Here is a 51,013-nt window from a genome sequence, read left to right on the forward strand (position 1 = left end):
ATGACACACTCTATTTTTATTTTGTTTGGATGATGTTCAATACTTTTCGAGAAATAGGCCCTACGAAAAGGAGTTGTAAAGGTAACGCTGCAACGACATTCATTTTCCAAGCGTTCAGATATGCTGGTAATAAATTATCCGAGATTCCTTGTTCCATTATTACACCAAAAAGTGACATACAAGTAACCATGCCAGCGACCATTAAACAAGAAATCGTTAAAATAATAGGTACTTTTTTTTCTGGATCCAACGGTAATTTAAAAGCAATTTTCTTTGCTAAAACACCGATAACAAAAACATCTAAGATGAAGGCAACAATAAAACCTGGGATTAGTCCTGTCATAAATTTCGTCAAATACAGCTCCTGATGTAACCATAAATTATAGGCACTCATTCCAAAAACCATTGAAAAGCACATCATCGTAGTAAAAATAATTCCTTCTTTTTTATTTGTAGGCACTCAAATCATTCCTTTCATTTTGTCACGAGGATTATCGTAGCATAGATAAAAAATTCTCGTAAGCATTTATTTATCATAAAATCAATGAAAGTTGACTTGAGCACTTAAAAGGTTGGATTTTATTTGAAAGTAGTCACTTTATCAGCTGCTAAGCGAACAGACTCGTATCCTTCTTCTACCGCTTTTCCGATGGATAAAATGATAACTGGTACATATCTTTCTTTATCTAAACCAAAAGCTTCTGCGAGTTGATCTGCTTCAAACCCACCAATTGGATTCGTTTCATAGCCATGTTCACGTGCAACTAACATGAATTGCATTGCCGCAAGACTAGAATCAACTTTTACGACATCGTTCATTTGCGACTTAGAGAATGATTTGTAATAAGGAATAATTGTTGCTAATTGTTGATCGCGGACTTCTTTTGGCATCTTGCCAGCTTCATAAGCTTGATTATAGATTTCTTCACCATATTCATAACATTCTAGATCCCCAAAAATCATCACCATAGCTGAAGATGTATCATTCTGCTTTGTATTAAAACGAATCAGTGGACGTAATTTTTCTTTTGCTTCGTCACTTTCCGCAACTACAAAACGCCATGGTTGCATATTCACTGAAGAAGGAGCTGTTGTTGCTTCCTGAATCATGGTTAACATTTCTTCGTGGGAAATTTTATATGTTTCATCGTACACCCGGACAGATTTTCTGCCATACATAATTGTTGAAAAATCTTTTGCTTGTTCCATTTATTCCACTTCTTTCGTTTTGATTGCTGATAATTGCGTATTTAATTTATTAAGCAACACTAATAACTGTGACATTTCTTCTCGATCGAATGCCTGTGATAAAATGCTAGCCATATCCGTGTGCTCTCTTTCGCAGTTTGAAAGTTTCTCTTCTGCTTTAGCGGTTACAGTGACCACTACTTCGCGATTATTCAAAGGATTTCTTTGTCGTGTAACGTAACCTTTTGTTTCTAATAATTTTAAGTGCCTAGTCACCGCTCCTTGATCAATTTGTAATAAAGATTGTAACGTGTTTTGTGAACAAGGATTCTTTTCTCTTAAAAGCGTTAATAATTCATAACGCGTCAAGCTCAACCCAATATTTTCTTCAAAAATTTGGATAATCTTTTGATCTGCTACTTTGATTTGATATAAAACATGACTAACTTCTTCTAAAGACATCTGTTCCTCCTCACACTAACAATTGACTCGTCAACTATTGACTCGTCAATGATAAAACGATTTGTTGAGAAAGGCAAGAATTTTTGTTTGTTAAATGAATTTTTTTATTGGCGATTCAAGATATGATCACTAAAAATTCTTTAATAATAAATGAACAAGTTAATAACTTAGTAATGATTTTAGTAAGCAGGTTTTAGTTTACAGCACAAAAAAACTAACTAACAACTCTTCCCAAATGCCAAAGCACATTTTTTAGTAACTGGCGTTTGCTAGCTAGTTCGTTATTTAAATTAGTTCATTAATCAATAACTTGGCAACTGCTCGCACAGAAAATAGATTTTGCCCTGTCAGAATTCTGCCGTCTTGTATTGCATATTCTCGATAAAATCTTTTCTTCTTAAAATGTCCTCCTCTTTTTTCCACCGCTACTTGATTCAAAAATGGGACAACCGATTTTTTCCCTGCGAGAATTTCTTCTGCCGTAGTAAACCCAGTAATATTCTTACCTTCAATCAAATAATTACCACTCTTATCTTTAATATTCAATAATCCTGCTACTCCATGACACACAGAAACAAGATATCCACCATTATCATAAATAGCAGTTGCCAGATTTTGAATGGTCAAATCCTCTGGAAAATCCCACATGACACCATGTCCGCCAGTATAATAAATAGCCGAATAGTCAGTTGGATTCACTTGATCTGGACGCAAAGTGTCCGTTAATCCTCTATGAATAAAATCAGGATCTTCATAAATTTCAAGAATTGATTCATCTGTGTATTTCATACTTCGTGGATCAAGTGGTACAAATCCACCGTTTGGACTAACGAAATCGAATTCAATCCTAACCTTTTGCATTTCATCCACAAATTCAGCCGCTTCACCTAGCCATAATCCAGTTGGCTCAGTTGTTCCCTGATAGCGAGTAACATTTGTTTCAATAATCAATACTTTTTTCACATTAATCCACCTCTGCGATAATTTGGGTCACATCACCCAATAATTTTTGCAATTTATTGATTTCGGTTGTTTCATGCGTTAAATAATAGAAATTTTTCGTTCCTTCACTACGATAATCAATGATTTTTGCTTCTTTTAAAATTTTCAAATGATGAGATACTGCTGGGCGAGAAAGATTTGTTGTTGCTGTTAACTCATTCACCCTAACTCCTTGGCAAGCACGGTCTTCTAGTAATCGAATGATAATTGCCTGACGTTTTTCATCGCCCAAAGCGATTAAAAAATTACTCACTTCTGAAAATTCTTTTTTTAAATTTGTAAAGTCAGCCATCTGACACCCTCCGTTTATATTTTTAAACCATTAAACCACCAAAGTAATCTCCTTGTCAAATTAGTTATTCCTTTCTAACTAACAACGCATCTTTTTCAGTCCTCCCTGAAATTATCGACCAGAAATCAAAAAATTTCTCTATATACTTAAGGTATCAAGTAAATGATCACAGGAGGAAACACAATGAAATGGTATAAACTTTCAACTGAACAAGTGAAGCAAAAAACTCGTGCTGAAACAACTGGCCTTACACAAAAGGAACGTCAAACTCGTTTAGAAACTGATGGATTAAATAAGATTGAAAAACAGGAACAATTAAAACCATGGCAAAAATTTGCGAAACATTTTACGGATTTATTGATGATCGTTTTGATGATTGCTGCATTACTTAAATTTTTCACCGGAGATATCATTGGTGGGAGTATTATTTTGCTAGTAGTCGTTATCAATGGGTTGATTAGTTACTGGCAAGAGAGAAGAGCGGAAGATTCTTTGGATGGACTGAGAAATATGATGGGACAAGAATCAGTCGTCCTTAGTGATGGTATTCAAGAAACAATTGATGCGGAGCAACTCGTTCGTGGAGATATTGTTATCTTAAAAGCAGGCGATGTTGTCCCAGCAGATTTACGTTTGATTGACACACACGATCTAACGATTGAAGAAGCTATTTTAACTGGTGAATCTTTAGCTGTTGAAAAGCAAAGCGCCACGATTGAAGAAACATCGCCAACAGGAGATCAAGTGAACATGGCATTTTCTGGGACATTGGTCCAAACGGGCTCTGCTCAAGGGATCGTTGTCGAAATTGGAAATCAAACTGAGATTGGGAAAATCAACCAAGCACTTCAGTCTGTAAAAGTACAGACAACCCCGCTTATCAAAAAAATGCACCAACTAAATAAGTACATTTTCCAAGGTATCTTGGCCTTGATCGTGTTCTTGCTTTTCTTCTCTAGTTTAAGATACGGGCTAGAATTGAATTTGATGTTCTCTGCTTCTGTCGCATTGATCGTCTCAATGATTCCAGAAGGATTACCTGCTGTCCTAACAATGATCCTTTCAATGGGCGTCAAAGAAATGGCAAAAGAAAATGCCATCATCAAAGGCATGCCAACAATTGAAACATTAGGCTCGATGACCGTTATTTGCTCTGACAAAACAGGAACATTGACCAAAAATGAAATGACCGTGATGGACGTCTTAACTGATGAACCACAAATGATGAAAGAAATTATGAACAACTGCCAAGAATTAAAGACTAAGGACGATCAACCAATCAAGCAATTAAAAGGAAACCCAACAGAATTAGCCTTACTAAACTATGTGAAAAATGATGCACTATCTTTAAAACCAGTTCTAGGCAAGATTCCTTTTAGTTCAAGTTACAAATACATGGCAACTGCACATTCTGTCGACAACCAATTTCTTGTTTTTGTCAAAGGTGCGCCAGAAATTTTGATGCAAAAATCACAATTGACTGAAACTGAAAAATTAAATTGGGAAGAACAAGCTACACAATTAGCAGAAAAAGGGCAACGTGTTCTTGGATTTGCCTACAAGGCGTTCAATGAGTCGACAGAGTTGACCCATGAACTTTTAACCGAGCTAACCTTCGTTGGTTTGTCTGGTATCATTGATCCACCAAAAGAAAGTGCGATCCAAGCAGTCAGAGAAGCACAACAAGCTGGAATTTCAGTTAAGATGATCACAGGTGATCACAAAGAAACAGCTAAAGCCATTGGGATTCAAATTGGATTGAAGCATACAGAAAATGTATTAGAAGGAGTCGACATCGACTTATTATCAGATGAAGAACTTGCTAAACAGGTCCAAAAGGTGGATGTTTTTGCCCGAACGACACCTGAACATAAATTACGAATCGTCACCACTTTACAAAAAAATGACGAAATCGTTGGTATGACGGGTGATGGTGTCAACGACGCACCTGCCCTAAAGAAAGCAGACGTTGGTATCGCTATGGGAATCAAAGGTAGCGAGGTCAGTAAGCAAGCTGCCGACATGGTCTTAGCTGATGATGACTTCCATACAATTGCTAAAGCAGTCAAAGAAGGACGTAGACTCTTTGATAATTTGCAAAAAACCATCAACTTCTTCTTACCCACTGCATTAGCACAAGGGCTAATCGTGATCGTAGCCTTATTATTAAACCGCCCACTTCCCCTAACTACTGTACAAATTTTATGGGTAAATATGGCTACAACGATTACACTTTCTTACGCTTTAGGATTTGAAAAAGCAAGTCCAAACGTGATGAAACGTCCTCCTAGAGAAACAAATGCTGGAATCTTGTCACTTTACAATGTCTTTCGAATATTCTATGTATCCTTGTTAATCATGGTACCTGCCTACCTATTATCCATTCAGTTCGATGGCACTGCATTACAACAAACGATCTTGTTGCAAAGCATCGTTTTAGGTCAAGCAGTCTACATGATTAACTGTCGCGAATTACTTGATCCTTCACTCAACCAAGGAATTTGGAAAAACAAAGCTCTGTTCATTTCATTAGGAATCTTGTTCATCCTTCAAACAATCGTGATTTTCTTACCGACTGCTCAACAATTGATTGGCACAACTAGCTTATCCCTCAACCAACAATTATTGATTTTTGGAAACGCATTGGTTCTTTTCCTCATCGTTGAGTTTGAGAAAAAAATCAGTAAAAAACTTTTAAGCAAAAAAAAAGCACCTAACCATGGGTCTACCTCCTAAGAGAAAACTTGGTTAGATGTAAGAATGATTCGTGAGTTCAGTCAATCGGCTGAGCTCATTTTTTGTAGGTATCAATGAAAGATAAAAAACCGGAAGCGGAGAACTGTCAATGGGGATATTTGAAACAATCAAATCCCCTGCTTGATACTTGATTGCGTTTAATTGTGTCAGTTCAATTGGTTCAATCCGAATCCGTTTGCCTAAGTAATCAGATAGTTCTTGTTGTAAAAATAACTTCCAGGCAGGTTCACTTTGAAAAATAAGATAGATAGTTATGGTGTGTGTTTTGATTGAGAAAATTGCTTGCTGGCACAACAAAAGAAAAATATTTACAAAATATGCTTGTTCTTTAATGGATGCGACTTGCAATAATTCTTGAAATAGCTCGTCTCCGACCATTTGGACGATGGGATATGCTTCATTCTGTTGGATCAATAGCTCTTGATACTCTAATTGAAATTGCTCTGAAAGGCTAGGCGACTCAGCATATTTCAATAACAGCACCAGTAAATTACACTGCAAGTGTGTGTCGTGTAATTTGGGAATATCTAGTTTTTTAGCTAATTTTTGAACCGTTTGTTGTGCTTTAGCAAGTAGGTCAGGATAGTCAGTATCTAAAACTGTCTTCACTTCTTCACCAAAATCATTGTTATAATTCCAACTTTCAAAAAAACAGAAAAAAGCAAAAAAAAGTTCTGATTCTTCAAGATAAATGCCCTCTTTTTTATATAAACTCTTTAATGATGACGCATATAAACATAACAGAGAATCATTCTGATTAAATGAAAATTGGTTGATCTGGCAACCTGCCTTGATTCTAATAGTATTGATAAAGAACCAGCAAATACCAAATATCTGTTCCGTTTCAACTTTCAGTTTAGTTGAGATATCTTTCGCTAAAAAATAATGATAATGATCTTCATGAATAAAATAGTCTTCAAAAAAATAATTATTATGGGTGAACGGTAAAAGTAACCTGTGGTAAAAAATCCGAATGGAGCTTTCTTCTCCAATCAGCTGTGCTTTTCCGCCCTTTAAACGAATTCGAATATGATAACTTTTTAGATTCTGATTAACCTTTGTGGTATGACGTTTGAGTGTTTCCATGGATATTCCTGTGTTATACAAAAAATCAGATAAATTTAATTCCTTTGCAAAAAGCAACTCTTTGACTAATTGAAGAGTAATCGAATGCGGCAAGAAAAATTCCCAAATATCATTTGTTGCAACTGTACTTTCACTAATCAATTTAATACCGTTATTATCTGTAGCAATTTTCCATCCAGAAGGTAAATAACTACGAACAGAATTCAAATCTGAAAAAACTGTACGTTCTGTCGTGTCGATTTTTTCAGCTAATTCTTTGACCGTAATCTGTGAATTATTCAGAAGTTGTTCCAACAATAACACTTGTCGATATAAATCTTTCTCTGTTATAAATTGTTTCACTAATGAGTACATGAAAGGTCCCCTTCCCAAAAATAATCAATTCGTAAAAATTGGTGTGATAAATTTTTTATGTGTAACAGAACTGAAAAAAATAGCTATTTCATCTTTTCGACATGTATCTACCCAAACTTTGATTGAATGATTGAAGATTGATTCGATACCTCTGATTTGTATCAGTCTCATGGTTTCCGACATCGTTTTCATTACTTTACTAAGTATAATTTTAAATAAATAAAATGAAAAGACTTAACTTGATAAGGCATAAACTAAATTTGAACTTTGGTAATCAATTAGTACGCAATTTCTAGAATAATCGCTAGTATAGATAACTTCATAAAAATAAACTTTTTATCACTTCGTCAACCAATCGCTAACCAGTGTGAGCCTCATCATATACAAAAAAGACATTCCAAAAATGGAATGTCTTTTTGAACGATAATAAAATTAACGTTTAGAGAATTGTGAAGCTTTACGAGCTTTCTTAAGACCTGGTTCGACTGATCTGATTTTGAATAAGCTTCAAAAAGCTTTAATATCACTGATTTTAATCAAATTTAGTATTAAACATTTTATTGCATTTCAAGAAATTTGAAAACAATAGTGTCATTTTATAAAAAATGCGAGTCGAAACAATTTACTCAAAAAGTAGTTTTTCTAAATTACTATGAATTTGCCTCAAACTAGCTTTTCCAACTTTTCCATGAGGAGCTTCTTTTAATGTTTCATAAATACCTTCTATATATTCATCAAGTGTCATATCCAATCTATCGAGCAAGTAAATTCCAGCAGATTTAAAATCTGCTAAAAATTGTTTATTGTTAAAGCATTTCTCATATCTTTTATCAATCATTTCTAAAGCAAAAAAAGTAAACGTAGATCCTCGCCAAAAAAAGTAAGAAATCTCTTTTCCCTTTCTATTGGTTACTGCATCTAAAAATAAACTATTAGTTTGTATGCCTTTTTTCCACTCCAAAATAAATCTGTAATACAGTAAACTCACTATTCCTAAATCATTTATTAGTCTTTCTATACTCAAATCGATATTTTCAAGCAAATATTCCATTGTATAACTTAAACCTTCACACTTTGTAATTTCTGGAATTTCGTCAATAGAACGTAAAAAATCTACACATAATATTTCAACCCTTTTCACATCATTTTCTACAGATTGGTCTGGCAAATTGATCCTAATAGAGTACTTACTATCATAATATAAATTCTCTTGTGTGAAAATAATCTTAAGAGGGGTAGTACGACAATATTTAAACTGGTCAAAATAGGACATACTAGAAATACTTTTACTTCTATCATTAAAAATAGTCATCAGCATTTTAAAAGTGATTCTATGATTTATATGAGTTTTATCGACAACCGCAGCAGCTGAACTATACAAGTCTTTTCCTTCATCGCCTAATTTAAAATAAAAAATATCTTTCAGCTTTTCTTGAAAAAACATAATATTTTTCGTCCACCCACTGTCAGGATAAAATATTTGATATAAATAATAAGCTACTCTATATTTTTTATTCATTGAAAAAACTAAATCCATTAATTTTCTATTATCTGAAATAGGTTCTCTTAAATCCCCATAGTGATTAATCAAAAAATCAAATACTGATTTTGAATACCATTCTTTATTACTATCACTATAAAATTCAGGTAATTTAAAGCGACTTTCTGAATCCAAATAATATTCAGCAATTTTTTTCCATTTATATTGTTCAAATTCAATATAGTATTCTAAAAGAGCTGGTGACATATTTTTGTCCTCTTTAAATGCGATCTCTCTCGTACTATCTTCAATATCATCATACAAATTTTTCATTTCACAGGTATCTGAAATTGCCTTTTCTAGTAATCTATCAAATAGATATTCATGTATATTATCCACTTTATTACCCAAGAGGTTTCTCCAACTATTGTTGTCTTTTTCATACGCTTTAGGAGTTTTAGCAACTAAACGCTTCATAGTACGTAAATCCATATTAATAAGGCTACTAAAATTATTCCAATCAATCCTATTTTTAACAGTAGATAAAAGTTCCCATTTTCGCACTATAAATTTTTTGTAATCATCATATAGATATTTTTTATACTCTCCGTAACTACGTTTTTCACTTCGTACACTATTAAATTCTCCATATTCCGAGCCAACCTCTATGGAGATTTCTGTAAATACTTTAGTTAAGAAAAAACCTAATGACTGATCATCAACTCTAGAAATATCGAACTTAAGAGAATAAAAAAAGGTATCCTCATCCTCACTAGAAAATTTACTTCTATACATTTTTTTAAAAAGTCGATAGTACTCAGCTCTTACTGAATTTTTTATGATACTTTCTAAACCACTATCTGTTTTTCCTTTTATTAAAAAAAGGATTCTTAGAATCTGTAAGCTTATACCAATTAAAAAAATATAAATCAAAAGCAAGATCATAATACTAGCCTGCCAAGCATAAATGAAACTACTTTTCATTTCTCCACTCATATTAACAATAAAAACCGGAGATACAATAGTAAGAAATAATACTACTAAGAATGGCTTTGTCTGAGTAATCTGATACCAAACTGAAGTATCTACCAAATACTTTATCTTGCTTTTCCCCAAATACCTAACCTTATCACTGTCACCAACGATGAACTGTAAAAAACCTATATAAATACCATACATACTGAGAATTCCGATAACAAAACCATAAATACCAACTAAATCAAAAGATGCTTGATCATACTTAATGAGTTCTATTTTTTCTCTTTGTTGAAAAATAAAAAGGAAAAAATAAAAGGTTAAAAACATTATGGTGCTAATCCATGGTAGATTTCTTTCTGATAATAAACTATCAAAAAAATGCAGTAACCTTCTACTAGGTTTAGTTTGAATCATTAATAATCGAATAGTCAGTTCAATTTTTGGGTATACTATAACAATTAAAAATAAACCTATTACTAGGTCAAAACCTTTAAAATTATAATTATTTATATTCACATTCTCTCCTACTCTTATCTTACTCAGTTTTTTTATATCATTGAAAATTATTCGAACGCTTATAGAATACTATCAAATTGAAGCTTGACTACGTTTCAATTGAATTCGTTATCTTTTCTAATTTTGCTATCTCTCAAACATAACTTTTATCAAATTGTCATCATGATCTGTTCTATCAACGAACGGATTCTCATCATCACTTTCAGTAAAATAACCATATACTGTATTTGCTACATCATACTCACTTAAAAGGTTATCTATAAATATCTCCTGTCTCTCAATAACTAATTCATTGGAAATAAATTCAAATTTTTTCTCTAAATTTTGAGCAATGCTTTCTGATAAATCAGAAATTACTTCCTCTTCAATCATCTGATAGTCTTCATCTGTTTGAGGGTTCTCGTCAATCTGCATCCTACTAACAATCTCATAATCTTTAAATGTTAATTCATCACATAATTCATCAAAAGATGTTTTTTCTATAACTGTTTTAAACGTATCAAGAATCCTACTAGTTATCAGTTCTTGATCCCCTAATTCTTTAAATACAAAAGATAACATTTCTGTATTTAAAGGCTCTATTATATGATACAACTTTTCTTCCGACTTAAATATGCTGGCTAAATCATAAAACTCAAAAAATTCTTCATTAAAAAAGAGCTTTTCTATCAGAATGTTATAGTCACTGCGTTCTTTAATACTTAAATTTTCATAAGCTCTTTCCACAGAAAGTCTAACTTTCTCAAACAACCTTTTGTCTAGCAAATCATTCTCAACAACTTTTTCTAAAAAATAGTAGAATATAGAGTTTTCCAATGTTTTAAACTGCAAAATGTCATCTCTGAATAAATCTTTCTTTATAAAACTTGCCGTTTCATTTGAAAAATCAATTCTTCTGACTTGTTCATAATAGATTGCGTTTTCCATAATTTTAATTTGTTCATTTTGGTTTTTTTTAATTTCACTTGAAACATAATCATTTATTGAAGGGTTTAAAACTGATATGTTCCTTGTATTAATACCACTCTTTATAACTAATAAGGAGTTAGTCAATCTTTTCATAGTCTTGTTAAAATGATTATAAGTTGTATCTAATATACCTTCATCACGAATCCTTGCATTAAAGGCCCTCTCTAAAACTGATTTTTCTATCTGTGTATCGGTTAATGAATATAGTGTGTTCATCAAACACCTGTCTTCGATAACCATCCGATTTTCAAACTCATCTTGCCAAACATCAGTTGGATTATCCATTTTTTCAAAAATATAACTATAGTAAGATTTTGGTGTTACCGATTCAAAATTTCTTTTCTTTGTAACATACTCGATAATTCGAGGATTATAGTTTTTATGATTCACAATCTTCATGTAGTTATTATCTCTAGCAATTTCTTTAAAATATTCCTTTGGTACTTTATTGAAAAATAAATGGTTATACAGTATTTTAGCTTTTTCATATTTAGATATCTGATCCAAGTCTACTAAGTATTTTTGAACTTCATACCTGTTCATTAGCTCATCAAACTTAAGTGAAATTTCCCTTGCTTCGTTTAAGATTGTTATTCTACTATTTAGAATAATTTTCTTTGATTTGTTCCTATTCACGAATGAGAGCAAAGTCTTTAGTTCATTAGGTTGATCTTCTCTAATTTTCAGATAATGTTGTCCTAAAAAATCATCTAAAAGTATAATCTCTTTTTTATCTGCAGCCATGCTAACAGCTTTTTTCAAGTCAGAAATATCATTGTTAGTTACATATCTAATTGAGTAATCTTTGGCAACATAATGAAGAATTATCATTTCGGAAATAGTACTTTTACCTACACCCGGAGCCCCTACTATTATTAGAATATTATGCTCAATTATTTTATTTAGAGCATCAATATATGCCTTTGTATCAACAAATAGTCCTATTTTTGATTCAATATCTTCTAAAAATTCATACGAATCTAAATAAATATTCTGATTTTGAATTATTGAAAGTACGTTAGAGGCATTTATCCATAACTTAAAATTTTTTTGTACAATATCAGTATTTTTCGCTTCAGCAAGAAATGACTCTATCTCATTTTTACCCCAAATATCAGAAATGTTTTTCATGTATTTCGGAAATAGATTTAGAATTTCAATTTTATTTTGTCTAGTTAAGGAGTAACTCGTCATAATAATATATTTGCTAGGATTATGTTTATTTACTTTTGCAATTTCTTCTTTTAAAGAACGTCTCAAACTACTAAAACTACTATTTGCATAATGCTTAACTTGTATCATTATTTCGGGTCTTGTTCCCTTATCACAAATATCAATCCCCTGATCTACTCCCCTTGGAAAAATATAAAGAGGCGTATCTAAATACATTTGCATTATATCTTTACATAAACTTTCAAACTCATAGTCATTTAACATAGTAAAATCAAACATTTTTCTCCTCACGTTATCCTAATTTATTTACTATCTAACTATTTAAACACGAATTAATAGTATTTATCATCTCTTCAAAAAAACTGTTTTGAAAGGATTGATTCTTTAGCATTTCATAATAAATATCACTATTCTTATCAGTATATACCTCTGCTTTATCACAAAGAATTTGATATTTCTCGTCAAAATCAGGCATACACTTTCTTAACTCAGATTCCAAGTTCTCCTCGTAAGATGTGTATAAATTGCATACCTCAGATGAAGGTATTTCAACTCTCACACCCGAAAAATACTCTGTAATATTACCATTTTGCTTCGCATTATTTTGTTGATTTTTTCCGTCCTTATTCTTAGTATAATCTCCATCAAAGATCGTATATGTTTTTATACCAAAGAATTTTAGTATTTGTGCGTATAAAATAATATTGGTTTTCGATCCACAAACGACGTAATTAATTCCTAAACGTTCAAAATAGTCTGCTCCAAAATAAGAATCCACTATTCCTTTAATGCAAGCATGATCGGTTGTTCCTTCTAATAGAACAGCTTTATCTGAAAAAACAGCCTCAGAAAGATCATTACCTAAAATATTTTTAATCTGATTATTTATCGTAAAATCTTTAACATAGCCTTCCAAAGAATCATATAGATCAGCCAAAGAAAAACTTTTGATTTCTGATCCTTTTTCAGATTCTATGCAGCTAACTTTTCTAATTTTATGAACTTCTTTTGTTTCAATAAATATAGAACTGTGAGTTGCGAACATTACTTGGGTTTTCTCAGGATTGTCAGAAATTATCTTACGCAAAGCCGAACTGAATATCCTTGTTTGTACAGGATGTTGATACAATTCAGGTTCCTCGATAGCGAGGCAAATTGTCGCATCATTACCACTACCCCGACCATACTCAGCTAGATATTGTAAGGCAGATATGATTAATGTACGCTGAAATCCATGACCTTGTCTATCCACACTATATTGATTATTTTCATCCATAAAGTCTATAACACCTACATCAAATCTAGCTTTAGGAGGAGTTATGCTAGGCATTTTAGGTGTTACTATTACCTTTTTATTAAGTGTATAGTGCGAAATAACTTTATTCATGTTATTAGAAATATCTTGTAGAACTTCACCATAAACCTGATCATAGACTTGTTTTTGATTTTCTGATATTGTAACGTACAACTCGTTTACTTTATCATCTGCCTCCTTTCGATCAATTGTACTTTCAATAATTCTACTTATCACACTTGCCTTATTATCATCATTTGCTTCTTCATTTGCTCTCAAGTTCGCACTAATAAAAATAAAACTAAAATTATTCTTCATCACACCTTGACCATTGAAGCCAAAAAAATCTGTGCTTAAATGACTCGGAACTTTTGATAATAAGTCTCTATGCGCATTCTCAAACTCCTTCATTTTATTCTCAACATCAGCTTTACTCGTCCCTTTTTGTATATGGGAAAGCTTTTCATCTGTCTCAATAAGTCGGTTGAAAATATCTTTTTTTTCTTTGACTGACTTCGCTTCTTTTATCTCAATAAATGGTTCGTAACCCATACTATTTGCTGATAATCGTTCTTCCCCATCAACGCCTCTTGTTTTTATTATTACAAGATCATCATCAAGGTCGGTTACATATGTGCCTAAAATCTCTTTATCATACTCAGTTAAGTCATCAAACACGACCTCAACAGAAATCTCTTTACCATTATTACAATTACAATCATCATCTGATAGATTATTATTTTTTCCGTAGGCATTAAAAAACCAATCTAATGCGTACATAATTGATGATTTTCCTGCACCATTAGGTCCAATAAATGTCGTAATATCTTCAAAACCAATTTGAACATCCTTTAAAGCTCTAAAATTTTTAATTTTTACACTTTTAATTTTCATCTTTATCTCCTAAAATTATCTACAAGATTGAAATAGCATCAATACGATTTTTCGAACAGTTCTTCCAATCATGTACCCTAAAAAAGGCCTAACATTAAATTTCATTACTTATTCAAATAACTAATAATCAACTTATTTATATTCTATTTGCAAGTATTATCGACCATTAACAGCATAGACAAATGTTAAGTAGTTAGCAAAATCTCCTATTCTTTGTCTATGATCAGATACATCTTTTCTGGTTCTATTTTGCATACCCTCTTGTAAAAATAATTGCTCGGTCCAAGTATCACTTTTCCAAGAGTTCATTTTAAATACACGTTCCAAAACAATAAAATTATTTATTAACGTGTTATGTTCCATCGTTCTTGATGAATCCTTAGACATCTTCTGTTCTTTAGTTAAATAACTCCATTCAGCACGGGTTGTGGTATATTTGATTGCGGATTCAATCAAATCTTTCCAAACCTCTGAAACGTCTTCTGTAGTAAAGTCTGCATTTTTTAGAATCTCTTCATGAATTTTTGACATTTGTTCAAATGTCATATGTTCTCTCATAGTTAAATAGTTATTATAATCAATCATTTTTATCTAACCCATCCATTCATCATTTTATACAATCCTATGTTAAATAGTACACTAGCTTATTTAGAATTTCACTATCTTGTTGTAATCATTTTCATATGAACTATCAAAAAAAGCTGACTGTGCATAAGTCAGCTTAAAAACTATATAAATTCTAAAAAGTAATTACTTGCGAATTCTCCAGTTATATTCAGTGCAAAATCTCTTCCCATTAATTCATAGTCAACATAATTGAGCAAGTGTTCAGGAATTTCATAATAGCCCAACTCTACTAACGAACACCCCAATCTCTCATACTCACTTAAATTATTTTTTTCACAAAGATCGATAATATTAATTTCTTTTCCCATATTATCCGCAATACAACGAACTACTTCATCTGGATAGCTCATGTAGTCGCTCAAACTATCATATTTTTCTGATAAAGCCTGCGGATAATCATATTCATTAATTGTAAACGGTACATCATAATCACTAATAAAATATTCTTCATAAGAACAACCAAGCTCATCAATAAATTCATTTCCTACTAAAATTTTATTATACGCCATTTCTAAATCTTCATGAGAAAATGGAAGATGCAGGTATACGCCTAATAGATAACCTTCATTGTATGCCTTCAAATTAGTTAAATAAATCCAATGATTGCTACATCCACCAACCTGCTTTCCATCATGCTCCAACATCATCTCTTCAGTTACTAAAATTGCCATTTTCATCGTCCTTTCTTTTTGACCACCCATTTTGTTTCGAGCTGAGGCATCTTTAAGAACTTGCTTTTTAGATTTAGTTTTCAAAAAACCTCGTATCAAATTTGAATTGAATGGTTCATTTTGCTTTTTCGCTGTCGGCGCAATTGATACAGCAATGTTCTTTTGGAATGGAAAGAGGGAAATTTATTTGAGTGGCTCTGCCCGACCCTTGTAGTGGAGAATTGCTTATCGGAAGCTATCACAAAACACTGTTGACCGTAGTGGTGTCAACTCAAAAAAAGACGCCTCGCAAACTGAATTGCGAAACGCCTGAAAGTACTGATATAAAGCTGTTCTTAACGCTTTGAGAATTGTGAAGCTTTACGAGCTTTCTTAAGACCTGGTTGGAAAATCTGTTGTTTTATGGCGTTAGATTATCTTTTAAAAATCGTTGTATACTAATGATTTTAAGCTTTATAATTTTATAAAATATCATTGAGTTTCAATCAGTCGTTACCAAAATCCGTAACCAAAAACGACGTTAGCATTTCTTAAGCGTATTTGGTTACAAAAATTAGTTACTTGCACATCGGAACTACTACGTTTTTACATATCAGCTTCAGCAAAAATTTTATCTCTCCAACTCAGATCAAAATTGCCCGCAAGTTCTGCATATGATTCATCAATTGCTCTTAACAGTTTTCGTTCGTCAAGATTATTTTTCAGCATATCAAGTAATTTACGATTCTCCAAAGGAAAAATCTTTACTAAATCCGTAATTGCATCTTTGTTTGATGACCGTAGCGGAACACTTGCAACCGCTCGCCAAATATTAACAGTGTTGTCATCCAATTCATCAGCAATAAATAAAGTAATGACATTTTTATCAAAATTATCTACGGTTAAATTCGTTGCATGCCGTAAAACTGGCTCCCACTCTCCACGTTTTTGAGCTTGTGCGTTCATCAATGTAACTTCAAGCATTAGTGTCAAATTTTCATAGTCAATGACAATATCACCAGCTCCACCAGCTGCATGAGATAGCGGGCGCATTTCACCATCCAATGTTAAATTCAAGCTCTTTGTTATAAAAAACTCTTCCTTAGAAATATAAAACCACGCAATTGCGATAATATATTCGTAAATTGTTGGAACTGTTGCGGATTCTGATACTTCTGACTTAATTTTTTTGTCATCCCTTGTTGAAAATAACAGTAAGATTTCAATAATTTTTTCCTTTGGAAATGTTTTTGATATAAATTTTCTAAATTTATTTTCTTTTTGTGTTAAAACAACACTTTCAATTTGCGAAGTATTTTCAATTCCAAGAAGTTTTTTAAGAGCTAACAAAGTTAAAGATTCATTTAAACCTAAAATATCAGTTATTGTAGATTCTTGATAGAAGGGATAAGATAAATCTTCTTCATAATCAGTGTAATTTTCAGTTCCCGCAAAGTTCATAGAATTAAATATTATTGAAAGAACATCTTGATTAGTTGCATTAACTAGACCAGTATTGAAATCTAATAGTCCCGATAAATTAAACGTTCGTTTTGTCATGTCTCGATACTCTCGAACAATATCGTCTTTTTTTGAAAGTACAAATCGGTTGTAAATCAACGTGTTATTTTCTGACAGCAACTCATTATCTATGTTTTCGTCTAAAAAATCTTGGATGTTTTTCGATTTTATAAACTCGGTTTTGACAAAAATAGCTTTCCCAAACCCAAACGCTTTTGTTAATTTATCGTCGGAACTCACTTCAAGTAAAGATTCCAAAGTTTTAACGTTCTTGTTAGACTTAAACGCCAATAACTTATTTACAAATTCAAAATATACCCCTTGCGTTGCTGATGATTTCCTATTTACAAACAAAGAGTCAAATTCTTTTCTATTTAACGGTTCTTTTGAAAAAAGTTCATCGGCAGTCAATTCAGTTGTGCTTTCTGGAAAATTTCTATCTAAAAATTCTGAGAAAATTTCATTATTGTCATTAACACTTTGATAATCATTAATTATGTCTTTTATTTTTTGGTTGTCAAATGATGGCTGAACTAAATGAATCAGCGTTAAAAAATCTTGTTGTGGGATATTCTGATATTTTATAACCATTCCTAACGCAACACGAAAGGGATAAAAATAATTCATTTTATTTGAATTATAAACACGTAGTTTTAACAATTGACGAGTGAACAATAAATTATTCACATCAATCCCTAGTGCGCGTTCAACATCATTTGCACTCAGTGTGTCTTCATTTATCCAACTATTAGCAACTCTTGAAAGTCTCCTTTTTGAATTTGTTAATCCAATTTTAACTAAGGCGTTGGTTAAAGTTCTGCCCCGTTTTGCAAAATCTTCATCGGTATTCCTAGAAAATAACTCTGTCTTTGTCAAAATTTTTTCGTAAAATTTTGCTTGTGCGTCATTATTCCATTCGTTAAATTCTAAATTTGTTTCTTGAAGATAAGGCAACAAGGTTTTATAGTCATCAATTAACGTTTTTCTTCTAAAACTCGTGTCACCTAGGTTAAATGTTTCTGCGGTACTAGTAAGCTTCATTAGATATACCTCTCGTAATTTGTGATTAAAACCTCCACTGTTTCGCTTTGTTTAGCCTTAGACTGATAGTTACTATTATTATAGTTATAGTTTAAGACGTACAAATTGTATTTTGAAGCCCAATGTTTAAGGATTTCATTTTCTCTTTCTTTATGAATTATCACATTTGAAAGTGCAAACTTAATATTTCTTTCATTTGCTTTATCAAGATACTCATATAAGGCTTTTTCATCTTTTTCAGACCATCCACCATTTTCATTGTAGGCAGCTGTCGTGATAAGATACGGCGGATCTGCATAGATAAAATCTCCTGTATCTACACTCACTTCTCGGAAATCTTTTGCGGAATATGCAATTGGTGAATTCTGTATTACTTTTACAAACTTCCGTAATTTTTCCTCCATTTTTTTGTTAAAGTCTCGCTTACCAACCGGAAGATTGTATTCCCCTCTTGAATTAAAACGAATCTGGTTATTAAAACCGAATACAACTAACAAATAAAACAACAATGGTGACGGTGAATTATTATAGTCTTTTCTTAACTTTAAAAATTTTTCTTTGTTATATGCGCCTAAACCACTAGCGCTATTCGCAGAATAGAATTCATATCCATTTTCCTTTGTATTAGATAGTCCATAATCGTTTATTTTCATTTCCACCATGTTAATGAAATCATCCACATCAATAGCTGAAATATACTCAAAAAAGTCAATTACATGATTTTCAACATCATTCATAAGATAACTTTCTGCTTGTCTATTTTTTGCCAGGTTGGCAGTGACACTTCCACCGCCAGAAAACAAGTCAATCATTCGTGTATAACTTGACGGAAAATAAGGCTTTAATTGTGGAAGCAATTTTTGTTTTCCCCCCGTATAATTCAATGGTGATTGAATTATTTCATCATCAACTGTGCAAAGATATAGTAACTCTTTATGATTTTCTATATTCGATTTGCCAGTTGTAAAAGCATTAAAATCAGTTGAAAAGACTTCTACTTGCCCTCGTTTCTTCAATGTGGAAATGATTTCTTCATTTGAAATCTTTGCGTTTGAACGTGAATTTCCTTTTTTCGCCATATTATTGTACGAAACTAAAATATAGCGAGCATTAATATTTTGAATTAAATCATCAAATGCTTGCGGTGCTTTAGATTTAGTATAGTCCGAAGATTTTTCAGAGCGATTGACTGCTTTCATAGCCACACCCTCAACATCAGGTTTTTTCCATTCCATAACATTCTCTAAAACATGATATGCACTTTCATATCCTCGAGAATTATAAGGCGTATCAATGTAAACCAAGTCTGTTTTTATTTTTCTGACCAACTGATTTGCATCTTCATTGTAAATTTCATTTCCAACATTTTTATTAAATTCTGGCACTCGTAAATAAATCGGTTTGAAAGTATCCATTTTTTTCCGATATGCATCAAAATGTCCTACAGTATTAGCCACCTTGTCCATAGCATATAGCAAAGAAGTTAACAAAAATGCTTTTTCACGCTCATTTAAATCGTTGTAAGTTTCAATTTTTTCACGAATTGCATCAATTTTTTGAGCATTCTCGATTGAAAAATATTTATTACCAAAGTTTTTATCAACGTAGCCATGTATTCCTTGAAGAGCATTCAATTCCTCAATTTTTAGTTGAATCTTTTTTTCATCTACTGGCATATTCCCGAACCATGTTTCATAAGAAATATAGTTACTTGTAAGAATATCATTAACTATAACTTTTTTTCCTTGTATGTTAAATAGGTTAGCAACAACACCTGTTCCTCCAAAAACATCCGCAACTGATTTAACATTTTTTGTATGTTCTGATACAACATCATTGATAAAATCTAGCATCTTCTGCTTACTTCCTAAATATCTTCTATTATTTATATGAAGAGGAGTCAGTTCAGTTTTAAACAACTCCAATTTTTTATTATGACTTTGTTTCATTTTTTTATCAATAAGTTCTACTTGCCTAAATGTCCAAGCGTTTTGATGCCCTTTTTTTTTCGCGGGTTCAGGAATTTCATTTTTTCTAACCCAATTATTTATGGTTTGTCGTGAGATTTCGTACTTCTTCATTAAATCTTGTGTTGTCATCATTTAGGCATCATCTCCTTTTTACAGTTATTGCAATTCTATCATATTTAATACAATAAGTAACTATTAATGATAAAACATCTTCACAAGCTACTTATTAAAATTTGAGAAAGTTCGCCAATCATTACTAAATTTGCGAATTTAGGTAAATAAGAATCAATTTTTTTAAAACTCAGAGAACCTCCTTGCATTAGTCCTAGTCTCCTTGTTTCAGAGTCTATAACATAAATTTCGTTCGCTTCATGAATGTAGATATTCTGGCTTGTTTTTGATTTTTTTCCTACCTTTTCGAAACCTTTTTTATACTTTTTTGAATTGTGAACAGTTATTTCTCCCTGTGTAAATTTCCAAAAAGAGTCATGAAATTCGTTTTTTATGGCAGAATAAATCGATTCTTTTGTTTGGAATCGAAGTACTGATGAAACGATTTCTTGAATTTGTGCATTATTTGAATCTTTTTTCATGTCATTAAGGAGACAAAAGAAAAGTTCTTGACAGTAAGCATCAAATTCCTCATTTGTTCCCCAATACAGCTCATGAAATGTATTGAACTCCAATGCGTCCTTAAAAAATTCGGCATAGTTTTGTGTTAATAAAAACCGATTCCCCTTTTTTTCAATATTGCCTTTCAATATTTTTTTTATTACTTGGTCGTTCCACGTCCTGTATGATTGCTCGTAGTCTTTTTTTGAAGTAAATCCTAAAATTTCATATACATCTTTTACTCCATTATCTAACATTCGCTTATTTAGTCTATCGACAGTTCGTTGAAAAATAAATTGTTTTGTTTCATCATAGCTCATACATTACATCCCTCCATTTGTCAATACCCGACTTTATGCTTTTATTTTACCAAAAAAGGCCTTGATTAAAAATTGAACTTTTTATGTTTATCATAAAATCATCAAAGATCAGCGCTGACCTTTGAAAAAAACTACACGCTCCAAGTGCTAGCCTTGAAGCAGAAAAGGAGTATTTCCATGAATATCAAATTAAACTTAATACCATTTTCAACGGCAAAACTCAGCGAAGTAATAATCGCCAACGTTGCACCTGAATCAAGCAGACTTATCTTATCCGCTAAAAAAGCTCCACGTTATAATGGCGAGGATGAAATCCGTGGTTCTGTTGCAAAAATCAAATGTGAGTTTATCAATGCAGACCTCGCAAAAATTCTTAAAAAATCTGGGGCAGACATTCATCAACTCAAAACAAATACATTGGAAATCAGTGGCAACGAAAATGATCTAATCAATATTATCGAAGAAGAATTGATTAACACCATTTTGCCACTCCATAAAGCAAAAGTTATGTTGAAATGGGTAAGTACTCGTTCGTCTTCTGGTTGGAAAATCTTAAAACTTGTCGTTGATTTAACTGATTTACATGAGGGGGAAAAGTAAATGAAGAAGCAAGTACTCATCAAATCAAATAAAGAACTAATCGAAGATGCTAATTTACTAACTATCAAATTTAATGGATTCAGCCTTCTTCCAAGTGTAGTTTATTACGTTGCAGATAGAATCCAAGTAATGAAAAGCGTTACTCGCTACTTGGAAAATGGAGAACGTAGTTATGACTTGGCTTTACGACAATTGGATGTTGTAAAAGAGTTTTTACTAACTGAACCAGTTTTCAAGAAAACTGAAGAGGAATCAGAACCAAATGAAGCATGGACTCCGCTAACTGTCGTGAAAGATATTGACCAATTAACCAAGGATATTGCTCTGAGAAAAGAGTGGCAAGCTAAAATGAAATATAAAAAGCATGGAAAGAACTTGAAAGAAATGCTTGATAATGCAGACGATAACGCTTAGAAAATAGCTTGTAATTCCCCTCCAAATGAGTGGAACAGGAGTAAACACGCCCAAGCGTGTTTAGCGGTAGCGACTCCGATTCGTTTCACTCATTTTGGAGGGTGTATTTTAAAATTAAAAGGCTCAATTTCAACGCCTGCGGTTTCGGGCTTGTCAATAGAAACCGCATGTAATAAGGAAAGTAATTGGTTTGGTAATATTTAACCCTTGAGCTTTATAAATTTTTAATGAGTTAAAAAGCTCATAGTAAAGGCGTGAAACAATGATGCAACCAAAAAGAAGTCAGTTAAAATCATTTTTCGGAACGCAACAACTGGCACAAGACAATATTGAAGAAACCTTTTGGAATTTTGAGGATGATAATATCAGGCGTGAATTTGATGAGTTAGTCAAGTTTTCCAGAAAAAATCAACATAGAATTTTTGAACTTATCGCAACAAGGTTCTTGTCAGACTTACGGAAATCCGACAATGGAAATATCGCTAAAATCGCTTTTGTCCTTCATGACAAGGATAAAGACGATACAGGAACTTTTATAAAGCCACATGTTCATTGGTTACTCGAATTAAAAAATAAACGTGATTTAGACGAAGTTGCTTATAAATTTTTCGTTCATCCTCAACAAATTGAAAAAGGTTCTAAAGGAAAAAATGGTTTGTTAGGTCGAATAGGGTACTTAACGCACCAAGCCGAACCCGATAAATTTAAATATGACGGTCATGATGTCGAAACGTTTGGAACTTTTGATTATGCAGACTACATCTCTAAAAATTCTGCTTACTTCAAAAAAAGATTAACCTTTAATCGAAAGCAACAAGCAAAAATTTCGTGAAGCTTTTGATGCGTATTCAAAACTAAACTCTTTTCGCACAAATCGAGATAAAAGGCTAGGAATATTTGATTTCACAACAATTTTTATTTATGGAAAATCAGGATTGGGAAAAACTACAATTGCAATGGCTATACTTGATAGATTAAAAGAAATAGCAAAACCCAATGGTATAAAATGGTGATCATATTCTGGAAGTGCAAAAAATGCTGTTGACGATTATAAAGCGGAAGAGCTCATACTGTTTGATGACCTAAAACAAGATAGTTTTCTCATTGCGGATTGGCTAAAAATACTAGATTCGAGAAATGAAAGTACAATTTCAGGACGATTTCATAATAAGCCACTGTCAGCAAGATTAATTATTCTAACTACAATAGAAAGCCCATTTAAATATTTTGATTTTGGGAAAGATGAACCAAAAGAACAGTTCATTAGACGACTAAGTTACATCATCAACATTTCTTCATTCAGTATGGACGATGAACAAATGATAAAGACAAATTTTTCGATAAGCGTTCCGAACAAACAAGATAACTATCATTTAAAAGAAAAATATAAAGAAATCTGCATGGATAATTTACTTAATTCAGAGTGGATAAATGAAATTTATGAACGGATTAAGGGGAAGAGACGTAAATGGATAACCTAATTCAAATAAAAATTGATGATGAGCAACTAGAAAATATACGCTTGCAATTACATGGTGTTGCTGTCTCCGAAATCGAACGTGTGAAAAATGACGTTAAAGATCCAAGCCCTTTTGTGAAGAAAAACGAAACGTGTAAATACCTTCATATTTCAAACAATACGCTTGATAAGATGATTATTCTAGGATTTCCAAAAATCACTGTTGGTGGTGTAACTCGTTTCGACAAACGTGAGATAGATAAATGGCTTTATCAGCATAACGAATAATCGAATAAATTTATGGTACAGTCGGATCGTAGTAGTTTTACGTTCCGATTTGCCTATTTTTTTGAAAGTAGGTTACATTATGTCAATTACAAAAATGAAAACTGGAAAGTTTAAAATTAATATTTACATGGGGGAGGGAAATTCTCGTTACATTGCTTATGCTGACACTAAACATGAAGCTGAAATCTTGGAAGCTGAAGCGAATCTTCGTAAGTTAAAAGGAAAATCAAAAACGAAAAAAGGCGATTACACCTTTGAAGAAGTTTATCAAGAGTGGTGGAAGAAAAAATACACTGTCACAAAACATCATGAGCAATCCACATTAAACGGTACAAAATCAGTATTCCGTTTACAAATTTTACCGTATCTTGCCAAAAAGAAAATCAAAAAAATTACTTACAACGATTTAGAAGAATTACAGATTTTATGGGCATTCGGTGATGAAGATAAAAGGATTAAACCCCATGCCAATTTCAAGAAAAATATCTCCTATACAAAACAAGTCTTTCGTTACGCTATGATTAAAGGGTATATTGCTATGAATCCTTTTGAATTACTTGATATGCCTGTCAACGAAACACTAAAGCGCAACAAAGAAGAAAAACGCCGTAAGAAATACTATTCTGCGGAAACAATTCAGAGGTCATTGCAACTGATTAAAAATGAATATGGCATGATGGCTTATACATTGCTGGCGCTAACTTATTATCTAGGTGCAATTAAAGGCGAAATCTATCCACTTGTATGGGGTGATGTTGATCTTCAAAACAATACCATCACAATGAACCACAAGTTAATAAAAAACGCTATAACAGGCAAAAGAGAACGTGTCAGTGGCATGAAAAATAATTACCGCTATCGTACAGTCCCAATCAACCATTCCATCGTTAAACTATTAGAAGAATGGCAAACATTGCAAGCTAAAGAATTAAAACAGGTTAACATCAAACTAACACAAGAACAATTTCTTTTCACCTATACCACACAAAAGGGAGAATTGAATCAACCGCTTCATCCAGACTGGCTAAACAATAAACTGAATGCCTTAGAAAAGAAATATGGCTTACCGCATATCATTCCTCATGGTTTGCGCCATACGTTCGTTTCTGATTTGCTGAATCAAGGCTATGATGAACTTGTAGTAAAATCGCTTGTCGGTCATGCTGAAACCTCAAACATTACTCGTGAAGTCTACGGGCACGCAAACATTGCCAAACAGATTGAAGCTGTTAATTTACTTGAAGAAATTCGAGCAAAAGAATTTCAAAAGGCTTAAGAAAGTTAGTTCACAAAATTCATTGGTTACGAGTACTAAAAAAGTCGTAACCAAACTCGTAACCAAAACGAAAAAAAGACACCCACTCTTTCGAGCGGATGCCTTGTAAGTCCAGTAATACCAACGAATTAACGTTTTGAGAATTGTGAAGCTTTACGAGCTTTCTTAAGACCTGGTTTTTTACGTTCAACCATACGTGCGTCACGAGTAAGTAAGCCAGCACGTTTAAGAGCTGCACGGAAGTCAGGATCAACTTCTAGCAATGCACGAGCGATACCATGACGGATAGCTCCTGATTGTCCAGCATAGCCTCCACCGTTTACGTTAACAAAAACGTCATATGCGCCTTTTGTTTCAGTAACAGCGAAAGGTTGATTGATAACTTCACGCAAGTCAGCATGTGGGATGTATTCTTCAACATCTTTTTTGTTTACAATAACTTTACCAGTTCCTGGTACTAAGCGTACGCGAGCAACTGCATTTTTACGACGGCCTGTGCCGATATATTGAACTTGTGCCAATGAAATTCCCTCCTATTAGATTAAGTTTGTGATATCTAAAACTTCTGGTTGTTGAGCAGTATGTGGATGTTCTGAACCACCATATACGTTCAATTTAGTAAATTGTTTGCGACCTAAAGTATTTTTAGGAAGCATTCCTTTTACTGAAGTTTCGATTAAACGACGAGAATTTTTAGCACGCAATTCGCCAGCTGTGACTGATTTCAATCCACCTGGGTAGTTGCTGTGACGGTAATAAATTTTGTCAGTCGCTTTTTTACCTGTTAATTTCACTTTATCTGCATTGATGACAATGACGAAATCGCCAGTATCCACATGAGGTGTGAAAGTTGGTTTATTTTTACCACGTAGTACAGATGCAACAACTGTTGAAAGACGTCCCAATGGAACATCAGTTGCGTCTACTACATACCATTTACGTTCTACTTCGCCTGGTTTGGCCATATATGTTGTACGCACGTTAGTTTCCTCCAATTTAAGTTCTGATGTTTGACATACACTTCGAGTTTCCGGGGCTCTTTGTGGGGCAAACAATACCATTTAACATATTACCTGCTACTTCGCATAATGTCAACGTTTTTCTGCTCGCATGAAAAATTTTTCAAAAGTTTACATCTTTGATCTATTCTCCTATCTGCCTCTATACTTCCAATTTCAATTACTGTATAAAAAGGAATTAAATTCCGTTATTTTTTGTATATTAAATAATTAAATTACAAAATAATGCATATTTATTTAATAAAAGTGTTGCTTTTTTATTTTTATGATGCTATTATTTGAAACATCAATTTTCAAAAGAATGCAAAGTAAGGGGAGTTTTTTTATGAAAGAGAAAATTATTTTAGCTTATTCCGGTGGATTAGATACATCTGTTGCCATTAAGTGGCTGACGGATGAAGGCTATGACGTGATTGCTTGTTGTTTAGACATCGGCGAAGGAAAAGATACGTCTTTTATCAAAGAAAAAGCATTGCAAGTTGGTGCTAGCGCTTCTTATGCGATTGATGCTAAAGAGGAATTTGCGCAAGAATTTGCTTTGGCTGCTCTTCAAGGACATACCTTCTATGAACAATCGTATCCATTAGTTTCTGCCCTTTCACGCCCCTTAATTGCGAAGAAACTAGTTGAACTTGCTCGCATGACAGGAGCTTCAACCATCGCTCATGGCTGTACCGGAAAAGGAAATGACCAAGTTCGATTTGAAGTTGCAATCAATGCTTTAGCACCTGACTTAAAAATTATCGCTCCTGTTCGTCAATGGCAGTGGTCTCGTGAAGAAGAAATTGCTTATGCAAAAACAAATGATATTCCAATTCCTGCAAATTTAGACAATCCTTATTCAATTGATCAAAATCTTTGGGGGCGTGCATGTGAATGCGGAATTTTAGAAGACCCTTGGGCCACCCCACCTGCAGGAGCTTACGAGTTAACGACTGCTTTAGAATATACACCAGATCTACCCGATGTGATTGAGCTAACATTTGAACACGGTATCCCAATTGAATTAAATCAAGAAAAGATGTCTTTATCACAACTAATCTTGACCTTAAATCAACTCGCTGGTAAACATGGAATCGGTCGAATTGATCATGTTGAAAATCGGTTAGTTGGTATCAAATCACGTGAAGTTTATGAATGTCCCGGAGCGGTGGTCTTGATGCAAGCGCACAAAGAATTGGAAGATTTGACTTTTGTACGTGAGCTTGCCCACTTTAAACCACTAATTGAGCAGCAGCTCAGTCAAATGATTTATGATGGTTTATGGTTCAATCCATTAACAGAAGCCTTGTTACAATTTCTAAAATCAACACAAATTTATGTAAATGGGACCGTCCGGGTCAAACTCTTTAAAGGAAACGTGATTGTTGAGGGGCGGAAATCATTTAATAGTCTGTATAGTGAAGAACTGGCTACTTATACATCCGCAGATACCTTTGATCAACAAGCAGCTATTGGGTTCATCAAACTTTGGGGATTACCTTCTAAAGTCCACGCAGAGGTACAATCGAAACAAGAAAACTTGTCACAAATAATTTAAATACACTAGCTAATGAAGATTTCTTTACGTTATAACAGGAAAAAGAAATCTTCATTGTTTTACATAATTTTGGGGAGGAACAGATATGGAAAAACTTTGGGGTGGTCGTTTTCAAGGCGAAAGTGAACAATGGATTGACGAATTTGGAGCATCCATTTCTTTTGACCAGAAGTTAGCAAAGCAAGATATCCTTGGCAGTTTAGCTCATGTCAAAATGCTTGGTCATACAGGAATTTTAACTACAGATGAAACGTTAGCAATTATTTCCGGTTTAGAAACTTTGCAGCAAAAATTAGCAGCAAATGAATTACAATTCACCATTGAAAATGAAGATATCCACTTAAATATCGAAACATTACTTCATCAAGAAATTGGTGCAGTTGCGGGAAAGTTACATACCGCTCGCAGCCGAAATGATCAAGTCGCGACAGATATGCATCTTTTTCTCAAGGAGACTGTTTTGGAATTAATAACCAAACTTCACCAGTTACGAACAACTTTAGTCAAGAAAGCTGAAGAACATGTTGAAACAATTGCACCTGGATATACGCACCTCCAACATGCACAGCCAATCTCCTTCGGCCATCATTTGCTCGCTTATTATCAGATGTTGACTAGGGATGCGGAACGTTTTGAAGAAAGTTTAAAACGAATTGATTTATCTCCACTTGGCAGTGCAGCACTGGCTGGAACTACCTTTCCAATCGACCGTCAATTTTCAGCAAAAGAATTAGGTTTTTCTGGTATTTATCAAAACAGTTTGGACGCTGTGAGTGATCGTGATTTTATCTTAGAATTTCTAAGTAATTGTTCTCTTTTAATGATGCATCTTTCACGTTTTTGCGAGGAATTGATTTTGTGGTGCAGCCATGAGTTTCAATTTGTTGAATTGACAGATACTTTCTCAACAGGAAGTTCAATTATGCCGCAAAAGAAAAATCCAGATATGGCTGAACTTATTCGTGGGAAAACAGGTAGAGTTTACGGAAATCTTTTTGGTCTTTTAGCCTTGATGAAAGGTTTACCACTTGCATACAATAAAGATTTTCAAGAAGATAAAGAAGGTATGTTTGACTCAAGTGAAACAGTTCTAGCTAGTTTAACGATCATGGATGGCATGATTGCAACGATGAAAGTCAATCAATCACGTATGCATGCTTCCACACAACAAGATTTTTCTAATGCAACAGAATTAGCTGACTACTTGGCTACCAAAGGAATGCCTTTCCGTCAAGCACATGAAATTGTCGGAAAACTTGTCCTCCATTGTACACAAAGAGGCTATTTTTTACAGGATATTCCATTAACTGAATTCCAAGCCATCAGTTCACTGATTGAAGACGATATTTACGATACTTTACGGTCAGAAGCAGCCGTTCAAAGAAGACATTCCGAAGGTGGAACTGGCTTTGACCAAGTAAGAGCACAAATCGACTACGCATTTTCTCAATTAGCATCTGAGATCGTTCCCTTGTCCTGAATTGCTTTGCGAAAGGTTAGTAATGCATAGGGCTCCCTTCTTCCACACAAAAAGACACACAACTTAATGAGTTGCGTGTCTTTTTCTTCTATTATTATAGAAATAAATTTCTAAGCATCAATTTCTGGAGCTTTTCCAAGATGTGCTTGGATCATCCAGATGCGTTTTTCAGTTGCTGTTTTAAATTCAATAAAGATATCTTGTGTAGGATCGTCGCCTTCTTCACCAGAAACTTCAATTCCTTTTTGGTAAAGATCAGCTAGATAACGATAATTTTTCACTAATGTTTCTAAACGTTCTGGAATCGTACGGTCCCAACGACCTACTTCATCAGAAATTTTTGTATTGTCTGCAAACTCACGTAATGTTGAGTAAGGTGCGCCATCAAGGGTGATCAAACGTTCTGAGATCTCATCTAATTGATCATTTAGATCATCCATGAATTCGTCCATCATTGGGTGCAAAGTAAGGAAACCTGGACCTCTCATGTACCAATGTGTTTGATGCACAACAACAGACATTTGACTTAAATCTGCAACTAATTGGTTCAATACTTCTTTTGTTTTTGGAAATTTCATTTTGTTACCTCCCTACATTTGTTTACATATAAAATCATAGTCAATTTTCAATTAAATGTACACTAAAACCAATTACCTGAGAATGATTTTCATCCAAGTAATCTTTAAATCATAAAAATCATCGAAAAGCAAATGATATATCATTTGCTTTTCGATGATTTTAACTAAATAATTTTCTGCTTATCACTTTGCGTATTTCATTTTAGAAAGGAGCAAATCAGATGATACTTCATTTTATTCTTGGTAGTTGTTTCGGGTCATTCTTTTGTTTAGTTGCACAACGGATTCCTATTAACGAATCCATTCTATCGCCTGGCTCACATTGCAATCACTGTCAAACACGTTTAGCTTGGTATGAGTTAATTCCTTTATTATCAATACTTTGGCAAAATTTTCACTGCCGTTATTGCCATTGTAAATTACCAATTAGTTATTTTTTAGCCGAGGTAGTTTGTGGCGCATTATTTAGCTGGCATTTTTATTTTTATTCATGGGATCTTCTTCTTTTATTTTGGATTAGCATGGCTTTTCTGCTAAGTCTAATGGATATCTTTTATCTGTTAATTGATTCTTTACTTCTTTATCTCATGTGGGGAATCTTGTGGTTATCTTGGTTTTTGAATGCCAATTTTCATTGGAAGAGTGTTCTCCTAGTCATTTTTGTTATGTGTTTGATTTTATCTTTTGTGCCTAGATCATTAGGAATAGGGGATTGTTTACTACTGATTTGTTGGAGTGGTGGATTGTCATTAGTTTCCTTAGCTCAATTACTATTTGTCGCTAGCTTGCTAGGCGTAACATACTTTGTTTTCTATTATGTGTGTTATCGTAAACAACTGGTGCATCTACCTTTTATCCCTTTTCTAACTATGGGATTAATTATTGTTTTAAGCAGCAAGTAAATAAAAAACGATGACCAGAGTCATCGTTTTTTATTAGCAATTATTCCAAATAGAAATTATTTTCGTTATTTTTTAGATACCTTATCTGACCACTTTTTTCGGATAAAACCAGCGCGTCCAGAACCTTCACGATATAAATTATAATGTACACGATTTTTTTTGTAATAGTCTTGATGATATTCTTCAGCCGGATAAAAAGTTACTTTTGGTTCAATTTTAGTTACAATCGGTTGTTCAAATCGACCACTCGCTTCCAATCGTTGCTTAGATTCTTCAGCTAGTCGTTGTTCTTCTTCACTTCCATAATAAATAACTGGTCGATACGAGTCTCCTCGATCAGCAAATTGTCCTAATGCATCCGTTGGATCTGTTTGTTGCCAATAAATATCCAGTAATTGTTCATAACTGATGATTTCCGGATCATATTCAATTTCTACAGCTTCTGTGTGTCCTGTTGTCCCCGTCGTTACTTGTTCATACGTTGGATTTGGAACATGTCCGCCAGTGTAACCAGAAGTGACGGAAATAATCCCTGGTTGCGTATCAAAAGGCTTTACCATGCACCAAAAACATCCGCCAGCAAAAACTGCTGTTTTCGTTTTACTTGTCATTTTATATCATCTCCCTTTTCTTTATCATACTCATTTCTAAGAAAAGGAACATTATTTTGCTTGAAACCAAAAAAATATTGTTAATCGCGCTTACCCTCTGGGGGTATATTTTAAAAGATGGACTTTACTTCTCTAAAAGCCACGAACCAGTAAGTTGTCCACATGTGGACATTTTATTTTTCTTTTTATTTATCATTCTTGTGGATATTTTCTCCTTAAACTTCACCCAAATTTATCCACAAAACACAAAAGAGGTCGAACGTCATGACGTTCGACCTCTTATTTCAATCCAAAATTCTCAAACGAATTGATTTATTTTGTTTGATTGTTGTTCATTGCATCTTCAGCAGCCATTTGTGCTTCAATATCAGAAATACTGTACACATTTTCGCTAGCCACACCAACTTCTTTTGGTTCCATGTCACGGTAACGTTGCATACCAGTACCAGCTGGGATGATTTTACCGATGATAACATTTTCTTTCAAACCAAGAAGTGGATCTTTCTTACCGCGAATTGCGGCATCCGTCAAGACACGAGTTGTTTCTTGGAATGATGCAGCAGATAAGAAACTGTTTGTTTCCAATGAAGCTTTTGTAATTCCTAGCAAGACTGGACGAGATGTCGCAGGAACACCACCAGCAACTAAAGTATTGTAGTTTTGATCTTTAAAGTCTGCAATATCCATTAAAGTACCTGGTAAGATTTCTGTGTCACCTGGGTCCATTACGCGAACTTTACGCAACATTTGACGTACCATTACTTCAATATGTTTATCTCCGATTTCTACCCCTTGCATGCGGTATACGCGTTGTACTTCACGCAATAGATAATTTTCAACAGATAAAACATCACGAACTTGCAACAATTGTTTAGGATCGATTGAACCTTCTGTTAATGGTGCACCACGATGAATCATATCGCCTTCAGCTACTTTCATACGTGCTGTATAAGGTACAGTGTACGTACGAGTATCTGTTTTACCTTTAATTGTTACTTCTTTTGTACGTGTCGCAGGATCTTCTGAGATGTCAATAACATCCCCAGTTACTTCTGTGATCACAGCTTGTCCTTTTGGATTACGTGCTTCAAAAATTTCTTGGACACGAGGAAGACCCTGAGTAATATCATCTCCGGCAACCCCACCCGTATGGAACGTACGCATTGTTAACTGTGTACCTGGTTCACCAATTGATTGAGCAGCGATTGTACCAACTGCTTCACCTACTTCAACGTCAGAACCAGTTGCAAGGTTACGTCCATAACAATGTTTACATACACCATGTTTTGTATTACATGTGAATACTGAGCGAATCGTTACCGTTTCAACACCAGCATCAACGATTTGTTTTGCAATATCTTCAGAAATCAATTCATTTCCTTCAATAATTAGTTCGTCTGTTTCCGGGTTACGGATTTCTTTACGAGTGTAACGTCCAATTAGACGATCTTCTAATGACTCAATGATTTCGTTTCCTTCACGGATTGCACGAATTTCAAGACCACGGTCAGTACCACAATCTTCTTCACGAATAATAACATCTTGTGCTACGTCAACTAAACGACGAGTCAAGTAACCTGAATCGGCTGTCTTCAAGGCAGTATCGGTCATCCCTTTACGAGCCCCGTGAGTTGAGATAAACATTTCTAAGACAGATAGTCCTTCGCGGAAGTTAGAAATGATTGGCAATTCCATGATTCGACCATTCGGAGCAGCCATCAATCCACGCATACCGGCAAGCTGAGTAAAGTTGGAGATGTTACCACGAGCCCCAGAATCAGACATCATGAAGATTGGATTTTTTGCTTCCAAACCTTCCATCAGTTTTTGTTGGATTTCATCTTTGGCAGCATTCCAAACAGCGATTACGCGTTCATAACGTTCGTCATCTGTGATCAGACCACGACGGAATTGTTTTGTAATTGTTTCAACTTGTTTGTGTGCATTTTGGATAATTCCTTGTTTTTCTTCAAGAACACTAATATCCGCAATCCCTACAGTGATACCTGCATGAGTTGAATGTTTGTATCCTAAGTCTTTCATACGGTCAAGCATTTTAGATGTTTCAGTCACTTTGAAACGTTTAAAGACTTCAGCGATGATGTTTCCTAAGTTTTTCTTCTTGAATGGCAAGATCAACTCTTGTTCTTTGATGTGTGCAGGAATATCTGTACCCGCTTCAACAAAGTATTTATCTGGCGTTTGAACTGTTAAGTTAAAGTCAGTTGGTTCATTCAAGTAAGGAAACTCTTGTGGCATGATTTCATTGAAGATAATCTTACCAACAGTAGTAATCATTGTGCGTTCTTTTTGCCAATCAGTAAATGGTTTGTCACCTAATGTGTTAGGATTTACACCAATACGAGAGTGTAAATGAACATAGCCATTACGCCATGCGATTACAGCTTCATTTTGATCTCTGAAGACCATTCCTTCGCCTTCACGACCTTCTTCTTCCATAGTTAGATAGTAGTTACCTAAAACCATATCTTGAGAAGGTGTTACAACTGGTTTACCATCTTTTGGATTCAAAATATTTTGTGCAGCTAGCATCAACATACGTGCTTCAGCTTGTGCTTCTTCATTCAATGGAACATGGACAGCCATTTGGTCTCCATCGAAATCGGCATTGTAGGCTTCACAAACAAGTGGATGCAAACGAATTGCACGGCCTTGTACCAATACTGGTTCAAATGCTTGAATACCAAGTCTGTGAAGTGTAGGTGCTCGGTTAAGTAATACTGGGTGTTCTTTGATTACGTCTTCTAAAACATCCCAAACTTCATCTTCTTGACGTTCGATTTTACGTTTTGCATTTTTGATGTTTGATGCAAGTTCACGTTGAACTAATTCACGCATTACAAATGGTTTGAACAATTCGATAGCCATTTCTTTTGGAAGACCACATTGATACATCTTCAAGAAAGGACCAACAACGATAACTGAACGACCAGAATAGTCAACACGTTTACCTAGTAAGTTTTGACGGAAACGACCTTGTTTCCCTTTTAGCATATGAGAAAGAGATTTCAATGGACGGTTACCTGGTCCAGTAACTGGACGGCCACGACGACCATTGTCAATCAATGCATCAACGGCTTCTTGTAACATACGTTTTTCATTTTGAACAATGATTCCTGGTGCATTCAAATCTAACAAACGTTTCAAACGATTGTTGCGGTTGATTACTCGACGATACAAATCGTTTAAATCACTTGTTGCAAAACGTCCACCTTCTAATTGAACCATTGGACGTAAATCAGGAGGGATTACAGGAATAACATCCATAACCATCCAGCTTGGTTCATTTCCAGAAGCACGGAATGCTTCTAAAATGTCTAAGCGACGAATAGCACGTGTACGTTTTTGTCCTTGTGCTGATTTCAATTCTTCTTTTAATTCAGCAACTTCTGCATCCAAATCAACATTATCTAATAATTGTTTGATTGCTTCCGCACCCATTGCAGCTTGGAATTCTTGACCATACTGTTCACGTTTCTCACGATATTCACGTTCAGTCAATAATTGTTTCTTCTCTAAATTAGTATTACCTGGTTCGATAACTACATAAGAGGCAAAATAAATGATTTCTTCCAATGCACGTGGGCTCATATCTAAAACAAGACCCATACGTGAAGGAATACCTTTAAAATACCAGATATGTGAAACAGGAGCAGCTAATTCAATGTGTCCCATACGTTCACGACGAACTTTCGAGCGAGTAACTTCTACTCCACAACGGTCACAAACAATTCCTTTATAACGGATACGTTTGTATTTTCCGCAGGCACATTCCCAGTCTTTTGTAGGACCAAAAATCCGCTCACAGAACAACCCTTCGCGTTCAGGTTTTAAGGTACGATAGTTAATCGTCTCAGGCTTTTTAACTTCGCCGTAAGACCAGCTTCTGATTTTTTCGGGAGAAGCCAAACCTATTTGCATACTTTCGAATTTATTTACATCGATCAAAAGGGGTTCCCTCCATTTCGTTTAATGGCAAAACCACAAGGCGGCTGATCATCGACCGCCTCGCAGCCCATAGACCGGATTAGTCTAATTTATCTTCTGCAGTTTCAAAGTTTTGGATTGCATCTTCATGCACTTGTTCAACTTGTTCTGCAGCTTGTTTTTCTAATTCTTTTGCAGATTGTTGTTCAGCAAATTTTGTTAAAGCATCTACTGTAATCAAATCATCATCTTCGTCATCCATGTCGCGTAATTCAATCTCTTCATCTTGGATATCTAAGACGCGCATGTCTAAACCTAATGATTGTAATTCTTTAACTAATACACGGAATGATTCTGGTACACCAGGTTTTGGAATTGGTTCGCCCTTAACGATTGCTTCGTATGTTTTCACACGACCAACAACGTCATCTGATTTGTATGTCAAGATTTCTTGTAGGGTATAAGCAGCACCATAAGCTTCCAGTGCCCAAACTTCCATTTCCCCAAAACGTTGTCCACCAAATTGAGCTTTACCACCCAATGGTTGTTGCGTAACCAATGAGTAAGGTCCAATTGAACGAGCATGTAATTTATCATCAACCATGTGGGCAAGTTTAATCATATACATAACCCCAACAGATACACGTCCATCGAAAGGTTCCCCAGTACGACCATCATAAAGAACTGTTTTAGCATCGCTAGCCATACCAGCTTCACGAACTGTTGCCCAAACATCTTCATCAGTCGCGCCATCAAATACAGGAGTTGCTACGTGGATTCCTAATTGACGTGCAGCCATACCTAAGTGTAATTCTAATACTTGTCCGATGTTCATCCGAGATGGTACCCCTAATGGATTCAACATGATATCGATTGGTGTTCCATCAGGTAAGAATGGCATATCTTCTTCTGGCATAATACGGGATACAACCCCTTTATTACCATGACGACCGGCCATCTTATCTCCTTCATGAATTTTACGTTTTTGAACGATATAAACACGAACGAGCATGTTAACACCTGGTGACAATTCATCGCCAGCTTCACGAGTAAAGATTTTTACATCATGAACGATTCCGCCACCACCATGTGGTACACGTAATGAAGTATCGCGAACTTCACGAGCTTTTTCGCCAAAGATTGCATGTAGCAAACGTTCTTCTGCTGATAATTCAGTTACACCTTTTGGAGTAACTTTACCAACAAGTAAATCGCCATCTTGAACTTCCGCACCAATGCGGATAATACCCATTTCATCTAAGTCTTTCAAAGCATCTTCCCCAACGTTAGGGATTTCGCGAGTAATTTCTTCAGGTCCTAATTTTGTATCACGAGCTTCTGACTCATACTCTTCAATATGGATTGAAGTATAAACATCATCTTTTACAAGACGACGACTCATGATAATCGCATCTTCATAGTTGTAACCTTCCCAAGTCATGAAACCAACTAAAACGTTTTGTCCTAGTGCCATTTCACCTTGTTCCATAGAAGGTCCATCTGCTAAAGTATCACCTTTTTCAACGCGTTCGCCTAAAAGAGCGATTGGGCGTTGGTTATAACTTGTTCCAGAGTTTGAACGACGGAATTTTGTTACAACATATTTATCTAATGCACCATTGTCACGACGAACACGGATTTCTGAAGCATCTACATACTCAACGACACCATCATGTTTACACAATAATGCAGCACCTGAGTCATGCGCAGATTTATATTCCATACCAGTACCAACCCATGGTGATTGTGGATTGATCAACGGAACAGCTTGACGCTGCATGTTGGCACCCATCAAGGCACGGTTGGAGTCATCGTTTTCCAAGAAAGGAATACATGCTGTCGCAACAGCTACTACTTGCTTAGGAGAAACGTCCATATAGTCAACTTTATCAATAGAAACTTCTAAGTTTTCACTTTGTGCACGAGCCATTACAACGTCTTCAGCAAATGTGCCATCTTCATTTAGAATACTATTTGCTTGGGCAACGATATAGTGGTCTTCGATGTCTGCAGTTAAGTAATCAATTTGATCAGTAACGCGTCCTGTCGCACGATCAACTCGGCGATATGGTGTTTCAATAAAACCAAACTTATTAACTTTTGCATAACTTGACAAACTGTTAATCAATCCGATATTCGGACCTTCAGGAGTTTCAATCGGACACATACGACCATAGTGAGAATAGTGAACGTCACGAACTTCATAACCAGCACGGTCACGAGTCAAACCACCAGGCCCTAAGGCTGATAGACGACGTTTATGTGTTAACTCACCCAATGGATTTGTTTGATCCATGAACTGTGACAACTGTGAAGAACCAAAGAATTCTTTGATACTTGCTACAACTGGACGAATATTAATCAATTGTTGTGGTGTTAATGTTTCTGTGTCTTGGATAGACATTCTTTCACGTACCACACGTTCCATACGAGCTAAACCAATACGGAATTGATTTTGCAATAATTCACCAACTGAACGGATACGACGATTACCTAAGTGATCGATATCATCAACATTTCCAATATCTTCCATTAAGTTCAAGAAGTAGCTCATTGAAGCAACAATATCTGCGGGACGAATAGTCTTAACAGCTGCTTCTGGGTAGCCATTACCGATTACGTTAACTTCACGTTCTGGATCTTTTGGTGAAAATACTTTAATCACTTGGACAGTCATTGGATCAGTGACTACACCATCTTCTGATGGGTAATAAGTAACTGAGTTCAAACCATTGTCAATAAATGGAGCTAATGTTTCCATCACTTGGTGTGTCAACACAGTTCCTTTTTCAACGATGATCTCACCAGTTTCTGGATCAACTAACGTTTCAGCTAATGTTAAGTTTAATAGACGTGTTTTTAAATCTAATTTTTTATTTACTTTGTAACGACCAACATTTGCTAAGTCGTAGCGTTTTGGATCGAAGAAACGAGCATTTAATAAGTTACGAGAACTATCTGCTGTTTTTGGTTCTCCTGGACGTAAACGTTCGTAAACATCTTTCAAACCTTCTTCTGTACGTGAATCACTTGCATTTTTGTGCAAATCTTTTTCAATAGTATTACGCAATGTTTCGCTATCACCAAATATTTCAAAAATCGTATCATCAGAACCAAATCCTAATGCACGAACTAAAACAGTCAAAGGAATTTTACGTGTACGGTCAATACGTACGTAAGAAATATCTTTTGCGTCAGTTTCCATTTCCAACCAAGCACCACGGTTAGGAATAACTGTTGATCCAAAGCCTTCTTTTCCGTTTTTGTCTACTTTCCCATGGAAGTAAACACCGGGTGAACGAACTAATTGAGAAACAATTACACGTTCAGCACCATTGATAATAAATGTACCTTGTTCAGTCATTAGTGGGAAATCACCAAAGAATACTTCTTGTGCTTTGATTTCACCTGTTTCACGATTTGTTAAACGCAAAGTAACATGTAATGGTGCAGAATAGTTAGCATCATGTGCGCGAGCTTCTGCTACTGTATACTTAGGTTCCTTAAGTTCATAATCCACAAATTCCAAAGATAAGTTGCCATTAAAATCATCGATTGGCAAAATGTCTTCAAACATTTCTCTAAGTCCTTCATCTAAGAACCATTGGTAAGAGTCTGTTTGAATTTCAATCAAATTTGGTAATTCCAACACTTCACTGATGCGTGCGAAACTTCTACGTTCGCGATGTTTTCCGTATTTTACTACGTGTCCAGCCAAGCTCTTCACCCCTCTAAAATGTCATTCAAAAAGACTACCCGACTAATTGTTACAAAAATATTTCATATATTTTTTTTAGGTAACAACAGACATTTTTTGCGGCTTTTAGGCAAAAAAAAACCAAAAATAGAACAATCTCTTGAAAACTTACTTTCGTGAGCTCCTACTTTTGTTTCTCTTATAAAGCCGAAACGGACAATATTTCGTTTCTGCCTTTCATTCATCAGATAGTTTTTGCAACTTCATATAATACACGTATTTCGTACAAAAGTCAACCTCTCATCGCTTTGCTCACTTGCTTTCGCAACCTTTTCTTAATTCTTTCATCTACTATCAATTTTTTTCATTGATCACTTTTGTATTGACAGACCAAAACCCCTTTGCTAAGATTGAGGAAATTCATTTTGTGGAGGAATTACTATGATAACTAATCGAATAAAACCAACACAACTGAATAACTTTTTCTTTAGCTACTTTAGATAGGTTTGTATTCATCATGATGGATACAAACGTTAAACAACTTGTTTGTATCTATGATGGCTAAAGAACTTTGTATTACGCAAAAAGCCACGTAGACATTACGCTAAGTGGCTAAGCAAAGAAAATACAAAGTATTTCTGGTACCATACTTTTCTATTTATTTTCTCGCTTTTTCGAATCCATTTAGACGTCATGTCTGAATGGATTTTTTTGTTTCTTAAAACTAAGGGGGAAATCAAATGAAAAAGAATGTATTAATTGGACTTGGACTAACAGTATTACTTGCACTAGGTGGTTGTGCTCAAAAAAGCGAAGCAAAAAATGGCGATGAAGAAATGAAAACGGTGGGCGTACTTCAACTTGTACAACATAATTCTCTTGACGATTCTTATAAAGGTTTCAAAGAAGGTTTGTCAGAAGGTGGTTACGTTGAAGGAAAAAATTTAACAATTGATTATCAAAACGCTCAGAACAATCAAGATAACTTAAAAAGTATGAGCGAAAAATTAGTCAAAGAAAAACCTGATTTATTGTTGGGAATCGCAACACCTGCTGCTCAATCATTACTAAATGAAACGACAACTATTCCGATTACTGTTACTGCAGTGACTGATTTGAAAGAAGCCAAACTAGTTGCGTCCAACAAAGAACCCGGAGGAAATGTAACTGGCACTTCTGATATGGTTCCAATCAAAAAACAAATTGATTTATTACTAAGCATTGTTCCGAATGCAAAAAAAATCGGAATCATGTACAACAACGGCGAAGCAAACTCTAAACTTCAAGGTGATCTTGCTCAAAAAGAATTAGAAAAAGCTGGAATTAAAGTAAAAGTTTTAACTGCTAACTCAACCAACGATGTTCAACAAGTAACGAAAAGTTTAGCCAAAGACGTTGATGGCATTTATATTCCAACAGACAATACATTCGCTAGTGCCGCAAGTGTCGTTGGTGAAGTAGCAAAAGAAACAAAGACTCCTGTCGTTGCTGGTTCAGCTGCACAAGTAAAAGAAGGTGGACTTGCAACTGTCGGCATTGATTATGAAAAACTTGGAAAACAAACTGGAATCATGGCTGCAAAAATCCTTGATGGAAAAGCAACACCTGACTCACTTCCTGTTGAATCTGCAAACGATTTAGAACTAATTGTAAATGAAAAAATGGCTGATGATTTAGGAATTGATCCTGCCAGTATTAAAGCAGCTGAGTAGCAAACAATAGGAGGAACAAAATATGTTAAATCTATTTTCAATTTTCTTATCTTCTGCCTCACAAGGTGTTCTTTGGGCATTATTAGCAATTGGTGTTTATATTACGTTTCGTATTTTAGATATTGCTGATCTAACTGCTGAAGGAAGTTTTCCTTTAGGTGCTGGGATAGCGGCAATGAGTATTACAACAGGCATCCATCCTTTACTTGCTTGCCTACTAGGATTTTTAGGCGGTGCGTTGGCTGGATTGGTTTCCGGATTGCTTCATACAAAACTCAAAATTCCTGCATTACTTGCAGGAATCATCACCATGACAGGCTTGTATTCTGTGACTTCACGAGTGATGGGCGCACCTAATATCTCACTGCTTGGACAGCCCACTATTTTTGAATGGGTTGAGTCATTGGGCGTCTCAAAAACAACCGCCGTTTTAATTGTAGGTTTGTGTATCGCTTTACTGATTGTTTTTCTACTAGTGTTTTTCTTAAGAACAGAAACAGGACTTGCAATTCGAGCAACAGGAGACAACTTAGCGATGAGCGAAGCAAATGGCATCAACACGGATAACATGAAAATTATTGGCTATATGATCTCGAACGGTTGCATTGCTTTAGCTGGCTCCTTACTTGCACAAAACAATGGTTTTGCTGACTTAAACTCTGGAATTGGCACAATCGTTATTGGCTTAGCTTCGATCATCATTGCAGAAGTCTTGTTCCGTAACCAGCCACTACTTTCACGTTTCTTGACAGTCATTCTTGGTGCAGTGATTTATCGTTTTATTTTAGCACTCGTTTTCGAATTAAATGTCGAACCTAGTGACTCCAAATTGGCTTCTGCTTTAGTTTTAGTTATCTGTTTATCTTTCCCACAAATTCAAGAAAAATTGCGTATTCCTAAATTCAATCGAGGAGGGAACAACAAATGAGTGCCGTACTGACAATTAAAGATTTACACCATACTTTTGAAAAAGGAACAACAAACGAAAATCACGTACTAAAGGGAATTAATCTCTCACTTCAACCAGCTGATTTTGTAACAATTATTGGCGGGAATGGTGCTGGAAAATCTACCTTACTTAATAGTATCGCGGGAACTTTTACCGCTGATCAAGGAAAAATTATTTTGCGTGAACAAGACATTACCAAAAAATCGGTAGTAGAACGTTCTAAAAATATCAGCCGTGTATTCCAAGATCCCAAACTAGGGACAGCTGTTCGTTTAACTGTTGAAGAAAATTTAGCGCTTGCAATGAAACGAGGAAAGAAACGTGGCTTCTTTCGTGGCGTAAAACCTCGGGATCGTCAATTTTTTAAAGAGCAACTAGCAAGTTTGAATTTAGGATTAGAAAATCGTTTGACCACAGAAATCGGCTTATTATCTGGCGGGCAACGCCAAGCAATCACATTGTTAATGGCAACGCTACAACGCCCCGAATTGATTTTATTAGATGAACATACCGCTGCACTTGATCCGGCAACTTCTGCCACTGTAATGAAATTGACTCAGAAATTAATTCAGGAACAAAAACTAACAGCTTTTATGGTTACGCATGATATGGAAGATGCTATTCGTTACGGCAATCGTTTAATCATGTTGCATCAAGGGCAAATCGTTGTGGATATTACAAATGAAGAAAAACAACAATTAACTGTTGCTAAATTACTTGATCTTTTCAAAAAAAATAGTGGTACCACACTCAAAGAAGACACCGTTCTTTTAGCTTAAACATTCTTTGTAATCTACAAAAATTCAATCAGCGGAAATTAACTTTTTACTATTGTATACGAAGAAAGTCAGAATTTGATACAATAGCAAAAAAGGAGTTGGATAACCAGATGGCTACAAAAGATACTGTACTTCGCTTATTAAAAAATTCAACGACATTTCTTTCTGGAGAAAAAATCGCCCAAGAACTACAACTTTCTCGTACCAGTGTTTGGAAAGCAATCAAAGAACTAGAAAAAGCTGGCTATCAATTCGAACACGGTCCTATTGGCTACCGCTATTTACCTTCTGATGTACTAGATGCAACGGAAATCAAACAGGAACTTCAGAACGATCAACCACGTTTACACGTGAAGACAATGACTACTTCTCAATCAACAATGCAAGATGCAAAACTAGCTGCCGCAAAGGGAACCGACGATCCAACATTATTTGTTGCAGACATGCAGGAAAACGCACGTGGACGCTTCGGTCGGCCTTTTTTTGCCGAACCAGGACGTGGCATTTACATGAGTTTACTTTTGCATCCTAACCAAGAATTTGATGAGTTACCTCAATACACATTGGTTGCAGCTAGCGCTTGTGCCAAAGCAATTGAAAAACTTACAGGAGTATCAACTCAAATCAAATGGGTCAATGATATTTATGTCAATGGTAAAAAGATTTGTGGCATTTTATCAGAAGCAATTAGTGATATGGAATCTGGCAGGATCAGTCACGTGATTATTGGGATGGGCATTAATTTTTCATTGCCTCAAAACGAATTTCCCCAAGAAATACAGCAAAAAGCAACTTCAATATTTCCTGATGGACATGCTTTGATTACTCGTAATCAATTAATCATTGAAATTTGGAAAGAATTATTTACTTATTTACGTGAACCAGCAAATAAAGAATACTTGTCCTTCTATCGAAAAAAATCATTTGTGTTAGGTAAACAAGTCTCTTTTACCCAAAAAGGCACCACCTACCATGGTGTTGCTAAATCAATTACTGATACAGGTGAATTAGTCGTTCAAACACCTCAAGAACTTAAAGTATTATCTTCTGGGGAAATTAGTCTTTCATCAATCAATTAAAAAATACGCATACCTTATGACAAAATTTTTATCATAAGATATGCGTATTTTTTATTAAATATTTTGAAAAAGAATGGTTAACAATAATCCTAGAACATAACTGCCGTTAAATAAAATCATATTTTTGATAGAGTAACTAAAACTGATTGGCTGTGGCAAACTCTTTTTGAATGCTTGCAAGTTCCCATGAATTTTCGGAAAAGTTGCTAGTATAATCAAGATCGGCCATTCAAACACACCTGTTAACAGTCCTAATAATATAGCTATATAACTAGCATACATTAAGCTTTGAAAAAGGACTGTGCCCACTGGACGACCAATATAAAACACTAAGGTATAACGATGATTTTCAATATCTCGATCAAGATCTCTTAAATTGTTGGCTAGCATGATATTAGCAATTGTAAAAACTAATGGTAAGGAAGCAAGAACAATAGCTGCAACTGCCCAAAAATTCCCTTCCAAAGCAAAATCACCAGTTTGAAAATCAATCATTAAATCATATACATTTGTACTATGAGTATTGACATATACGACCATTGCAAAAATTCCTAGGCCCATCGTAAATCCACTAAAAATTTCTCCCAGTGGCATACGTGATAACGGAATTGGCCCAAAAGTATAAAACACACCAATAAAGCAACAAATAGCACCCATCACTAACAATAACCAACCCGTTTGAATCGTTAAAATGATGCCGATAATAAAAACAAATGCAATCATTCCTAAAATCATATTTCGAATAATTTTCGGTGAAGTTTTTGTTCGACCGATTACATTTTCTTGATATTTATAAACTTCTGAATGCGCTTTTTGATAATCCATATAATTATTGATTGCCGTTGTTGCCAAATCAAAAACTAACATTCCTATAAAAAATAAAAGTGTACTTAACCAGTGTACTTCATGAAAAAAAGCGATAGAGAATAAAACCCCTATCGCAAAAGGAAATACACTTGCCACTTTTGTTCGAATCTCAACGACTTCTAAAAAAATTTTCAGTGACATCTGCTTACTCCTACTCTAGCTTTGAACGATCACCCATTGCGTAATCTGAGTCTTCTGCTAACTTAAATTCATCTTTGATTGGATCAGTCACATAGACTTTTCCTTCTTTGGTAACAAAAATAGCATTTGTTCCATTGTCTAGTTCTTCAACATAAGATAACCCTTTTTTCACACCCATTGAGAAAACAGCTGTTGAAAGACCATCCCCATCAATCGATTTGTTTGTGATGATTGTCACACTGGCAATGTCATTATCAAAAGGATAACCTGTTTTAGGATCAAATAAATGATGGTATTTCACGCCATCTACTTCCAAATACCGTTCATATATGCCTGAAGTTACCAATGTTTTATTTTTTTCTTTGATTGTTCCTAAAACAGAACCGCGAGCAAGATTAGGATCCTGAATACCTACATTCCAATCTTGATTTTTTCCACGAGGACTGTGTCCCAAAACATACACATTTCCACCTAAATCAACAATTGCTGTTGTTACACCATTATCTTTAAGTACTTTGATAACTTCATCAGTAATGTACCCTTTAGCAATTGCACCTAAGTCAATGATCATTCCTTTTTCTTTTAAGTAAACAGTTTTCTCTTCATCGTTTAGTTCAATTTTATGATAGTCAACTAATTTTAAAGCTTGATCAATTTCTTCTTGCGATGGCTTTCTTGCATCATCAAAACCAATGCGCCACAGCTGTGTTACTGAACCAATTGCCATGTCAAAACCGCCGCGAGAATCTTCACTATATTCATACGCTTTTTTTACAAGTGAATAAACATCATCAGAAACTTTAACAGGTTTAATACCTGCTTGTGCATTGACCTCATCAATCTCAGAGCCTGATTGATTAATTGTAATTTTATCGCCCAATTCTTTCACACGATCAAAGGCTGGTGTTAATACAGACTCTTTTCCTTCATCATATACTCGTATTCGCACATAAGTTCCTAACAAAAATTTTTCTTGTGCATATGGTTCACTTAGAATTCCTTTGGCTGGTTTATCACTTTCTACTGTCTTTTCAGATGATGAACCACAACCAACTAGTGCAACTAAAGTACATACGGCTAGTAAGGAAAGTAGTAATTTTTTTCGCATAATTTTCCCCTTTTTACTTATTCTTAAGTTATCATACCTTCTTTTTTTCTAAATGAAAAGGTCGATATCAAAAAGAAAGAGGCTGATCTCAATTAAGTGATCAGCCCGTCATCATTTCTTGTTTAATTATTTAGTTACGATGTTGTCAACTTCAATTGTCTTTGTGTCGCCTTTTTCAGCAGCATTGATCAATTGTTGACCATACATAATAAATGAATGTGAGCTATGTGTAGCGCCTGTTACTACTTCTACATCAGCTGGTGAACCGTCTTCTTCACTCATCACTTTAACTAATTCTTCGTTTAGTTCTGGGATGTATGTTTCTGGAGCAGTTCCGCTTTTTTCTTTCATTGATTTGTTGTATTCTTCATCATCTTGTTTTGATTTTCCATCTGCATTGATGTAATCAAAGTTTGATTTTGTAACTTTACCGTCAGCTACAGTTAATTCAAATGTTGTACGGTAACCATTTTTTTCATTTTTTTCTTCTAATTTATAAGTACCGTCTTTCAAGTCAGCACCATTATCAATTTCAATTGTTTCTGTGTTTCCAGCTTGAGCAGCTTGAACTAATTGTTGAGCGTAGTTTTGGAAGCTTTCTGATGAGTGAGTTGCTCCTGTTACTACTTCTACATCACCTGGGTTTTGTGCTTCAACAAATTTTTCATTTAATTCAGGAATAAATGCTTCTGGATTTGTGCCAGATTTTGCTTTCATATTTTTATTGTAATCAGCATCTTCTTGTTTTGATTTTCCATCTTCATTTACATTATCATAGTTTGATTCAGTGATCTTTCCATCTTTAACAACCATTGTGAACACTGTACGATAACCATTTGAATAATTTTTTTCTTCCAATTTATATGTGCCATCTTGTAATTCTCCACCTGCAATTACCGTTGCAGTTGATTCTGTTGTTGAACTTTGTGAAGATTGTGCAACTGAAGACTCTGAAGTTGAACTGTCTGAACTACTGTTGTTATCTGCTCCACAAGCTCCTAATACCAAGGCTGAAAAAGCTAAAACAGCAAATCCAGTTACAAAACGATTCTTTTTCATTATTAACCCACCAATCCCTTTTTATAATTCTTATAAATAATTTGTGATTCATTATACATTCTAATGAATCATACCAATAAGTCAACCGTTTTCTAAAAAAAAATAACACGAACGTATAAATCGTTTTCTTTCAGTAATTTTCGTGAAAAAAACGCTTAATAATCTTTTGATTAAAAAATGAAAAAGGAGTTAGACAAATTTACATAACGTATATATAATGTAAAAGGATTGTGTAATAATTATCAAACTGAAATGTTTACTAAGGAGCGGATTATCAATGACAAAGCAAAATATTGTCGTTGTAGGTGCAGGGTATGCCGGTGTGTCAGCAACAAAATTACTGGCAAAAAAACTTAAAAAAGAAGACGTAACGATCACTTTGATTGATCGCCATTCTTATCACACTATGATGACAGAACTACATGAAGTTGCCGGAGGGCGTGTTGAGCCAGAAGCCATTCAATATGACTTACAGCATTTATTCTCTCGCCAAAAAAATGTGCAATTAGTCACCGATACAGTAATTGGTATCGACAAAGAAAAGAAAATTGTTAAAACAAAACTAGGTACTTATCCATTTGATCAATTGATTTTAGGTATGGGTGGCGAGCCAAATGATTTCGGAACTCCTGGAGTGAAGGAACATGGATTCACGCTTTGGTCATTTGAAGACTCAGTAAAAATTCGTGAACACATTGAAACAACGGTTGCTAAAGCTGCAATTGAACCAGATGATGCTTTACGAAAAGCAATGCTAACATTTGTTGTCTGTGGTTCTGGATTCACTGGAATTGAAATGATTGGTGAATTAATCGATTGGAAAGCGCGTTTAGCGAAAGACTATAAATTAGATCCAAACGAAATCACTTTAATGGTGGTTGAAGCAATGCCAACGATTTTAAATATGCTTGATCGTAATGACGCCGCTAAAGCAGAGCGTTACTTACAAAAACATCAAGTTGAGTTGTTACTAAACTCTCCAATCGTTGAAGTTGATGCCAATCATATTAAATTAAAAGACGGACGTCAAATTCCAACACATACATTGATCTGGACAGCTGGTGTCAAAGGTACAACTGATGCTGCTGACTTTGGTCTTGAAACAGCTCGTGGCCAACGTCTTGTTGCTAACGAATACATGCAAGCTAAAGGATACGAAGATAAAAACATTTATATTATTGGTGACTTGGTATTCTATGAAGAATTTCCAAATACACCAACTCCTCAAATTGTTCAAGCAGCTGAACAAACAGGTCATACTGCTGCTGCTAACATCGTCGCTTCTATCAAAGGTGGCGAGAAACATAAATTCAAAGGAAACTATCAAGGATTTATGGTTTCGATCGGTGCTAAATGGGGCGTCGCAAACTTATTTGATAAAATTCATTTAAGCGGATTTTTAGCTATTATCATGAAACATATCGTCAACTTGAAATATTTCTTTGATATTCGTTCTGGTTACTATATGTTCCAATACTTGATGCATGAATTCTTCCATATCAAAGATGATCGTAATGTTGCCCGTGGACATTCTTCACGCTACGGAAATGTTTTATGGAGTGTTCCACTTCGCGTTTTCTACGGTTTGGTATGGTTTATCGAAGCTGGCAAGAAAATTGTCGGTGACGGTGAAGTACTAAAACCTAGCACTTGGTTTGGTGAAGGTTCATGGTTCCAAGGAAATAGTGTATTCCCTTGGACATGGGAATACACTGTTACTGATGTAGCAAGTGGTGCATCAGCAGCCGGTGATGCAACAACAGCTGCAAGTGGCGCTGGTGAAGCAACTGCAGAAACAGCGACGCAAGCTGCGCATTTTGGTTTAAGTTACGCTTATGGTGAACAGCCAATGGCTGTTATCGAAAAATCACCAAATTGGTTTACAAAAATCATGCAATTTATTATGCCAAATAATGATGTTGCAATGTTCTTCCAAAAATTTATGGTCTTCTTCGAAATTGCTTTAGCATTAGCATTGATTGCAGGATTGTTTACATGGTTATGTAGTGCAACAACAATCGTTCTTGTCATTACTTTCTGTCTATCAGGTATGTTCTATTGGGTAAACATTTGGTTTATCTTTGTAGCATTCGCACTTATGAATGGTTCTGGTCGTGCAATTGGTTTAGATCGTTGGGTCATCCCATGGTTGCAACGTACACTAGGTAGTTGGTGGTATGGCAGACCAAAAGCTCGCTACGGCGAAAAATAAAATGATTTTAGAAGAAAGTTCTAGGGAAGCCTAGGACTTTCTTTTGTTCCTATGCTAAAATTGGAGCAGTTATTCTGGAACAAGGAGGTCAATTACAGAATGAAAGATTTTATCAAGAAAAGTTTACTCAAACCATGGGATATCTTCATCATTATGCTTTTGATTGTCCTTTCTTTTTTGCCAATTATTATTTTTGGTAGTCAACAAAGCCAGTCCGTTGCAGAAAAAGAAGCTGTTTTACGCGTAGATGGAACAGAAATCAAAACATTTCCTTTAATCAGTGGAAATAAAAGCTACACTTACACATATACAGATGCAGATGGTGACTACAATATTATTGAAATCGCCGGTGATAAAATACGAATGAAAGAAGCAGATTGTGGGGATCAAATTTGCGTTCGTCGCGGATGGGTAACGAAAAACGGCGAAACAATTGTTTGCTTACCTCATAAATTAGTGATCGAAGTTCGATCAACAGACGGGAGTGAGGAAGACAGCTTGATTTACTAGCTGAAAAAATTATGAGCAAACTACAAAAATTGATTTATATCTCCTTACTCGTAGCCCAAGGAGTCATTATTGGCTTGTTAGAAAATATGATTCCTTACCCGTTTGCTTTTGCTCCTGGTGCAAAATTAGGATTAGCAAATTTGATTACCATCGTAGCTATTTTTACAATGAAAAAAAGAGATAGTTTCCTCTTGATTTGGTTGCGATTATTTCTAACAACTTTACTTGGTGGAACAATTTCAACTTTTCTTTATAGTATGAGTGGTGCTTTATTAAGTTACTTTGGCATGCTTTTGATAAAACAATTAGGACCAAAACGTGTCAGCATTATTGGAATCAGTGCTACAGGTGGTTTTATGCATAATGTAGGCCAATTAGTCACTGCGTCCTTTATTGCTCAATCTTGGACAGTTATGCTGTACCTACCTGTCCTTTCAATTTTTGGCATTTTATCTGGAATCGCAATTGGTATTGCCGCAAATTATTTATTACAGCATGTCCAAACACTTCAACGATTCCAACTGGATTATGAACGGGAAACCAAACAAAAATGGAGTCCAGTGTTTTTAAAAAAATAATCGTTATACGAGGAGTTTTTTATGAATCTACATCCAATGTGGAAAAATTACCCAACTTTAGCTTTAGAACTAGAAGCTACATTAACCAAAATGGAAAAAATCATCAATCTTAAAAATAAACCTGTCGAACAAGCAATTCGCGAAACAATTCATGCTGGTGGAAAGTTATTACGACCAGCTTATCAATTACTTTTTTCACAATTTGGATCAGAACGTGATCGTGACAAAGCAATCTCACTTGCTGCGTCAATTGAAATGTTACACACAGCGACACTCATTCACGATGATATCGTTGATGAATCAGATTTACGCCGGGGAAAGCCCACTTTACGTAATCAATTTGGGAACACCGTTGCCGTATATGCAGGCGATTATTTATTTGTTTGTTGTTTCAAGTTATTATCAGACTACTCAACATCACTTAAAAGTTTACAACTTAACTCAAGAAGTATGGAAAAAGTCCTTGATGGTGAACTTGGCCAAATGGATGATCGTTATCAATACAATTTATCTGTAAAAGAGTATTTAGAAAATATCTCGGGAAAAACAGCTGAACTCTTTCAATTAAGTTGTTTTATTGGTGCCTATGAAAGTGGTACATCTGAATATTTTGCTAAAAAAGCAGGTGAAATTGGCAAAAATATCGGCATTGCCTTTCAAATCATTGATGATATCTTAGATTACACACAGGACAGTGAGGAAATTGGTAAACCCGTTTTGGAAGACATGCGTCAAGGTGTCTACTCGCTACCATTGATTTATTCTTTGCAAAAGGAACAGGCTGCTTTACTCCCTTATTTAGAAAAAAGAACGAATATGACCCTTGAAGATGTCAATAAAGTTCGACAACTAGTTCATGAATTTGGTGGTGTCAAACAAGCGCAACAACTAGCTACTAAATATACAGAGGCTGCTTTGAAAGACATTCAAAAATTACCTCAAACAACCGAGCAAACCAAAGAAAATTTATTAACTTTAACACAAACCATCTTGACTAGAACAAATTAAAAACGTTCAAGCA

At 34.8% G+C, this 51,013-nt stretch carries 40 protein-coding genes; 17 read left to right on the forward strand and 23 right to left on the reverse strand.

Going from position 1 to position 51,013, the window contains the following annotated elements:
• Nucleotides 1–16: 16 nt before the first annotated feature.
• The 5 genes from DOK81_RS03945 to DOK81_RS03965 form a co-directional block, all read right to left on the reverse strand.
• Nucleotides 17–460, reverse strand: coding sequence for a DUF2798 domain-containing protein (locus DOK81_RS03945; RefSeq protein ID WP_206908433.1), 444 nt, complete (start codon nucleotides 458–460; stop codon nucleotides 17–19).
• 119 nt (nucleotides 461–579) lie between these two features.
• Complete coding sequence (locus DOK81_RS03950) at nucleotides 580–1,209, reverse strand: nitroreductase family protein (RefSeq protein WP_206908436.1); 630 nt, start codon at nucleotides 1,207–1,209, stop codon at nucleotides 580–582.
• Entirely contained in the window at nucleotides 1,210–1,650 is a 441-nt protein-coding gene (locus DOK81_RS03955; protein WP_206908451.1) for a MarR family transcriptional regulator, read from the reverse strand.
• A 285-nt stretch (nucleotides 1,651–1,935) separates the two neighbouring features.
• Nucleotides 1,936–2,613 (reverse strand): type 1 glutamine amidotransferase domain-containing protein, encoded by a 678-nt coding sequence (locus DOK81_RS03960; RefSeq protein WP_206908453.1) that lies wholly within the window; start codon nucleotides 2,611–2,613, stop codon nucleotides 1,936–1,938.
• A 1-nt stretch (nucleotide 2,614) separates the two neighbouring features.
• Nucleotides 2,615–2,944: a metalloregulator ArsR/SmtB family transcription factor gene (locus tag DOK81_RS03965; protein WP_206908455.1), complete on the reverse strand. Its 330-nt coding sequence runs from the start codon at nucleotides 2,942–2,944 to the stop codon at nucleotides 2,615–2,617.
• Between the two features lie 183 nt (nucleotides 2,945–3,127).
• On the opposite strand from DOK81_RS03965, the gene DOK81_RS03970 reads away from it, so the two are divergent.
• The gene (locus DOK81_RS03970) at nucleotides 3,128–5,680 is read left to right on the forward strand and encodes an HAD-IC family P-type ATPase (RefSeq protein WP_206908466.1); all 2,553 of its coding nucleotides are present in this window, start codon (nucleotides 3,128–3,130) and stop codon (nucleotides 5,678–5,680) included.
• A gap of 12 nt (nucleotides 5,681–5,692) precedes the next feature.
• Here the strand turns inward: DOK81_RS03970 and DOK81_RS03975 are convergent, their stop codons facing one another.
• The 9 genes from DOK81_RS03975 to DOK81_RS04015 all read right to left on the reverse strand — a co-directional run bounded on the left by DOK81_RS03975 (nucleotide 5,693) and on the right by DOK81_RS04015 (nucleotide 21,186).
• A complete protein-coding gene (locus DOK81_RS03975) occupies nucleotides 5,693–7,141 on the reverse strand; it encodes a helix-turn-helix domain-containing protein (protein WP_206908479.1) in 1,449 nt (482 codons plus the stop codon).
• 622 nt (nucleotides 7,142–7,763) lie between these two features.
• Complete coding sequence (locus tag DOK81_RS03980) at nucleotides 7,764–10,115, reverse strand: hypothetical protein (RefSeq protein WP_206908482.1); 2,352 nt, start codon at nucleotides 10,113–10,115, stop codon at nucleotides 7,764–7,766.
• Between the two features lie 126 nt (nucleotides 10,116–10,241).
• Entirely contained in the window at nucleotides 10,242–12,536 is a 2,295-nt protein-coding gene (locus DOK81_RS03985) for a restriction endonuclease (protein WP_206908498.1), read from the reverse strand.
• 34 nt (nucleotides 12,537–12,570) lie between these two features.
• Nucleotides 12,571–14,445: an AAA family ATPase gene (locus DOK81_RS03990; RefSeq protein ID WP_206908501.1), complete on the reverse strand. Its 1,875-nt coding sequence runs from the start codon at nucleotides 14,443–14,445 to the stop codon at nucleotides 12,571–12,573.
• A 156-nt stretch (nucleotides 14,446–14,601) separates the two neighbouring features.
• On the reverse strand, nucleotides 14,602–14,991 hold the full coding sequence (locus tag DOK81_RS03995) for a hypothetical protein (RefSeq protein WP_242589891.1): 390 nt from the start codon (nucleotides 14,989–14,991) through the stop codon (nucleotides 14,602–14,604).
• A gap of 182 nt (nucleotides 14,992–15,173) precedes the next feature.
• The gene (locus tag DOK81_RS04000; RefSeq protein ID WP_242589892.1) at nucleotides 15,174–15,827 is read right to left on the reverse strand and encodes an antirestriction protein ArdA; all 654 of its coding nucleotides are present in this window, start codon (nucleotides 15,825–15,827) and stop codon (nucleotides 15,174–15,176) included.
• Nucleotides 15,828–16,328: 501 nt separating this feature from the next.
• The gene (locus DOK81_RS04005) at nucleotides 16,329–18,284 is read right to left on the reverse strand and encodes an AlwI family type II restriction endonuclease (protein WP_206908513.1); all 1,956 of its coding nucleotides are present in this window, start codon (nucleotides 18,282–18,284) and stop codon (nucleotides 16,329–16,331) included.
• Nucleotides 18,284–20,386 (reverse strand): Dam family site-specific DNA-(adenine-N6)-methyltransferase, encoded by a 2,103-nt coding sequence (locus DOK81_RS04010; protein WP_206908517.1) that lies wholly within the window; start codon nucleotides 20,384–20,386, stop codon nucleotides 18,284–18,286. The genes DOK81_RS04005 and DOK81_RS04010 overlap by 1 nt, the downstream gene beginning before the upstream one ends.
• A gap of 80 nt (nucleotides 20,387–20,466) precedes the next feature.
• Entirely contained in the window at nucleotides 20,467–21,186 is a 720-nt protein-coding gene (locus DOK81_RS04015) for a hypothetical protein (protein WP_206908520.1), read from the reverse strand.
• Nucleotides 21,187–21,363: 177 nt separating this feature from the next.
• Between DOK81_RS04015 and DOK81_RS04020 the strand changes: the two genes are divergently transcribed.
• From DOK81_RS04020 to DOK81_RS04040, 5 genes are all read left to right on the forward strand, one after another.
• Nucleotides 21,364–21,786 carry a hypothetical protein gene (locus DOK81_RS04020; protein WP_206908524.1) on the forward strand — a complete coding sequence of 141 codons (423 nt, stop codon included), beginning with the start codon at nucleotides 21,364–21,366 and terminating at the stop codon, nucleotides 21,784–21,786.
• Nucleotides 21,787–22,200, forward strand: a complete 414-nt coding sequence (locus DOK81_RS04025) for a hypothetical protein (protein ID WP_206908526.1) — start codon at nucleotides 21,787–21,789, stop codon at nucleotides 22,198–22,200. It begins immediately after the preceding gene.
• 262 nt (nucleotides 22,201–22,462) lie between these two features.
• Complete coding sequence (locus tag DOK81_RS04030; RefSeq protein WP_206908529.1) at nucleotides 22,463–23,032, forward strand: Rep family protein; 570 nt, start codon at nucleotides 22,463–22,465, stop codon at nucleotides 23,030–23,032.
• 636 nt (nucleotides 23,033–23,668) lie between these two features.
• Nucleotides 23,669–23,947, forward strand: coding sequence for a helix-turn-helix domain-containing protein (locus DOK81_RS04035; RefSeq protein ID WP_206908532.1), 279 nt, complete (start codon nucleotides 23,669–23,671; stop codon nucleotides 23,945–23,947).
• Nucleotides 23,948–24,026: 79 nt separating this feature from the next.
• Nucleotides 24,027–25,223, forward strand: coding sequence for a tyrosine-type recombinase/integrase (locus tag DOK81_RS04040; RefSeq protein ID WP_206908535.1), 1,197 nt, complete (start codon nucleotides 24,027–24,029; stop codon nucleotides 25,221–25,223).
• A gap of 128 nt (nucleotides 25,224–25,351) precedes the next feature.
• On the opposite strand, the gene rpsI is transcribed toward DOK81_RS04040, so the two are convergent.
• Together rpsI and rplM are read right to left on the reverse strand one after the other, a co-directional pair.
• Nucleotides 25,352–25,744 (reverse strand): 30S ribosomal protein S9, encoded by a 393-nt coding sequence (gene rpsI, locus DOK81_RS04045; protein WP_067484493.1) that lies wholly within the window; start codon nucleotides 25,742–25,744, stop codon nucleotides 25,352–25,354.
• 15 nt (nucleotides 25,745–25,759) lie between these two features.
• Nucleotides 25,760–26,188 carry a 50S ribosomal protein L13 gene (gene rplM, locus DOK81_RS04050; RefSeq protein ID WP_306294856.1) on the reverse strand — a complete coding sequence of 143 codons (429 nt, stop codon included), beginning with the start codon at nucleotides 26,186–26,188 and terminating at the stop codon, nucleotides 25,760–25,762.
• Between the two features lie 379 nt (nucleotides 26,189–26,567).
• On the opposite strand from rplM, the gene DOK81_RS04055 reads away from it, so the two are divergent.
• Complete coding sequence (locus DOK81_RS04055; protein WP_206908537.1) at nucleotides 26,568–27,782, forward strand: argininosuccinate synthase; 1,215 nt, start codon at nucleotides 26,568–26,570, stop codon at nucleotides 27,780–27,782.
• Nucleotides 27,783–27,867: 85 nt separating this feature from the next.
• Nucleotides 27,868–29,262 (forward strand): argininosuccinate lyase, encoded by a 1,395-nt coding sequence (gene argH, locus DOK81_RS04060; protein ID WP_206908539.1) that lies wholly within the window; start codon nucleotides 27,868–27,870, stop codon nucleotides 29,260–29,262.
• Between the two features lie 110 nt (nucleotides 29,263–29,372).
• Here argH and DOK81_RS04065 read toward each other — a convergent pair whose 3' ends face one another.
• Entirely contained in the window at nucleotides 29,373–29,840 is a 468-nt protein-coding gene (locus DOK81_RS04065) for a Dps family protein (RefSeq protein ID WP_067484481.1), read from the reverse strand.
• A gap of 221 nt (nucleotides 29,841–30,061) precedes the next feature.
• Here DOK81_RS04065 and DOK81_RS04070 point away from each other — a divergent pair, with 221 nt between their 5' ends.
• A complete protein-coding gene (locus DOK81_RS04070) occupies nucleotides 30,062–30,742 on the forward strand; it encodes an A24 family peptidase (protein WP_206908557.1) in 681 nt (226 codons plus the stop codon).
• 65 nt (nucleotides 30,743–30,807) lie between these two features.
• Here the strand turns inward: DOK81_RS04070 and msrA are convergent, their stop codons facing one another.
• From msrA to rpoB, 3 genes are all read right to left on the reverse strand, one after another.
• Entirely contained in the window at nucleotides 30,808–31,353 is a 546-nt protein-coding gene (msrA, locus tag DOK81_RS04075) for a peptide-methionine (S)-S-oxide reductase MsrA (RefSeq protein ID WP_206908566.1), read from the reverse strand.
• Nucleotides 31,354–31,665: 312 nt separating this feature from the next.
• Nucleotides 31,666–35,322, reverse strand: a complete 3,657-nt coding sequence (gene rpoC / locus DOK81_RS04080) for a DNA-directed RNA polymerase subunit beta' (RefSeq protein WP_067484475.1) — start codon at nucleotides 35,320–35,322, stop codon at nucleotides 31,666–31,668.
• 79 nt (nucleotides 35,323–35,401) lie between these two features.
• Nucleotides 35,402–39,019: a DNA-directed RNA polymerase subunit beta gene (rpoB, locus tag DOK81_RS04085; protein WP_206908569.1), complete on the reverse strand. Its 3,618-nt coding sequence runs from the start codon at nucleotides 39,017–39,019 to the stop codon at nucleotides 35,402–35,404.
• A gap of 719 nt (nucleotides 39,020–39,738) precedes the next feature.
• Between rpoB and DOK81_RS04090 the strand changes: the two genes are divergently transcribed.
• The 4 genes from DOK81_RS04090 to DOK81_RS04105 all read left to right on the forward strand — a co-directional run bounded on the left by DOK81_RS04090 (nucleotide 39,739) and on the right by DOK81_RS04105 (nucleotide 43,517).
• On the forward strand, nucleotides 39,739–40,710 hold the full coding sequence (locus DOK81_RS04090) for an ABC transporter substrate-binding protein (protein WP_206908571.1): 972 nt from the start codon (nucleotides 39,739–39,741) through the stop codon (nucleotides 40,708–40,710).
• A 22-nt stretch (nucleotides 40,711–40,732) separates the two neighbouring features.
• The gene (locus DOK81_RS04095) at nucleotides 40,733–41,638 is read left to right on the forward strand and encodes an ABC transporter permease (RefSeq protein WP_206908573.1); all 906 of its coding nucleotides are present in this window, start codon (nucleotides 40,733–40,735) and stop codon (nucleotides 41,636–41,638) included.
• Nucleotides 41,635–42,438: an ATP-binding cassette domain-containing protein gene (locus DOK81_RS04100; protein ID WP_206908582.1), complete on the forward strand. Its 804-nt coding sequence runs from the start codon at nucleotides 41,635–41,637 to the stop codon at nucleotides 42,436–42,438. Before DOK81_RS04095 ends, DOK81_RS04100 begins: the two co-directional genes overlap by 4 nt.
• Before the next feature lie 110 nt (nucleotides 42,439–42,548).
• The gene (locus DOK81_RS04105; RefSeq protein WP_206908590.1) at nucleotides 42,549–43,517 is read left to right on the forward strand and encodes a biotin--[acetyl-CoA-carboxylase] ligase; all 969 of its coding nucleotides are present in this window, start codon (nucleotides 42,549–42,551) and stop codon (nucleotides 43,515–43,517) included.
• Between the two features lie 54 nt (nucleotides 43,518–43,571).
• On the opposite strand, the gene menA is transcribed toward DOK81_RS04105, so the two are convergent.
• From menA to pplA, 3 genes are all read right to left on the reverse strand, one after another.
• Entirely contained in the window at nucleotides 43,572–44,525 is a 954-nt protein-coding gene (gene menA, locus DOK81_RS04110) for a 1,4-dihydroxy-2-naphthoate polyprenyltransferase (RefSeq protein ID WP_206908592.1), read from the reverse strand.
• A 10-nt stretch (nucleotides 44,526–44,535) separates the two neighbouring features.
• A complete protein-coding gene (locus DOK81_RS04115) occupies nucleotides 44,536–45,633 on the reverse strand; it encodes an FAD:protein FMN transferase (RefSeq protein ID WP_206908594.1) in 1,098 nt (365 codons plus the stop codon).
• Nucleotides 45,634–45,759: 126 nt separating this feature from the next.
• Nucleotides 45,760–46,692 (reverse strand): extracellular electron transfer flavoprotein PplA, encoded by a 933-nt coding sequence (gene pplA / locus DOK81_RS04120; protein WP_206908602.1) that lies wholly within the window; start codon nucleotides 46,690–46,692, stop codon nucleotides 45,760–45,762.
• A 277-nt stretch (nucleotides 46,693–46,969) separates the two neighbouring features.
• Here pplA and DOK81_RS04125 point away from each other — a divergent pair, with 277 nt between their 5' ends.
• The 4 genes from DOK81_RS04125 (at nucleotide 46,970) to DOK81_RS04140 (ending at nucleotide 51,000) form a co-directional block, all read left to right on the forward strand.
• A complete protein-coding gene (locus DOK81_RS04125; protein ID WP_206908605.1) occupies nucleotides 46,970–48,904 on the forward strand; it encodes an NAD(P)/FAD-dependent oxidoreductase in 1,935 nt (644 codons plus the stop codon).
• A 99-nt stretch (nucleotides 48,905–49,003) separates the two neighbouring features.
• Nucleotides 49,004–49,414 (forward strand): NusG domain II-containing protein, encoded by a 411-nt coding sequence (locus DOK81_RS04130; RefSeq protein WP_206898144.1) that lies wholly within the window; start codon nucleotides 49,004–49,006, stop codon nucleotides 49,412–49,414.
• Nucleotides 49,415–49,425: 11 nt separating this feature from the next.
• Entirely contained in the window at nucleotides 49,426–49,992 is a 567-nt protein-coding gene (locus tag DOK81_RS04135; RefSeq protein WP_071869254.1) for a Gx transporter family protein, read from the forward strand.
• A gap of 21 nt (nucleotides 49,993–50,013) precedes the next feature.
• Nucleotides 50,014–51,000, forward strand: a complete 987-nt coding sequence (locus DOK81_RS04140) for a polyprenyl synthetase family protein (RefSeq protein ID WP_206908607.1) — start codon at nucleotides 50,014–50,016, stop codon at nucleotides 50,998–51,000.
• Nucleotides 51,001–51,013 lie beyond the last annotated feature (13 nt).

Source organism: Enterococcus sp. DIV0660C (assembly GCF_017316125.1).
Lineage (GTDB): Bacteria > Bacillota > Bacilli > Lactobacillales > Enterococcaceae > Enterococcus_B.

Bases quoted from the DNA above. Each gene is read 5' to 3' on its own strand.
- DOK81_RS04005 (WP_206908513.1), bottom strand. From the start codon at position 18,284: ATGAAGCTTACTAGTACCGCAGAAACATTTAACCTAGGTGACACGAGT.
- DOK81_RS03985 (WP_206908498.1), bottom strand. From the start codon at position 12,536: ATGTTTGATTTTACTATGTTAAATGACTATGAGTTTGAAAGTTTATGT.
- DOK81_RS04040 (WP_206908535.1), top strand. From the start codon at position 24,027: ATGTCAATTACAAAAATGAAAACTGGAAAGTTTAAAATTAATATTTAC.
- DOK81_RS03990 (WP_206908501.1), bottom strand. From the start codon at position 14,445: ATGAAAATTAAAAGTGTAAAAATTAAAAATTTTAGAGCTTTAAAGGAT.
- DOK81_RS04130 (WP_206898144.1), top strand. From the start codon at position 49,004: ATGAAAGATTTTATCAAGAAAAGTTTACTCAAACCATGGGATATCTTC.
- DOK81_RS03955 (WP_206908451.1), bottom strand. From the start codon at position 1,650: ATGTCTTTAGAAGAAGTTAGTCATGTTTTATATCAAATCAAAGTAGCA.
- DOK81_RS04095 (WP_206908573.1), top strand. From the start codon at position 40,733: ATGTTAAATCTATTTTCAATTTTCTTATCTTCTGCCTCACAAGGTGTT.
- DOK81_RS04100 (WP_206908582.1), top strand. From the start codon at position 41,635: ATGAGTGCCGTACTGACAATTAAAGATTTACACCATACTTTTGAAAAA.
- pplA (WP_206908602.1), bottom strand. From the start codon at position 46,692: ATGAAAAAGAATCGTTTTGTAACTGGATTTGCTGTTTTAGCTTTTTCA.
- DOK81_RS04125 (WP_206908605.1), top strand. From the start codon at position 46,970: ATGACAAAGCAAAATATTGTCGTTGTAGGTGCAGGGTATGCCGGTGTG.
- menA (WP_206908592.1), bottom strand. From the start codon at position 44,525: ATGTCACTGAAAATTTTTTTAGAAGTCGTTGAGATTCGAACAAAAGTG.
- DOK81_RS03950 (WP_206908436.1), bottom strand. From the start codon at position 1,209: ATGGAACAAGCAAAAGATTTTTCAACAATTATGTATGGCAGAAAATCT.
- DOK81_RS04070 (WP_206908557.1), top strand. From the start codon at position 30,062: ATGATACTTCATTTTATTCTTGGTAGTTGTTTCGGGTCATTCTTTTGT.
- DOK81_RS04025 (WP_206908526.1), top strand. From the start codon at position 21,787: ATGAAGAAGCAAGTACTCATCAAATCAAATAAAGAACTAATCGAAGAT.
- DOK81_RS04105 (WP_206908590.1), top strand. From the start codon at position 42,549: ATGGCTACAAAAGATACTGTACTTCGCTTATTAAAAAATTCAACGACA.
- DOK81_RS03975 (WP_206908479.1), bottom strand. From the start codon at position 7,141: ATGTACTCATTAGTGAAACAATTTATAACAGAGAAAGATTTATATCGA.
- DOK81_RS03970 (WP_206908466.1), top strand. From the start codon at position 3,128: ATGAAATGGTATAAACTTTCAACTGAACAAGTGAAGCAAAAAACTCGT.
- DOK81_RS04015 (WP_206908520.1), bottom strand. From the start codon at position 21,186: ATGAGCTATGATGAAACAAAACAATTTATTTTTCAACGAACTGTCGAT.
- DOK81_RS04090 (WP_206908571.1), top strand. From the start codon at position 39,739: ATGAAAAAGAATGTATTAATTGGACTTGGACTAACAGTATTACTTGCA.
- DOK81_RS04035 (WP_206908532.1), top strand. From the start codon at position 23,669: ATGGATAACCTAATTCAAATAAAAATTGATGATGAGCAACTAGAAAAT.
- rplM (WP_306294856.1), bottom strand. From the start codon at position 26,188: ATGGCCAAACCAGGCGAAGTAGAACGTAAATGGTATGTAGTAGACGCA.
- DOK81_RS04115 (WP_206908594.1), bottom strand. From the start codon at position 45,633: ATGCGAAAAAAATTACTACTTTCCTTACTAGCCGTATGTACTTTAGTT.
- DOK81_RS04135 (WP_071869254.1), top strand. From the start codon at position 49,426: ATGAGCAAACTACAAAAATTGATTTATATCTCCTTACTCGTAGCCCAA.
- DOK81_RS03965 (WP_206908455.1), bottom strand. From the start codon at position 2,944: ATGGCTGACTTTACAAATTTAAAAAAAGAATTTTCAGAAGTGAGTAAT.
- DOK81_RS03995 (WP_242589891.1), bottom strand. From the start codon at position 14,991: ATGACATTTGAACAAATGTCAAAAATTCATGAAGAGATTCTAAAAAAT.
- DOK81_RS04010 (WP_206908517.1), bottom strand. From the start codon at position 20,386: ATGATGACAACACAAGATTTAATGAAGAAGTACGAAATCTCACGACAA.
- argH (WP_206908539.1), top strand. From the start codon at position 27,868: ATGGAAAAACTTTGGGGTGGTCGTTTTCAAGGCGAAAGTGAACAATGG.
- DOK81_RS04065 (WP_067484481.1), bottom strand. From the start codon at position 29,840: ATGAAATTTCCAAAAACAAAAGAAGTATTGAACCAATTAGTTGCAGAT.
- msrA (WP_206908566.1), bottom strand. From the start codon at position 31,353: ATGACAAGTAAAACGAAAACAGCAGTTTTTGCTGGCGGATGTTTTTGG.
- DOK81_RS04020 (WP_206908524.1), top strand. From the start codon at position 21,364: ATGAATATCAAATTAAACTTAATACCATTTTCAACGGCAAAACTCAGC.
- DOK81_RS04030 (WP_206908529.1), top strand. From the start codon at position 22,463: ATGATGCAACCAAAAAGAAGTCAGTTAAAATCATTTTTCGGAACGCAA.
- DOK81_RS04055 (WP_206908537.1), top strand. From the start codon at position 26,568: ATGAAAGAGAAAATTATTTTAGCTTATTCCGGTGGATTAGATACATCT.
- DOK81_RS04140 (WP_206908607.1), top strand. From the start codon at position 50,014: ATGAATCTACATCCAATGTGGAAAAATTACCCAACTTTAGCTTTAGAA.